The following is a 46,182-nucleotide window of genomic DNA, read 5'->3' on the forward strand; positions in this document are numbered from 1 at the left end:
GTTTAGCCGTCGGCATATCCATAATCTGATCAAGGATTTGATATCGGAAGGGTATTCGCTGTACTGGAGCGAGGATGAGTCGTACCTGGTTTTGTCGGTGAGAACCGGGCGCAAGCTGGTGAAGCTCCGGTTTCAACAGCTGCGCACAGGACACTACAAGTTGGCTGGAGATTATGTAATCCGCGATGCCAAGCTGGCTGAGTGGTTGGAGAAGCTGATTGGAAGCACCCGAGGTCATGCCATTGTCAAAAGAGTCAAGGATCATCATATTTTGGTAGAAAATATTTTGTTTGGTGAGGTCATTCGTCTGGTCGAGGTTACAGGCTTTAAGCAGCGTGTCATTTATCAGAAGGGGCCGGTGCTGTCCGCACAGGAAATGGAGGATATGTACGCTTCCAATGAAGGAGAAACCCGACTGCTGCTGCTTAAAATGGAAGTGGACGATGAATTGGAGAAGCTGTTCATAGCGATGACAGACGGAGATAAGGCTAAAATCGGGAATTGCCATGAACGCCTGCAAACGCTATCCCACCAACTACTGATGATGGAAGCGTAGTACATCTGAACACCTCATGTAAATGAGGTGTTTTGATCTGTGAATAGACAGGGGTTCACTTCTTACATCAAAAACGTTAAAATAGAAGTGCACGTGTTCCGATTCACATAAAGTGTAATGCGGTAAAGCGGCGATATAGAAGACAAAATATGTTGCAAAGGATGAGGAACCAGATGGCAAAACAGCAAATTGGTGTGATCGGCCTGGCGGTAATGGGTAAGAATTTAGCCCTTAACATTGAGAGCAGAGGCTTCACCGTCTCGGTTTTTAACCGCTCTCCAGAAAAAACGCACGATCTTATCAAAGAAGCAGAAGGTAAAAAACTGACGGGTACTTTCTCTATTGAAGAATTTGTGAACTCATTGGAATCCCCCCGTAAAATCCTGATCATGGTTCAAGCTGGTAAAGCAACAGATGCCACGATTGAACAGCTTGTGCCTCATCTGGACAAGGGCGACATTATTATAGACGGAGGCAATGCCTACTTCCCTGATACACAGCGCCGCAGCAAGGAGCTGGAGGAAAAAGGACTTCGCTTTATTGGTACAGGCGTATCCGGTGGTGAAGAAGGTGCCTTGAATGGTCCTGCTATCATGCCGGGTGGACAAGAAAGTGCCTATAAACTGGTAGAGCCGATTCTAACGGCAATCTCTGCTAAAGTGGAAGGCGACCCTTGCTGTACATATATCGGTCCTGACGGTGCTGGTCACTATGTAAAAATGGTGCATAACGGTATCGAGTACGGCGACATGCAATTGATCGGTGAAGCGTATCACTTGTTGAAATCAGTCCTGAATGTGAATGCGGAAGAGCTTCATGAAATCTTCACGGAATGGAATAAAGGGGAACTGGACAGCTACCTAATCGAAATTACAGCTGACATTTTCTCCCAGTACGATACTGAAACAGGCAAGCCAATGGTAGACGTTATCTTGGATGCTGCTGGTCAAAAAGGTACAGGTAAATGGACAAGCCAAAGCGCGCTGGATCTGGGTGTGCCATTGTCCATGATTACCGAATCCGTATTCTCCCGCTTCTTGTCTGCTATGAAAGACGAGCGCATTGCGGCAAGTAAAGTGCTGAGCGGTCCTAATGCTGAGTCCTTCAGCGGCGACAAAAAAGAATTTATTGAAAGTGTACGTAAAGCACTGTTTGCAAGTAAAATCGTGTCCTATGCTCAAGGTTTCGCTCAAATGCGTGCAGCTTCCGATGAATATGATTGGGATTTGAAATACGGAAAAATCGCTATGATCTTCCGCGGCGGTTGCATTATCCGCTCGCAATTCCTGCAAAACATCAAGGATGCATATGACCGCGATCCTGCCTTGAAAAACCTGTTGCTGGATTCTTACTTCAAAAATGTAGTTGAAACGTATCAAGATGCATGGCGTCAAGTGATTTCCGTGGCTGTATCCCAAGGTATTCCAGTGCCTGGCTTCTCCAGCGCGCTTGCATACTATGACAGCTACCGCACTGAGCGTTTGCCAGCAAATCTGCTGCAAGCACAGCGTGACTACTTCGGTGCCCATACGTTCAAACGTGTGGACAAAGAAGGCGTATTCCATCATCAATGGTTCTAATGAACGGACGGATATGCATGAATAGCATCATGTAATACAACGGAAGCTTTTTTGCCCTATGGGTAGAAGAAGCTTCCGTTTTTTAATTTATAATTATGGATACGATTATGATGGCAGTAGAGGATTGTGTAATCTTTTGGCGCTATGGTATGATAGGGACAAAATATTTTAATGCATTACCGCGTCTAAGCTTTGAGTCAAAACAAAAAAGACGAGAAGGTTCCCGTCTCTTTTGTTAAGTAGGTTTCTATTGCTCCTGTGACCATTGCAGCATGCCGCCAGTCATGTTAGTACAGCCTTCATAACCTAGCTGCTGTAGATATTCGCAGGCTCGTTCACTGCGGTAACCGCTCCGGCAAATAAAGATAATTTCACCGGTGCGTTCAATTTCTTCAAGACGACCCGGAAGCTGTCCGAGCGGAATGTGCTTGGCACCTTCAATCATGCCTTCCGCTACTTCTTCCGCTTCGCGGACGTCGATTAATTGCAATTGCTCTCCTGCTTGCAGACGTGCGTGCAACTCAGAAGGTTCAATCAGGGCGATTTGCGTCATGCCGGACCTCTTTTCTGATATATATTGGGTGCTACGTATGTTTTTGACGTGTGCAAAATGTCACACACACTCTATGTATGATAGCTAAGCTATCTCTAGGCTGTCAATCGGCTTAATCCTAAAGGCAGATAAAGATTAATTAACCGACGGAATTCAACTTGGGGGACCTAGATTAATATTTCTTATTTTTTGGGTGGAGAAATGAATGCTACAACTTGTATAATTAACGTAAAATAGGATGGTTTGAATCGAAAAGGAGCATGTACATTATGGATGTTATCGTTAGACCTACCCCTTCCTTGCAAGGAGAGATTGGGGCCCTGTCCTCCAAAAACTACACTACTCGTTATCTGCTCACTGCGGCACTTGCTGAGGGACAAAGTACCATTTATTATCCAGCCCATAGTGAAGACAGTGATGCTATGCGACGTTGTATCGCCGATCTGGGTGCAGTACTGGAAGAGGATGATGAAAAAATAGTGATTACAGGTTTTGGTAGCCATCCTCAAGCTGTGAAGGAATTGAATGTGGGAAACGCAGGAGCGGTGCTCCGTTTTTTGATGGGTATTGCATCTCTATGTCCGGATGTTACATTTGTTAATACATACCCCGACTCATTGGGCAAGAGACCACATGATGATTTAATCGATGCACTGGGGCAACTGGGCGTGAAAGTAGATCATCGTGAAGGTAAGTTGCCCATTCGTATTCAGGGTGGTCAGGCGAAGGGCGGTAAAATTCAGGTATCCGGCTCGGTTAGCTCACAATATTTGAGCGCCCTGCTATTCCTTACGCCTTTACTGGAGGAAGACAGTGAAATCGAAGTGCTGCATGATTTGAAATCCAAGGTGGTCATTGGGCAGACCCTGGAGGTATTGCAAGAGGCTGGTATTATCATTCATGCAAGCGATGATTACATGTCTTTCCGTGTCCCGGGGCGGCAATCCTACCAGCCACGTACGTATACGGTACAGGGAGACTATCCAGGGAGTGCAGCGGTGCTGGCGGCGGCTGCAGTAACGAATTCCGATGTTACCATCCATCGTCTTAAAGAGCAGAGCAAACAGGGAGAACGCGCTATTGTAGATGTGCTGCGTATGATGGAAGTGCCACTGACACATGAGAACGATACCGTCGTTGTGAAGGGCAATGGCCGATTGAAAGCTGTTGAGTTTGACGGTGATGCTGCAACAGACGCTGTGCTTGCAATGGTGGCTGCGGCTGTATTTGCTGAAGGCACGTCCCGTTTTTATAACGTGGAGAATTTACGGTATAAGGAATGTGACCGCATTACCGATTATTTGAATGAGCTGACCAAGGCTGGTGCTCGGGTAGAAGAACGTCAAGCAGAAATTATCGTACATGGCAGACCGGAGGGTGTCGAAGGTGGCGTGGAAATTAACGCGCACTTTGATCACCGTGTTATTATGGCCTTGACGATTGTAGGTTTGCGCGCACAGAAGCCGCTAGTAATCAAGGATGCACATCATGTCGCCAAATCGTATCCGCAGTATTTTGACCATCTAACGACGCTTGGTGCTTCTGTAGAATGGGTAAAATAAAAACAAACGAAGATGCGAATAGGAGGGAACAGAATGGCTTTTGAAAATCCGTCAAGAGAAGAGATTAAAAGCATTTTGGAACAAGTAGGCAATATTGCGGTTGTTGGTTTGTCTGATAAATCGGACCGTACCTCATACATGGTTTCTTATGCCATGCAGAAGCGGGGATACCGGATTATTCCAGTTAACCCTGCGGCGGCAGGGCAAACGATTCTTGGGGAGACTTGTTATGCCAGTCTTGCTGAAGTACCTGAGCCTGTGGAGCTGGTCAATGTATTCCGCCGCAGTGAATACTGTGCAGAGGTTGCGCGTGAAGCAGCTACTATTGGAGCTAAGATTTTGTGGCTTCAACAGGGAATTATAAGCCAGGAAGCCGCTGACATTGCGCAGGAGCATGGAATGACGGTTATTATGGATCGTTGCATTAAGGTGGAGGACTCAGTGACCCAAGCTGTACGTAAAGGATAAACATGGATCAGTGATCTGTGCTATACGCAGATGAATAAAAACCTTCTTCCCTTGCTTCACAGGGTTGAAGGTTTTTGGTGCGAAACGAGGAATATGGTACAGTATATTATACTTTCATGAATCCATATAATGTATGTATGTCTTGATGATGAAATAGCTCTAAACGAATTCATAGTGTTATCTGTTGTGATGATAAAGTTTTTGACCTGTAGTAGCGTAAATAAATATTTTGGCAGATGGAATCATTGCTTTGACAAAAGTATTTATTCGGCTTACCATCAGGGATAGAAAGGAGAGGAATGCCATGAATTGGCTCGGATCCTTACAACAGCTCGGTCGTGCTGTCATGCTCCCGACGATGGTGCTACCAGCCGCTGCAATATTGCTAAGTCTCGGCAGCCTTCCTTGGTCCACATGGGGATTCCCTATGGTGTCTGATATGGCAAATGCGGCTGGACACGGGATTTTTTATTTTTTGCCATATTTATTTGCGGTTGGTGTTGCCCTGGGTATGTCGAATCAGGCAGGTCAGGCGGGACTGGCAGCATTGGCTGGTATGGCTATATACGATCAGGTCACATTGAGATTTGGAAACGGACTCATTCAACCGGCGACGCTCATTGGTATCATTTTGGGGGTCATTTCAGGGGTGGCCTATAATCGCTTCAAAAGCATCAAATTGCCCGAGGTGCTTCAATTTTTTGGAGGTACCCGATTTGTTCTGCTGCTTATTGGTCTCTTCTCGGCTGTGTTTGCAGGACTCATGCTAATTATTGCCCCACTCATACAGAGAGGGCTGCAATTTATAGTAGGTCTGGAATCAAGCTTGGGCGGCTTTGGACTGTTTATCTACGGTATTCTATACCGGTTGCTGGCGGCCTTTGGTCTTCACCATCTGCTTAATAATATTTTTTGGTTTCAACTGGGTACATATAAAACGCCGTCTGGCAACGTTGTACAGGGCGATTTACCCCGGTTTTTTGCTGGCGATCCGACAGCGGGCTATTTCATGTCCGGGTTGTTCCCCATTATGATGTTTGCCATCCCTGCCATTGCGCTGGCGATCATTCAGGAAGCGCGTGAAGATTTGAAGCCAAAGGTGCAAAAAACATTTTTGACAGCTGCGCTTGTTTGCTTTTTTACTGGAGTGTCGGAACAGATTGAGTTTGCCTTTTTGTTTGCTGCTCCTTATTTGTTCCTCGTTCATGCAGTTATGTCTGGGCTGGCCATGTGGCTTACCTTTGAGCTGGATATTCATCACGGATTTTCCTATTCGGCGGGTTTTATAGATTATGTCCTTAATTTTCATCTCTCACATAACGCCTGGTTGTTAATTCCAGTGGGGGTGGCGTACGGGCTTGTGTATTATGTACTGTTTCGATGGGCTATCCGGCGGTTCCGTATTCCAACTCCTGGGCGCGAGGAAGGTTCAGTTCTGGAGGATTGGGCCGGCAATATTCCTTATAGTGCTCCGCTTATTTTGGAAGCACTTGGCGGGAAGGAAAATATTGTGCAGGTAGAGGCCTGCATCACACGTTTGCGGCTGACCGTCCACAATGACAGGCTGATTGATACCGGAGCGATGAAGGCTTTGGGATCGGCCGGACTTATCAATCTGGGTGGGGGTAATTTGCAGGTTGTATTCGGAACGTATTCAGAACTGATTCGTGAGGAAATCGCGAAGCTGATGGAGCGTGATCTCCCTCAAATTTTGTTCAACGCTCCTGTACATGGAAAAATGCTACCGATTCATGAAGTGCCTGACAAAATTTTTGCGACGAAGCTGGTCGGGGACGGTGTTGCTTTTGTTCCTGAACGCGGTGAACTTGTTTCTCCGGTGTATGGTACTGTGATGCATTTGTATCCGACTATGCACGCTTTAGGCATCTCCACACGAGAAGGACTTGAAGTTCTACTTCACATCGGGATTGATACTTCACAGCTAAAAGGGAATTTTACTGCTATGGTAGAAGCAGGCGATACGGTGGAACCGGGGCAATTGCTGATCAAATTTGATTTGCAGGCGCTGCGAGAGCAAGCTCCATCGCTGGTGACTCCTATGGTCATCACGAATCCGGATCGCGTCAAGTCGTGGAGCTTTGCTCCGTTTAAAACAGTGAAAAAAGGTCAGGCCTCGGTAATGTCCGTTGTGCTGCATGACAGGAATGTTGGAGGGGTAGAAACATGATAGAAGGCATCGGCGCCGCAGCAGGTGTGGCAATCGGGAAGGCATTTGTCCTGCCGAGCTGGGAGTGGGATTTACCTGATCAAAAAATGGATGCGGTAGATCTTGCAAAGGAATTTGAACGTTTGTATGAAGGGATACGCACATCCAAAAGTGAAATCCAGTTTATTAAGGATGAGTTTCGAGAGATGGTGGGGCCAGAAGAATCCAGCATCTTTGATGCTCATCTTGCGATATTGGAAGATCCGGAATTCATGAATGAAATTCGTGGAATTATTGAGCGTCAGTACAAGGCGGCCGAGGTGGCCGTGAAGGAAGCCATTGATCATTTTGTGACAATGTTTGATTTACTGGACGATGAATATATGAAGGAGCGGGCAATTGATATCAAAGATGTGGGGAACCGGTTGCTCAAGCATTTGCTAGGTGCACCGGAGGTGACTCTTCCCAAGGACACACAGCCCTATATTCTGGTAGCCAAGGAGCTTTCACCCTCCCAATCGGCACACTTGAATCCTAGCTATGTTTTAGGGATTGTAACTATGAATGGTGGTAAAACTTCGCATTCTGCGATCATGGCCCGTGCACTTGGTATTCCACTTGTTTCAGGACTGGAGAGCAATCTGAATTTGCCCGTTCAAACGGGAGACATGATGGTTGTGGACGGAGACCTGGGCAAAGTTTATGTGAATCCGGAAAAAACGGTAACTGATCATTATAAAATTTTGCGCGACGAGCAGCGACGCAGAAAAGAGCAGCTTCAGGTACTTGCTTCTGTAGATGCCGTGACCAAGGATGGAACCACTCTGAGGCTGGCGGCCAATATTAGTTCGATTAAAGAGCTGGAGGCGGCTTTGAAGCATGGCGCTCAAGGTGTAGGACTGTTCCGCACGGAATTTTTATACATGGATCGCAAATCTGCTCCAGATGAAGAGGAACAGTATGAAGTATATCGGCTGATAGCGGAAAAGGCAGGAAACCACTCCGTAGTCATCCGTACATTGGATATCGGTGGAGATAAGCCGTTGGACTATCTTCAACTACCAGAGGAAGAAAATCCTTTTCTAGGTTACCGTGCTATACGGATCAGTCTGGATTGGAAGGAATTGTTTAAAACCCAGTTGACTGCAATTTTGCGAGCCAGTGCAATGGGAAATATCAAGGTAATGTATCCGATGATTTCATCCGTGGAGGAGGTCCGCCAGGCAGATGCTCTTTTGAAGGAGGCTATGGCGGATTTGGATGCAAGAGGACTTGCCTATAATCCGAACATTCAGCGAGGAATTATGATTGAGGTACCGGCTGCGGCGATGATCGCTGATCTATTGGCAGCTGAAACAGATTTTTTTAGTATCGGAACGAATGATCTGGTTCAGTATGTGCTGGCTGTAGACCGTATGAATGAGCAGATTGCACATATGTACCATCCATACCATCCAGCTGTACTTCGAATGCTGCGCATGACTGCACAAGCGGCACATCAAGCGGGAATTGATGTGAGTGTATGTGGTGAGATGGCTGGAGATGAACGGTCCGTTCCTCTTTGGCTGGAACTGGGGATACATCAACTCAGCATGTCTCCCCAATCATTATTGCGGGTCAAGCATCGTGTGCTGAATACGACTGCATCTGAGGCAAAGACAGTCGCTCAGGTTTGCTTTGGCATGTCCACTGGTGCAGCGATCGAAGACAAGCTCACTGCAGCTAATGTCAGCTGCACTCCGGCCGGGCCTGGACGGCAGTAATATGTAATGTCCGTATACATCTTCAGGAGGAGCCGAACTCCGTACTGTTAGGTTTGTCGTAGCAAACCATAATGGCGTAGCATGGTTTAGATGAAAAAGAACCTTCAAAACCATGAATAAAGTGGTTTTGAAGGTTCTTTTTTTCATCTTGTTGACAACCTCTTGTGATTATGGAAAATTCATAATTAGCAATTATCCTGATTCCATTAGATTGGGTTATTCAAGCCCTGAGTGTCAGGACTTATTCTCTTATTTCCGGGTGTTATCTGCTAACAAATCGCAGAACGCTTTTCCGTAAGGTGGAAGATCAGGTGGCCGACGAGCAGATACAATATGTCCATCCGTTACAACTGCCTCATCCTTCCAAATAGCTCCTGCATTCTCCATATCATCACGAATACCTGGTGTGGAGGTTACCGTAACACCATCCAAAATTTTAGCAGAGATCAGTACCCAGCCTGCATGGCAGATTTGTCCAATCGGCTTATGAGCAGCATGAAACTCCTGTACGAGTTGGATTACTTTGGGATAGCGGCGCAGTTTATCAGGTGCCCAACCGCCAGGGACGAGAATCCCGTCATAATCACTGCTATTCAGTTCCTCAAAGGCATATTCCGCTTCAGCAGGTACGCCATATTTTCCAATATATTTTTTACCCTTTTCCGCACCGGCTAAATGCACTTCTGCGCCTTCTTCACGAACACGGTAAATCGGATACCACAGCTCCAGATCCTCGAATTCCTCATCCACTAGGGCGATAACCTTTTTTCCGGCAAGTCTTGACATCCAACCATCCTTTCGTGCGTCACATGATGACACCTCTGTTTTGTAATCTGTACTTTTACATCTTAAGAAAAAGAACGCCCGAAGTCCATTCCTTCGCAGATTCTTATGTTAGTAGTCTGCTCTTTAACAGCAATTGTCGTCAATTTCCGACCCGCCAAAGCTTTGGTAATTTGTTCATAGCTGCAATCTGTGGAAGGATTTGAGGTCCCAAAGTCGAAATAAAACAAGGTATGATAGATTTAATGGAGTTAACAAATATTTATTAGACTAGTAGATAGATATATTTGGATTCTGACGAGATCCTCGTATAGTTTGATCCTACGTAATGAGGTGGTTAAATGCATAAGCAATGTCAATGTGGCAAACCGATGGGACTGGAACTGCGAAAGGTAATCTATGCGGGCAAGGTTGAAATTTTGCACGTCCCTGTATTCTCATGCTCGTCATGCTTTTCCAGTGAGGTTTTGCAGCATGTGACGAAAGACATTAAGGCACTATTACAAAGTCTAGGGAGCAAACCTACGGCACGGAGAATATCTTTTGCTCGCAACAATGAACTGGCAGAAATCATTCGCAAGCTTGTACTGGAGGAAGCGGACAATCCCAATGTGGATTGGCAATCTGCTTTGGAGGAGCGGATGGAGCTTCGAATTAATCTCTTATTGGATCTTTATCGCTATGCGAGAAGTCTGGGAGACGAAGATTGGATGAATGATGTAGAGAGAAAATTGGTTCAATTATCCGGTTTTACCAGTGAATCGGTATTTACGAATACAAAAAACTAAAAAATATGAAAATTTTCATGGTCACCATTGGATTTTACATGTTCTTTTTGTTACGATGAGAATAGGCCATACGACAAGACACAGAAAGGAATGTATATCCAATGGCGACGATGACAAAAATGACTACTGTTCAACAATTAAATACGGCTCTGGAAGCGTCATCAGACAAGCCGTTGCTTCTCTTTAAACATAGCACACGTTGTCCGATAAGTGCAGGCGCATATCAGGAAGTGGAGTCCTATTTGCATGGCGCTCCCAACGAAAATATTGAATACGGTATCATTTATGTAGTAGAAGATCGGCCGGTGTCCAATGAAACCGCGGACAGGCTTCAGGTGAAGCATGAATCCCCGCAGGCCATTTTAATCAAGGACGGAGAGGCTGTTTGGCATACATCCCATTCGAATATTACAGCCCGTGCACTCCACGATCATCTCACATAGATAAATGTGTGCTGTCGTTGCATAAAGTAGTATTTTGTCGTATCATGGTTCTAATTAGTTGATCTAGGATTCGGTTGAAAATTTATTGGCAATGGAGAGAAGGAATGTGACGGTAACGATCTATGATGTAGCTCGCGAAGCTGGTGTCTCAATGGCCACAGTGTCCCGCGTAGTTAACAATAATCCTAATGTGAAACCTCAGACCCGCAAGAAAGTGTACGAAGCGATTGAACAATTGGGATATCGTCCAAATGCGGTCGCTAGAGGTCTGGCCAGCAAGAAGACAACGACCGTCGGCGTGGTTATACCGGATATATCGAACTCAATTTTTGCAGAAATTGCGCGCGGTATTGAAGATATAGCGAATATGTATCACTATAATATTATTTTGTGTAATGCCGACAAGCGAAAAGAAAAAGAGATTCGTGTCATCAACACATTGCTTGAAAAGCAAGTGGATGGTCTTCTGTTCATGGGTGGTACAGTAACGGACGAGCATATTCAGGCGTTCCATACAGCTGCGGTCCCTATTGTTCTATGTGCAACGAGTGATGAAAAAGGAAGCTATCCTTCGGTCGATATCGACCATGAAGCCGCTGCTTATGATGCAGTAAACACGTTGATCCGCCATGGACACCGTCAAATCGCAATGATCAGTGGTACTCTTCAAGACCCTGCAAACGGCTATGCACGTTTCCAAGGTTACAAGAGAGCACTGGAAACAGCCGGAATTGATTATCAGGAGGATCTCGTGCGAATCGGGAACTACCGTTATGAATCCGGTGTCGAAGCAATGAAATATTTTCTCGGCCTAAAGAAGAAGCCAAGTGCAATTTTTGCTGCTACGGATGAAATGGCAATTGGTGCAATCCACAGTATTCAGGATGAGGGATTGAAAGTTCCTGATGATTTTTCGGTAATCAGTGTCGACAATATTCGTATGGCCTCTATGGTTCGTCCTCAGCTGACAACCGTCGCGCAACCGATGTACGATTTGGGTGCGGTAGCGATGCGTTTGCTGACCAAGCTGATGAAAAAGGAAAACGTGGAGAACCCTCGCGTTATTTTGCCGCATGAAACTATTTTGCGGTTGTCAGTTAATTATTTAGACTAGACGCAGTGCTGAATAGGATATACCTTCGATGAAAGCTCCTTTGATGGAGCTTTTTTCGCGGATATAAAGCTTCTTATGGACATCATCATCAAACCAAGAATAGAGGGATGCGTAATGAGCCGACTTTACGGATTAATGGGTGCTATGGATGAAGAAATTGAATTGCTGCTGGCAGCGATGACGGAAGCAAGCAAGACGGTCAAGGCTGGAATCACGTACACTACAGGAATCATTCACGGGCAAAGAGTCGTTGTCTGCAAATCCGGTGTAGGCAAGGTTAATGCTGCGGTAACAACACAAATCCTGATTGATCATTTTGGTGTGGAACAGATTATATTTACGGGAGTGGCAGGGGCCGTTCATCCCGATTTAAACATTGGGGATATTGTCATCTCATCAACATGTATGCAGCATGATATGGATGTAACGCCTTTAGGTTATGCCAGAGGAGTCATTCCTTATCAGGACACCTCAGAGTTTGTGGCTAATCCTGAGCTTGTAAGTCTAGCTGAGCAAGCCTGCAAATCGTTTGGCGATCGTTATATTGTCGGCAAGGTGCTTTCTGGCGATCAATTTGTTGCAAGTCGTGAGTTAGTGACTGCATTGCATCAGGAAATGGACGGTGCTTGTACCGAAATGGAAGGTGCAGCTGTGGCTCAGACAGCTCATATGAACGCTGTGCCTTATGTTGTCCTACGGTCTATGTCAGATAAGGCTGATGGATCGGCTCACGTTAATTATGCTGAATTTACGGTAGAAGCTTCACATCGTTCGCATCGTATTGTGGAGTTCATGCTCAAGCATTTGGGCTAATGGTATAATTTTTTAATACATGAATCTTCGGACAAACCGGATATGGTCAAACTGCTCCTGTGATGCAAGGGGCACATCCTTTCCCATTCGTACCATCAGACAGTTAGCAGGATGTGAACATATTTCAGGATCATCAGTGGCGTACCAGACCATATCTACAGTTTTCATCAGACGTTCCATCATGCGGCGGTATTCCCACACGGAGAGACCGCTGCCTTTTAAATCCCAATGCCAATAGTATTCGGTCGTAAAAATAATATAGGATTCAAGCTGGCCGTCCTCAAAGGCAATCCGAATCATTCGGCTACCCAGGCCCAGACCACGATAGTCATCGGCTACCTCAACAGCTCCAAGTTCCAGTAAATCCTTCATGCCAGCTTCCGACCAGCGCTCCATCTCATCTGGGTAATGAAAAGTAACATATCCCAGGAGAGTTTCCCCGTTGTGGGCAATGATAATTCTGCCTTCTGGCAGTTCCGAAATATCCACTAATGCATCGAACTGTTCCTTTGGTTTGCGAAAGGCATCTAATTGCTTGTGCATTTGAAATGAACGCAGTTGATCCGCGGATACGGGGCCTTCTACATAGATTGTTTGTCCGTTATGATCCAGCGTATCCAAGTGGTACAGTTTTAAATGCTGCATGCGTACGCCCTCCTTGTTCGCCATAAGCTCGTTCCTCATATCCCCTACTTATAGCAAAAAAACAATTAAATGAAAAGGATGGTCGTCACATCCTGACCTATGATATACTGTTTTAGACATAAAATGTTCACAATTTAAATCAATCAGTAAACCAAAGGGCTTCATCTGCTTTATTGATTTTGTAAGCGTTATCTTGTTCTGTGTGATTCTCATTAATCTATTGTGAGGAGGCTGAACGTATGAAGTTTGAAGAACTCCAGACTGTAGTTCCCACATCCAACATGGGCCCGTATGAACAAGCTTACAACAACTTTCAGTGGGAAGATGCAGAGCGTCATTTTACGTGGTATGAAACAGGCAAGGTAAATATGGCACATGAAGCCATTGATCGACATGTACAGGAAGGACGAGGGGAGAAAGCGGCACTATTGTATTGTGACGCAAACCGTCATGAAACCTACACCTTCTCTCAGCTTCGTGCTAGCTCTAACAGGTTCGGAAATGTGCTTCGCAAATACGGTATTGGTAAAGGGGAGCGGGTGTTTATTTTCATGCCGCGTTCACCCGAGCTGGTTATTAGTTTACTTGGTGTTCTAAAGGTAGGGGCTGTTGTCGGTCCATTGTTTGAGGCGTTTATGGAAACTGCGGTTAAGGATCGATTGGAGGATAGTGGGGCAGTAGCATTAGTGACCACACCTGCGCTTCTGTCACGGGTAAAACGTGAGGAGCTTCCTGAGCTGCGACATATTTTTGTGGTTGGTGATATGGATGAACGCGAGCAGGGAATTATCGATTTTGAGACAGAAATGCTCACATCCTCAGAGGAACTTGAGCCAGAATGGTTGAATCGTGAAGATGGATTAATTATTCACTATACATCAGGCTCAACAGGCAAGCCCAAAGGCGTGTATCATGTGCAAAATGCAATGATTCAGCATTACTATACTGGGAAAATGGTGCTGGATTTGCGAGAAGATGATGTGTATTGGTGTACTGCTGATCCTGGCTGGGTCACGGGAACATCATACGGTATTTTTGCTCCATGGCTAAATGGAGCGACGAATGTCATTCGTGGGGGGCGTTTCAGCCCGGAAGACTGGTACCGCACGATTGAGCGTCACGAAGTGACCATATGGTATAGTGCTCCTACAGCGTTTCGGATGCTGATGAGCGCAGGGGAGCAGGTTGTTTCCAAATATGATCTTAGCAGTCTGCGGCATGTTTTATCCGTTGGGGAACCGCTGAATCCAGAAGTGGTGCGATGGGGATGGCAAGTGTATACACAACGCATTCATGATACTTGGTGGATGACAGAAACAGGAGCACAGTTGATCTGTAATTACCCTGAGCTGCCGATTAAGCCAGGTTCGATGGGAAAGCCACTCCCAGGTATCCAGGCTGCTATTTTGGACGACAGAGGGCAGGTGTTGCCTCCTAACCGGATGGGCCACTTGGCGATCCGTACACCATGGCCATCCATGATGAATCGTATATGGAACAATCCGAACAAGTTTCAGGAATATTTCCGCTTTCCCGGTTGGTATGTATCGGGTGATTCAGCTTACATGGATGAGGACGGATATTTCTGGTTTCAGGGTAGGATTGATGATGTCATTAACTCCTCCGGGGAGCGCATCGGCCCTTTTGAGGTGGAGAGCAAGCTTCTGGAGCATCCTGCTGTAGCGGAAGCCGGAGTTATTGGAAAACCAGATACCGTGCGGGGAGAGATTATCAAAGCTTTTGTTGCACTGCGTGAAGGCTATGCACCGTCTGAAGCTTTAAAGCAGGACATCTATCGCTTCGTTAAGGAAGGGCTGTCTGCTCATGCTGCTCCACGCGAAATTGAGTTTAAGGAAAAGTTACCCAAAACCCGTTCCGGTAAAATTATGAGACGCGTGTTGAAAGCCTGGGAGCTTAACCTTCCTACAGGTGACTTATCCACCATAGAGGATTGAAGTGCTCTGCATATTAGAATTAAAAAAGGGAGTCTCCAAAGCCTTAATGGCTAAGGGGACTCCCTTTTTGTTAGGGCGAATCTCATCTTCACCCAACCTATCACTTTCTGCTTTTGTCTTCAGTTATGGACGGACGGCTCCGGAAGGAGCCGATTCCCCCATGGCATTCATGGAAGTGACACGAAACCAACCTTTTAGCTTTTTCCCTGACTTATATTCAAAGCTGGTAGATGCGGTAGAGCCTATGTTTGTAAAAGGCTCCGCACCGTTTTCGCTGTAATACACGTTATAGCCTGTAATAGCGTCCGCAGATTTACCTGCGCTCCATTGGAGCGCTACGGATGAGCCAGCGGCTTTAGCTTGAGGCTGTCCAGGGGCAGTAGGAACCTCTGTAGGCTGCGCACCTGTTCCATCTCCCTCGCCCGGAACGTTTGGAGACTCAGAATCTGCAGGTGGCACCACAGGTGCTGCGCTTGCTTTCGTGCTTGGCCCGGACTCATGACCGCCCACATCAACGGCAGTCACGTAGTAGCTGGAGCTGCTGCCTCCAGGGCTGTCAGAAAACACCTTGGAGCCGTCAGCCATAACGACCTTGCCAAGCCGTTGGAAGCTACCCCCATCTGTAGAACGATACAGACGGTATCCTACGACGTCGCTGTTTCCGCTTGGGCTAAAGCTGATTATGGCTTTACCGTCACTATAGCTTACGTTGACGCTAGATGGAGCGTTAGGGGCTGCTCCATCGTCCTTGCGTGGATCAATCTGAGTAGGAGCTTCCTTATCTGCATCCTGAGGCAGATAATAGGACAACGAGTTATGTCGTCTCATCACCTTAAAGGCTTGCTGAAGCTCTTTAATCAATTCTGAGATTGACTTTTCCCGTTTCCTAACGGTCCGTTCATATAACATATCATCCGGTGTACCATCGCGTGGAATATAATTCACACCTTGGTAGGTAATATATTTCGCACGGCTCACACCATTTTCACTGTTTTTAGGTGGATACTTACTGTTATAAATGTCCGAACCATACGCGGATGCTGTACGGCTTACAATGCCGTCAGGTCTCTTGAAGCTGTCCGTTTGGAACAGCTGAGCATCCTTAGCTGTTACTTCATTCATGATTAGAGCCCATAAGCGGCGAGCCCGCTCTTTTTGGACTTTCGTTTCAAGCTTATTGACAGGTTGCTTGTAACCAACCCATACACCCAGTGTGACGTCAGGCGTAAAGCCCTCGAACCAAACATCAGTGTAGGATTGCGTAGTGCCTGTCTTGCCGGCAATCGGAATCTTACCGGATTGATCAAAGTTCCGCTTCACCAGTCTGCCTGTGCCTTCCGACACGGCTGTACGCAACATATCTGTCATCAGGTAGGCGGTTTGCGGTGAGAAGGCCTGCACAGGATTAGGCTGATGCTTATATACAATATTGCCTTGCGAATCCACAATCTTTTCGATCATATAGGCATCATTAAACACACCGCCATTTGGAATGGCTCCATATGCATTCGTGAGTTCCTCGACGGTCACCCCGTGGGCTAAGCCGCCAAGTACACCCGTTTGGGCGTTGTTATCACTAGATTCCAAGGTGGTGATACCCAGTTTTTTAGCAAAAGCCCAAGCATTGCTAATCCCTACTTTTTCGTTAAACAGCTTGAGTGCTATCGTATTTAGCGATTGATTCAGTGCATAACGCGCCGTGACCAATCCTTGATAGCGGTTGTTAGAATTTTTCGGAATGTGATATCCATTACTGCCATCTTTCAAAATAATAGGGGCATCATCCACGATACTACCAGGCTGCACAAGACCGCTGTCCAATGCAGGGAGATAGGCAGCAATCGGTTTCATTGCCGAACCCGGCTGACGTACCATCTGGGTGGCATAATTCATCTGCTCCTTTTGGAAGTCCCGACCTTCCATCATTCCAAGAATGGCGCCTGTTTTATGCTGAATCAGAATAGCCGCTGCTTGTTCGTCACCCTTGGTTTTACTAGTGGCAGAGAAGTTGTTTTTATTTTCTGCAATTTGACGCATAGATTTGTATACGCTCTTATCAATGGTGGTGTACACCATATAACCGCCTGTGCGAAGCTGCTGTTCGGCTTCTTTGAGTAAATCGTTATCATCCTTTGTCTTGGTATCTGCACTGGCATTAGCTGCTTGACCCGGATTGGTGACAGACATGAGTGCCTGCGCAGCTTGTCGTTCTGTTTCCATCATAAGGTATGGATAGGTGTTATAAGCTTTAACAGTGCGTGGTGCGAGAGATTTTTTGATATCAAAAGCCATCGCTTCATCATACTGTGCTTTATTGATTTTGTTCTCCTCCAGCATTCGACTGAGTACCAGGTGCTGGCGGTTGATGGCTCTTTTAAAGCCAGCTTCATTAAACTCACCCTTACCGTTGAAAGCAGAATAAGAAGAAGGAAGCTGTGGCAAACCTGCTAGATAGGCAGCCTGGGCTATATTAAGCTCGTTCAGATCATTCTCATTAAAGATACCTTTGGCCGCTGCTTTAATGCCAAAGACGTTGTAACCGCTTGAACCATTACCAAAAGGTACTTTATTGAGATAGGCCGTAATAATTTGTTGCTTGCTTAGGAAGCGCTCAAGGCGCAGAGAAAGCAAAATTTCTTTGACCTTGCGGTCATCCGTGCGATCGAGATTTAGAAAGACACGACGTGCAAGCTGCTGGGTGAGGGTACTACCCCCGGTTTGTACGGATTCATGCAGCGCCTTTTGCTTCACAGCACGCAGCGTTCCCGACAGATCGACACCTTTATGCTCGTAAAAATGATTATCTTCAATGGCAATGACTGCGTCAATGACGAGTTGTGGAATCTCCTTAAACGTGACAGGTCTTCGATCTTCTTCTGTCCGAAGTTGTCCGATGGGAGAGCCATCATTGAAATAAGCGAAGCCTGTGATTGCATTCTTATCTACTTCCTGTAGGATCATGGATCTGGAACGCACGGGTTCGCTTTTTACAATAGAAGCAACATAGCCGGCGGCGGCTCCTCCTGCAAATAGTGCCCCCATAAAACCGATGATGACGACCCACTTTATGACACGGCCGAGCCTTCGCATGGTTGTCCGCAAGCGGGAAGGCTTTGGCTCTGATACATTGTTTTTTTCTTCAACCATTAAGTCTTCCTCCTTTATAACAGCCATTATTATAGCATAAAATTACAAAATGAACCCATATGCTAAAAAGCCTGTCTTTTGGTGTCGTTGACTACATAAAAGCAGTGTGGTATAAATAGGTCAAAGTAAATATCGTGAAAAGCAGAGAAAGACTTCAGTAGAAGGCGGATTCACGTTGTACAGAGAGCCGATGGGTGGTGTGAATCGGTAGCGTCCCTCCTTTGAATTACCGTCTGGAGCTGTCTGGATGAATGGAAAGCATTTGCAGATTTGCGAAGCTGCCATAGTAATCCAGTACCGGGTGTAGGCCCGTTATAGGAATGAAGTGAAAGAAATGTCTGTCTTTGACATGCGTTTCTTTAATTAGGGTGGTAACGCGAGCAGCTCCTTCTCGTCCCTTGGGATGAAAGGGGCTTTTTGGTTTGTCTAATATGTAATATTTTGGATGAAAAATAGGGGGTATACAGCATGAAGTGGGAAGAATTGAAGCCGGAGCAACAGGTAGAGGTCGAGCGACAGCTAGAGGTGATACGTCGTGGAGTAGCGGAAATTGTACCTGAGGATGAGCTGAAGCGTAAGGTTATTAAATCGGTCGTTAGCGGCGAGCCACTCAAAATTAAGCTGGGTCTTGATCCATCTGCGCCTGACATTCACATCGGACATACGGTTGTTATGCACAAACTGCGCCAGTTCCAGGAATTAGGCCATCAAGTGCAACTGATTATCGGAGATTTTACGGGAAGAATTGGTGATCCGACAGGTAAATCGGAGACTCGCAAGCAACTGACTGAGGAAGATGTACAGCGTAATGCACAAACGTACAAGGAACAAATTTTTAAAATTCTCGATCCTGAAAAAACAAAGGTATTCTACAATTCCGAATGGTTAGGGCCAATGTCTTTTGCTGATGTAGTAACCCTGTCGGCCAAAGTAACGGTTGCCCGTATGTTGGAACGGGATGATTTTACAAAAAGGTACCAAAACGGATTGCCGATCAGCATCCATGAGTTCTTTTACCCGCTGATGCAGGGCATGGATTCCGTGGCTCTCCAAAGCGATATTGAATTGGGGGGGACGGATCAGAAGTTTAATCTGCTAATGGGCAGAACCCTGCAAAAAGAATACGGAGTTGAGCCGCAGGCTACGATTACATTACCATTGCTTGAAGGGCTGGATGGCGTCCAGAAGATGAGCAAAAGTTTGGGGAACTACATTGGTGTTGATGAGGAGCCGAACGAAATATACGGTAAGTCCATGTCCGTTCCTGACGAGCTGATGCTGAAATATTTTGAGCTTGCAACGGATATCAACAACGAGGAGCTGGCAGAGCTGGCGAAAGGTGTTAAGGACGGCTCAGTGCATCCACGTGATGCCAAAATGAAGCTGGCTGGAACGTTAGTGCGCATGTACCATGGTGAAGAAGCAGAGGAAGCAGCGAAGCAGCATTTTGTGACCGTATTCCAGCAACGTGCGCTGCCTGATGATATTGAAGAGTTCACCTTGACGGCTGATCAGTTAGAAGAAGGTGGCATTCGTGTGATCCAGTTGCTGACTCATCTGGGCTTTGCAGCATCTAACGGTGAAGCCAAGCGCAGTATTCAGCAGGGTTCGGTCAAAATTAACGAAGAGAAATGGACCGATGTGAACGAAGCATACACGCCGAAGGAAGGCGACATTGTGCAGGTAGGTAAACGAAAATTTGCTAAAATCAAGCTTGGATAATGAAAATATATTCAAAAGCAGCGTTGAGATTGTATCGATCTCAGCGTTGCTTTTTTATTTCTGCAAAGTGAAAAGTCATGGTAAACTTAGCACAAATAATCAAACATGTAGGTAAAGAGTTATACATAATGAAAACGTGGGTTGCACAATTTCGGTGTAGGATCGATAACCAAAACAATTACAAGTGCGGGGAAGGATTATATGGACTACTTTAAACGAATTCAGTGTGCGATTGAGTTTATTGAATTGAATCTCCGGGAGGATCTAAAAATTGCCGATATTGCTTCACAGGCATGCTTTTCAGCTTTTCATTTCCAGCGGGTTTTTCAGGCCATTTCGGGTTTTACGGTTCAACAATATATAAGAAGGAGAAGATTGTCCGAGGCGGCTGAACAGCTAAAACAATCCAATCAAAAAGTGTTGGACGTTGCTATTGAGTATCAGTACAACTCACAAGAGGCTTTTACCCGCGCTTTTGAAAAGAATTTTGGGATCACCCCTGGGAAGTATCGTAACGGTGATATTGAGCTTCCTGGGCAAAGTAAAATCAATTTTCTGGATTACCAAAAAAATACGATGGGGGATTTGGATGTGAATAAGCCGGTGATATTGCAGCTCGAAACGGTCAAAATTGTAGGATATGAATATAAAACAAATCTGAATAATGAGCAGCACTATAAAGAAATCCCAGGATTTTATGGACACTTTGGAGCAAATGAATATTTTATGTGTATCCCGAACAAAATTGCACCGGGAATGTCATATGGGGTTGCCTGTCGATTTGAAGATAACGGTGCATTTTCATTTGTGGTGGGCGAGGCAGTTGAAAAAGAGTCAAAAGAACTGGCAGAGGGTTTCATATATATTGAGATTCCAGCAGGGAAGTATGCTGAGTTTGACGCTTCGGGTTCAGATGGACGGGTTCAGAATATACGAGACTTTATCTATGGCACATGGCTTCCTAATTCTAATTTTGAACGGAGGGAGGGGCCTGATTTTGAAATTACGGACGTGATGAATTCCTGCTATCCAGATCATTTGAGTATGAAGGTATACATCCCCATTGAATAAAACCCTCAGGCTCGATGCATAGAGAATATAAAAAAGCACCCGAATAAATTCGGGTGCTTTTTGGTGCTAATGCAAGGATTAGCGGTTGTAGAATTCGACGATTTGTTTTTCATCGATATCTTGGGACAATTCGCCACGCTCAGGCAAACGAATGAATTTACCTTCCAGAGCTGCGTCATTGTACTCCAGGTAAGCTGCCAAGTGGTTGCGGTTTTCCAAAGCTTCTTTGATGGAAGACAGGGAACGACTTCTTTCACGAAGACCGATCACGTCGCCAGGGCTTACTTGGTAAGAAGCGATGTCAACTTTTTTACCGTTCACAGTAACGTGACCGTGAGCTACCAATTGACGTGCGCCTGCACGGGAATTAGCAAAGCCAAGACGGAATACAAGGTTGTCCAGACGGCTTTCCAGCAAGAACATAAAGTTTTCACCAGCGATACCGTGCATGTGTTGAGCTTTGTTGAACAGGGTACGGAATTGTTTTTCACCCAAGCCGTACATGTGACGCAGCTTTTGTTTCTCTTGAAGCTGCATACCGTAGTTGCTGATTTTTCTCCGTTGGTTTGCACCATGTTGTCCCGGAGGGAAAGGGCGTTTCAATTCTTTACCTGTGCCGCTCAGGGAAATACCGAGACGACGGCTCAATTTAAATTTAGGACCAGTGTAACGTGCCATTATAGAGTTAACTCCTTCATAATTAAAATTTGAGTTGGGGCTCTCTTTGCGCTCCAATTTGTTCGGCGCTACCTATTAAGGTAAGACGCACTACTGACAGAAAAGTTCAGCCGCTGTCCTGTCAGCAACAAAAAAGATGAGGGTGACACAAACTGTTACGCCCAAAATTTAAGATCCGCACAGTAGATAGTTCTGCCGTACAGTCTTTTTCAATAATATATACTATATGTAAGACTAGGTCAATGTCAAGAAGAGAAAAAGAATGAAAACGTCAAAATTTGTCGATAGGGCTTTAGAACTAAAAAAGTGGGACGAATTTCTGAAAAATGGATGCAAATTTCTAAAGTTGAGAGTAAAATAGATCATATTATGAGCTATAGTGGTGTATAGCCGCTGTCTTGGTACAGCTAACTTTGCTGTGAAGGAGCGCCTTAATATGTCGGAATTTTCAACAACGGATCAGCAAATGCTTGACAGTAAAACAGTCCAGGCTAGCGGTGCTCCGCTGTTTGATGATAAAGGATATACGTCTTTTGCCTGGCTCCAGAACATGGATATGACACCCTATGATTTCCCCTATATTAATCAGCTTCTTGTCCAAGGATATCGGAGTTGGTTACAGCAGAGCAATGGTATATCTTGGATTAACGAAGAGTATACTGCTGTTTTTAATTTTATAGGTGTTCGTGTTGCTGGTAGGGAAGAAGATGATGACGAGGATTTGGATTTGGTCGAACGTTGTTGCATATCTAGAGAGATGGAAGTGAGCCAGCGCAAACTTCGTGATGGAAGCCTTGCGTTTGTGTATATGGTTCCCATACTATGCCGTAATTATAAGAGGGAGCCCTTTGCCGCTCTTCGTTTTACACAGCCTGTTCAACATTCTGTCTCAAATCAGGACACATTGTTAGTAGCTGCTTTACATTTTAAATCCTGCTTTTACTCGAAGTTTGAGTACATATTTATGGAAGATATCCTTGGGATGCAGAATCGAAGCGATCGTGAAGGTAGACGCCGTTCTATTTTATTTCAGATTGTAAAACGGATGCATGACAAAATTGACGTGGAAGGCGTGCTGGATGAGGTATTCGGGAGCATCGCCTATTTGTTTCCCCATGTAGATATCACCTTGTACATGAGTCAGGATCGACACAGTCGCAATCCGCAGGTCAAACCTTTGCTGCTGCATGAACGGGATGAAGATGTATGCGTTCGTGCATTTATGAAAGGGCAAATGGCTGTGAACGAGCCTGTCGGTACACAAGATGAAATAACTGAAATCGCCATCCCATTACGTGGCAAGCAGGGTGTATACGGTGTTTTCCATATGATTCTTCCATCGGGTGCGGATAGTATGAAAAAAGTGGATGTAGAGCTGATTGCCATGATGGCGGATACGGCTGGTACTGCATTTGAAAATGCGAAGCTGCTTGAGCAATCGAATGTACTTATCCATGAATTGCGTCTCATTAATGAACTGGTTCAGCGCTTGAATCAGAGCCTGAAGTTAAATGAAATATTTGAATTTGCCGTGCAGGAGTTATTAAAAATGTTCATGGCGGACTTTTGTTGTATTGTACAGCTTGATCAGGATGGAAATTGTTTTAAAGTCATGTCGAGTAATGTGGAAAGCTTAAGACTGGAAAGTTACCCTCTTGAAGATGGATTTGCAGGGCTGATACGCTTAACAGGAGAACCAGTGATTGTGTCGGACTATAGAAAGGATGGAAAGATATCCTCTCATTTTATGGATGCGACAGACTCCCAGTCTTTGATGGCTGTACCTATGAAGACCAGCGATACTCCTAAAGGGGTTATACTATTGTCCAGCAAGCTTCCACACTTTTTCTCTTACGATAATTACAAAATGCTGCAAATGCTAGCCCCTCATATCGGATTGGCGGTAACCAATGCTATGCTGCACGCTGAAGTGCGGCGATTGGCTAATATGGATATGTTAACAGGTCTGTATGTACGTCACTATGTGGACCAAATCATTCAGCAACATCAGGAAAAGGATTTCTGTGGATCTCTTATTTTGGTAGATATTGATCAATTTAAACAGGTGAATGATACGCATGGGCATCAGACGGGTGACGAAATTTTGATAAGTGTCAGCAATATCGTTCGTTCGGCGACTCGCGATGAGGATGTATGTGCAAGATGGGGCGGCGAGGAGCTTGCCATTTATTTACCGCAGCTGGGGGTTCAGCAGGCGCTCGAATATGCAGAAAAAATACGTTACCGTGTGCAGCATGAAACCGAGCCTCAGGTGACTGTTTCTTGTGGGATTGCTGAATGGAACTGGCTGGATGAGCAGATCAGTATTGAATCTTTATTTTATAGGGCTGATATGGCCTTGTACGAAGCGAAAAATGAAGGACGCAATCGAATAGTTGTTGATCATGTAGCCAATGTGTAGAGAATATTCCATAGGGAATGTTCTCTTTTTGTCTTGCATAACCCATTGCAGACAGGTAATCCTAAACGTAGCTATATCGTGTGTATGATTGAATTATAGGGAAAACACGATAAAGTGAACCAGGTAGCATAACTGCCTTGAAGCAGGCTTATTGCTCATGAGTACAGTTATGTTCAGGATAGGACGGATGATGGATGTATTGGAGAAAGCAATGGGTGATGCAGGTTTGTGTGTTCCTTGTAATAGGTGTGTTAAGTGGTTGTGCACTGGATCGACAATATACTCCTGAGCAGATTTTTAAGAGAGCTGTTGCAGGAATGGCCGGCAAAGAGATGGTAACGTTTACTGGACGAACTGCAATTAGAGCTGACAGTGGTCTGCCGACGAATAAGCAGTTTGAATATCGCGGTAGGCTAAGAAATCACGATGAATTGACCATGCACTGGGGCTCTGCAGTGGCTTTTCGTAAGCAAGGTGGCTACGCAGCTCTGCAACAAGGTAAGTCCGAGGATGATGTTACACAAGAACGTTTTCTTCGTCAGAGTGGAAAATGGGTTGCGCTGACATCCGGTTATCCCCCTCTGGTTAGAAATGGTATGTTAAATCGCTTTAATCCGATTCAGGAGCTTGAGGAATTAAATACACTGAATAAGAGCATTCGTATGGAAACGGGAGCTGCCCGGGGAACTTGGGTGTTGAGGATTGAACCGGAATCTGCTTCGGCAAAGCGCTGGTTGAAAGATCGTTTAATAAAAGAAATGAATACTTTAAACCCTCAAATCGGGATATTAAAAACGCAGCATACAGGAACGAATCGAGAACTGCAAAAGAAGTTGAGCCAAATATGGGCACAAAGTTGTGAGGATATGAGCAACCAGCTGGAGCAATCCATTGTGCGTACTGTGTATCATCTGACCATAGATCGCCAAACAGGTTTACCCTTAAAGCTTTCATCGGAATGCAGGATTTCCCGACAGGGAGCGAATGAAGAACTGCATCAAGAGGCTTTGATAACCAGAGTTACTTTTAAGGACTACAAGTAACGTGGCGGGCATGATACAATGAATTTTGAATTAACCATTGTTCAAAAAGAATGAAATAGAAAAGGAGAGACACTACATGAAAGATCCTAGAATACTAAAACTGGCGGAAAATCTGGTCGGTTACTCTGTTGAAGTGCAGCCTGGAGAAAATGTATTGATCGAAATGATTGGTACAGAGCGCGACTTGCTTAACGCCATCATTCATGAAGTTGGTAAAAAAGGTGGAAATGTTTTTGTACAACTTACAGACCGTAAGGTACAGAGCGCCATGCTTCGTCACGCGACAAAGGAGATGCTGGAGACCTGGGCTGAGATTGACCTTAACCGGATGAAGCAAATGCACTGCTACATCGGAATACGTGCAGGTGAAAATGTAAATGATCTGTCAGATGTGCCGGAAGATAAAATGAAAATGTATAATTCCATTTATCAGCATGCGGTACATAGCGAACAACGGGTGAAACACACTAAATGGGTAGTGCTGCGTTATCCGAATGACAGCATGGCTCAATTGGCGAATATCAGCACAGAAGCGTTCGAAGATTTTTATTTCGATGTGTGTAATCTGGATTATGCAAAAATGGACAAAGCTCAAGATGCATTGGCAGACCTGATGAATCGGACGGACAAGGTACGGATCAGCGGACCGGGTACGGATTTGAATTTCTCTATTAAGCAAATCGGAGCTATCAAGTGTTCAGGTCAATGCAATATCCCGGATGGCGAAGTATACAGCGCGCCTGTACGTGATTCCGTAAACGGAACTATCAGCTACAATGCACAAACCTTGTATAATGGTATTACTTTTGAAAATGTTAAATTCCGTTTTGAAAATGGTAAGATTGTGGAAGCGACGAGTAACGATACGAAGCGGCTGAATGATATTCTCGATTCTGACGAGGGAGCACGTTATATTGGCGAGTTTGCCATCGGATTTAATCCGCACATTTTACATCCAATGAAGGATATTTTGTTTGACGAGAAAATCGCCGGCAGCTTGCATTTTACACCGGGTCAAGCTTATGAAACAGCGGATAACGGTAATCGTTCATCGATCCACTGGGATTTGGTGTTGATTCAGCGTCCAGAATATGGCGGTGGTGAAATTTATTTTGACGATGTTTTGATTCGTAAAGACGGCATCTTTGTTCTGCCTGAGCTGGAGCCATTAAACCCTGAGAATTTAAAATAACGATATCCGTTCTTGCTGAGAAAGCGATTTCAATGTATTATTATGGGTGAGTAACGATACATGACAATTCAGTAAAGCGAGGGATCTCTATGTCCAATAATAACGCGGCGGTTGTTGAAATTGCACAGACGGCGAGCAAGTTCACCTCTTCCATCGTCCTTCATTCCGAAAATAAGTATATTGATGTGAAAAGTATACTGGGCTTGTTTACGACCCTAGTCAGCAGCCATAGCTATGAACTACACGTTCATGGACCAGATGCGGAGGAAGCTAAGAAAGCGATCATCGAGGTATTCGAGAAGCACGGACTTCATATTTCAGTAGCCAGCTAACTTTATTCTTGAAGCAAAAGCATCCCTACCTGTAACTGTAGGGATGCTTTTTTTGTCAGGTTCTTGTATTAGCCTGCAATTTGGTCTAATATTAAGGATAGGACGTCTTGTGCGACATTGAGACATAGGGGGGAAGAATCCATGACTTCATCTGATTTGCAGGAACAATTGAATATCAAGGCTATTAATCTGCTTCAGGAAGATGCAGATAAAATAAAGAAGCTTATTGAAGTACAGATGGAGAATCTGGCAACCCGTTATTGCCCTCTCTATGAGGAAGTGCTGGATACTCAGATGTACGGATTTTCCAAGGAAGTGGATTTTGCGGTTCGCGCTGGACTTCTTCCAGAAATGGTAGGTAAACAGCTGGTCAGTGAGCTGGAACGCAATCTGGCTATTCTATATGAGGCCATGAATAATAAGGCCAATTAGGAAGACGGTTGAATTGATGAGAGCATGCGGAGTTTGAGAGCATGCTTTTTTTGATGCCTTTTTTTAAAAAAATGTTCCTTTAGGATGGCAAAAGCGCCTCGCCCTTCCACCATCCTAATGCACATTTTAAAACCTTAAAAGCTACACAAGGAAGAAGGATACACCTAACAATACATACACTACCAGTAGCATGAGTCCCTCATACCAGTTGGTTGAGCCGTCCTGGGTGATGGATTTGGCGATAAATACAGCGACAGCAATGGCGACCAGCTCAATAGTGGTGAAAACAATATTCATCGTGTTTCCCATAAAGTAACTGACAAAAATCAGCACAGGGGCAACAAATAGCGCAATTTGCAAACTGCTGCCGACAGCTATTTCGACCGATGCACCGATTTTGTTTTTCATCGCCAGTAAAATAGCAGCGCTATGTTCTGCTGCATTACCAATAATAGCGACGAGGAAGGCACCTACGAACAATTCGCTGAGCCCAAATTGGGTTGTAAACACCTCCAGTGTACCTACCAGCCATTCGCTGACAAAAGCGACCATGACGGTAGCGAGTACCAAATAGGCAATGGATTTGTTTCTGGACCACACAGGGGTATGCTCATGTGGCAATTCTTCATCTTTTTGTTCGGTCACGTCAGCTAAATAGTCCTTATGCGTAATCATAGAAAAAATAAGCCACGCAATATACGCGACAATGAGCGTGCCTGCGACAATCAGGCTGAGCGTATCTGATTCGCTATCTGTGATAACGTGTGTGTTCAGAAAGACAGCTGGAACGAACAAGGCAATAACAGCCACAATCATCAGAGAACCACTTAATCCAGCCAGCGATATATTGAAATTTTGCACTTTGTACTTCAAACCGCCTGCGAACAGACTTGCTCCGAGCACCAGCAGCAGATTACCGATGATGGAACCGGTAAGACTGGCCTTTACCATATCGTAAAGACCTTCTTTAACGAGAAAGATGGCGATGATCAGTTCGGCTGCGTTACCAAAGGTGGCATTTAAGAACCCACCTAGACGTTGGCCAGCATAATGCGCGACACTTTCGGTCGCCCTGCCGAGAAAACCGGCTACGAATACAACAGAAATTGCACAAATGACAAATTGGGCTATTGCATTCCAATGGGTGTAATGAGCGACTGCGCTAAGAGCAAATGTCGCTATGAGCAAAGCGGGAGATAACCATTTTTTCAATGAAGAGCACCTCGATATCAATAGATGTGTACAAGTTTGGCGAAAGCTGTCACTTGTATGGATTTTCTAAATTAATATACCCAAAATGATATAGGTTGTAAACGAAAGTTGTTTTTCATACGTAGGGTTTGCATTTGGAGTGGCTGAGGCTTTACAATACAAATAAAGGATGGATGAAGGGGGACATAGGTCATGGCAGAGCAAATTCAACAACTGGAAGCAGGAAACATCAAGATTTCCAACGATGTCGTAGGTAAAATTGCCGGGATGGCCGCATTAGAGACACCGGGCATTGCTGCAATGTCAGGCGGTTTATCGGAAGGCTGGGCCAAAAGGCTGAGCGGTAAAAATGTACAAAAAGGCGTATCAGTGGAGGTTGGACAGCTGGAAGCTGCCATTGATCTACGTATTGTCGTGCTCTACGAAACACCTATTCATGAGGTATCCCGAATTCTTCAGCAAAATGTGCGAGAAGCCGTCGAAAGTATGACGGGTTTGCGGGTTGTGGAAGTGAACGTAAAAGTGGAAGGTGTCGCGTTCAAGGACGACGCAGTGTAAAAGAATCAGGAACCGACAAATTGATGTTTTTAACCAATTGTATACATGTCGGGAAATTCCGTGGGATAACCCGAATAAAAACACGAAAACTGGTGGTTATAGAATCGCCAGTTTTCGTTTTGTGAATCAACAGTATAGCCATTTTTGCAGAGGGCTCTCGTATTTTATACATAACCAAAAGAACTTCCAAAGCCACCGTTGTAAGTGGACCTTGGAAGTTCTTTTTTAGCGAAAACGGTTGGTTCTACGAGTTTGAAAGCGATTGGGTACTTCATTACGGACAGCTACCCCTGTGGTGCGTTCCTGCACCGCTTGTTTGGTGTTCTCACGAGAAATACTGAGCATAATGCCCATGGAAAACATCATGACAAGTAGGGAGGAGCCACCAAAGCTGATAAATGGAAGCGTTACGCCAGTGATTGGAATCGTTTGGGTTACACCGCCGATATTAATGAAGGCCTGAATGGCGATCAAACCCATGATGCCGGTGCCTACCAACGTTCCGAACGGATCATGACAACGCAGAGCAATGATCATGCCTCGCCAAATGAAATACAAATATAGCATCAGGAATATGGCTGTTCCGATAAATCCGAATTCTTCACCGATTACGGAAAAGATAAAATCATTAAACGAATTGGGGAGATAGTGTAGCTTGATAATACCTTTACCAAAGCCTGACCCGTTTAAGCCGCCTTCACCTATAGCTTGTAAGGACTGTACCAGATTGTATCCCGTTCCTTGTCTATATTTCTCGGGATTAAGAAAGGCTTGAAAGCGCCCGATTTTATAATCTTGCTGGGCAGCAGCTTGTCCATCTGTGGTTCCAGAATCTCCTCCAAACAACGACCCAATACCAAACACGATGGAAGCACCTAGCACGAGCAGAACAATGGATGCTGTAATATGCTTGACACTGGCTCCCCCGGCATAAATAATCAGACCACTCGTAGCAACCAAAATGAAGCAGGAACCTAAATCAGGTTGAAGCATGATGAGTCCTGCAACACAACCTACAATGACTGTTACAGGTATGTAGCCAGTCCGCAGATCTCTAAAGCGATCTCCTTTTTTGACGATGAGTGCGGATAAGTAAAGAATGATGGAAATTTTCGCAAGCTCCGTTGGCTGGAAGCCAACACTACCAAACCTGAGCCAGCTTTTTGCGCCGTTAAGTGAGCCTGTAAAAAGAACGATGATTAGCAGTAATATAGTTATGAAAAATAAAGGTACAAAAAGCTTTTTATATTTTTCCATCTTAATATTCATAGCTACCAACATAATAAAAAGTCCAAGTACAGCAAAAGCAGATTGGCGCTTCACAAAATATAAAGAATCAAAATTGTATTCTTTATTCAGCAGAGCTACGCTGGAGCTGGAGCTAAATACCATAATTACACCGAATCCAACCAGTAACAAAGTGAGGATCAGCAATTGGAAATCCGGTGTGCCTCTTCTTCGAGTCTCCGGCTTCGTATTTCTCATATCAGCTTCCCCCGGTATTCGTCACAAGGTATATTCCTCGCAGACGGTTATCATTTTATCGTTTATCCATTTTATCATATTATGTTTGATGGGCTTCTGCAAGCTCCCTGGAGCAACAGATATCGCAACAATTCCATATCTGCTACAATAGGATAAAAATGAAGACTTGAGAGTAGCGGTGCATACGTGGTGACGCTGCATGATTAATCGGGAACTTGCCCGATGCTTTAAAAGGAGAGGTGGAGCAGAATGACACAACATGTGATAGACGAGACCTGGTTTGATCGTTTGCAAGAAAACATGGTGGAATGGCGTAGACATTTACATAAGAATCCCGAAATTTCCTTTCAAGAAAGCAAAACCGCAGCTTTTGTAGCGGATAAGTTGGAGAGTTGGGGAATCGAGATTCGCCGTCAGGTAGGGGGACACGGTGTTGTAGGTACCATTCGTGGTGCTAAGCCCGGGCCTGTCGTCATGCTGCGCGCCGATATGGATGCTCTTCCTATTCAGGATGAAAAGGAATGTGAATATCGCTCCAGCGTGGACGGAGCCATGCATGCTTGCGGCCATGACGGACATACATCCGCGTTGCTTGGAACGGCTTACTATTTTAGTCTGAACCGGGACGAGCTGCAAGGAGAAATTCGGTTGTTGTTCCAACCTGCGGAGGAATTGTTGCCTGGCGGAGCGGTCAGTGTAATAAAGGATGGTGTATTGGAAGGTGTGGATGTCATTTATGGCATCCATTTATGGACACCTTTTACGGTCGGGACGGCCGCGAGTTGCGCAGGGCCGCTGATGGCGGCGGCAGACGATTTTTATATTGAAATCACAGGTAAGGGTGGGCATGGTGGCATGCCTCAGTCCACTAATGATAGTGTGGTGGCGGGTTCAGCTCTTGTTATGCAACTGCAAAGTGTCGTAAGCCGTTCAGTCGACCCTTTGCGACCTGCTGTGCTGACGGTGGGAACCATCCAAGGGGGCTCTGCGCAAAATGTGATCGCAGAAACGTGTCGCTTGAGTGGGACGATTCGTACGTTTGATGAGGAGACACGAACGGTAATGAAGGAGCGACTGCATGAGGTGACAGAGCTTACAGCCGCAACATACGGTACAACAGCACAGGTTCGCTATATTATGGGATACCCACCAGTTGTCAATGACGCACATGAAGCATCTCGTTTCTTTAATGAAGCAAAATCTGTTTTTGGCGAGGAGAATGTACAGGAAGCGTCGAAACTGATGCCTGCTGAAGATTTTGCGTATTATTTGGAACGTGTGCCAGGTTGCTTCATGTTCGTAGGAGCGGGTAACCCAGTTAAAGGAGCAGTTTATCCACACCATCATCCGAAATTTGATTTTGATGAGGATGCTATGATTAACGCGGTTCGTTTGTTTATTGCGATGTCTACGGGATATGCTGCGGAACGAAAAGCAGGGGCAATTAAGGGCTAAAATGAGTTGAATTGGGAACGGTTCAATCTGGAGTATGAGCTGAATGAAATGGGGTACCCTACTCTTGAAAAGGAGGGAGTACCCATGAAAAAAGTTCAGGAAGTTATGACTAAAAAATGCGTAACGGTTACCCCGCAGGACAATATTTATGAAATTGCGGTCAAAATGAAGGACAATGATACTGGTTTTATTCCGGTTGTGGAAAGCGAAGGCAGTGATAAGTTGATCGGTGTAGTAACGGACCGTGATCTTGTCGTTCGCGGCTATGCGGCTAAAAATTCAGGTTCGGGTTCGGTTGATACGGTTATGACGACAGGTATTCGTACAGCTAGTGCGGACATGTCGGTGGATCAAGCAGCTGAGCTGATGGCAGAGCAGCAAATCCGTCGTTTGCCCGTGACGGAAGGTGACCGTCTGATCGGGATTGTCTCGATCGGGGATTTGGCTGTTCGTAATATTTTTGCAGACAACGCTGGAGAGGCGCTTAGTCATATTTCCGAGCAGGTCCACTAGAAGAATAATTAAGGTAGGCATTGGTTTGGGGAGGTCTTTACCCCGAGCTTCTAATCAGGAGTTCAACCCGAATATGGGTTGGGCTCCTTGCTGTTCTGGTTGATATGCGAATAAACGGATAAGCTATTTATTATATAACTTTAAAATGATGTATGGTTAGATTATCAGGAGGTAGTTATGAATCCAGAACATCCTTGTATTGTACAACGTGATTTTACCGTTCTGCTGGAAATGGGCTTGCCCGGTTCAGAACGGGCTCGTTCACAGTTGCAGATTTATGCGGAGTTGGTTAAAAGCCCGTCCGCTTTTCATACATATCACCTCACTCCACTGTCTTTGTGGAACGCAGCTGCCCTCGGATGGAGTGCTGAGGACATTCAAAATAGTTTGAACTCCATGTCTCGTTGGGATATTCCACGTGATTTGTTGAAGGATATTGAACAGCTCGTTTCTCGTTATGGGACGTTGACGCTTTCAAGGGAGGGTACGGAAGAAGAGCGAACTTATAGCACAGATACGATTGGCGCATACCGTGCTGAACATGAGCCAGACGGAGGTATAAAGACAGGGAAAGCCAACAGCTATACAATAGGTGATCGCTTGATCTTGGGAGCAGAGACCCCCGCTTTACTGGATGAGCTTCTGATCAAGCAAGAGCTAGAACAGCTTGGTTTACTTCGCGTTGACGAGGTAAGCGCATCGGTCCCGCCCGAAAATCGGGGCTTGCTCAAGCAGGAATTAACGCGCTTGGGATATCCCGTTGTGGATACGGCAGGCTATCTTGAAGGGAATCAGCTTAGTTTTACCTTGGGAAAGGGACAAACGAAGTTGCAGCTTCGTGATTATCAAGTAAAGGCCGCTGATGCGTTTGAAGGAGCGGACGGCTTAGGGGGTAGTGGTGTACTGGTGCTTCCATGCGGAGCCGGAAAAACAGTGATAGGTATGGCGGTAATGAATCGGTTTCAGTGCGAGGTGCTTATTCTAACATCTAATACTACATCTGTACGTCAATGGGTAGAAGAGTTAAAGCAAAAGACGGATATTCCTGCCGATTCCATCGGGGAGTATAGTGGTCAGAAAAAAGAGGTGCGTCCGATTACGGTGGCAACTTACCAGATTTTGACACACCGTCGTACCAAAGATGGGGATTTTGAGCATATGAAACTGCTGAGTGAGCGGAAGTGGGGACTCATTATATATGATGAGGTTCATTTGCTACCCGCGCCAGTATTCCGGGCGACGGCTGACATTCAGGCTACCCGTCGTTTGGGGTTAACGGCCACGCTGGTTCGAGAGGATGGTTGTGAACGGGATGTGTTCTCTTTAATTGGACCCAAACGATACGATATGCCGTGGAAGGAGCTGGAGCGGCAGGGCTGGATCGCTCAGGTCGATTGTGTGGAGCTACGGCTTCCAATGACAGCTGAACTCTTGGAGCGCAGTATGCGTGCGGAGGGCAGACAGCAGTACCGAATTGCAGCCGAAAATCCGGTCAAACTGGAGGCGGTGCGTAGCCTGATGCAGCAGCACAGCGGTTTGCCCACGCTTATTATTGGTCAATATTTGGACCAATTGCGTATATTGGCTCAGGAGCTGGGCGTCCCACTGATTACGGGTTCAATGAGCCAGACCGAGCGGATGCGTTGGTTCGATGCGTTCCGCAAGGGTACAATTCGGACCCTATTGGTGTCCAAGGTTGCAAACTTTGCGGTGGATTTGCCAGATGCGGCAGTAGCCATAGAGGTATCGGGTAGCTTTGGCTCTCGCCAGGAAGAAGCGCAGCGACTGGGCCGTATTTTGCGACCAAAGTCGGGCGAGAATAAAGCTTATTTTTATGCGCTAGTGACGGAGAATAGCAAGGAGACGGATTTTGCAGCTCGTCGTCAGCTGTTTCTGATCGAGCAAGGCTATGAATATGCGGTTCGCAGATTTAGTGTGACAGAGGCTATCGGAGGCCGGAATGCTAAGTCTGGAGATCGTGGGAAGAAAAAGGAGGCCTAATCAAGAATGGGCGTAACGAACACGCAAGACAGCTGGAATGAGCTTTCATCGGATGAGCTACTGGTGCTTAGACGATGCTTTATCTGGTACGCGGGACAGCCCATGAAGGAAGAAGTACCTATACAGCTTACCCGGGGAGTGTTAAGTGGAGTCGAAACGAAACTGGCACTACGTGGATTACGTGCCCGAGGCTGGCTGGAGGCTGTTACCAAATCGTGGGGCGAACGAATTTTATATATTCCGGTTCATCGGCTACCGGATCTGTACGATATGTTGTTAGAGCAAAATCCAATGAACATGATGCATTCGGATCATCCGATAAAGGTACATGAATCAATGACAGGCCTGGAGTCGGAATTACTGCATGCGTTGTCACGTATTGCGGTACAAGGTGTCCCTTTGACGGCCAAAGGAACCATACATAAGCGATCATTGCAAAAATTGAATGAACTGACCCCCTTTCGCCCAGATGACCTGATGGGTCTTGGGTTGCATTATGCGCATGCAGAGCTGTATCCAGTGCAAACGGTGGTAATGATGGATTTGCTACTCAGTTTGGGGCTGTTAGTGAAAGAAACTGTGTCTTTTCGCATTCAGGAAACGGAACTGGCGACTTGGATTCGTTTGTCTGCTTGGCAAATGCGCAAGCATATTTTTGCTACACTCATGGAAAGATACGGCAAGGCCGAAGCGTCTATGCAGCATTTTCGCTATATGCTGTGTGCCGTCTCCCAGTATGTAGGAACAGAAGGGTGGATATCTATTAAGTTTCTGCTGCAATGGATGCTTCAGGTAGGCCTAATCCAGCATGAGAGTACGAGCAGAGCTGATTCCAAGAATGGTGCCCTTTTAGACCTTGTTCCTATAATCTCAAATCCGGAAGGGTTTGCGGGAGAAACGGGTTCTGATTTTAATTTCAATGAACCTTTCATGGAGGAATTGAAGGGTTGGCTGAAGGCTCTGACTGCTTTTGGAATGGGTGATTGGGGCCAGACTGTATCGGGTAAACTGTGTTTTCGCTGGAATGTATCTGTGATAGAAATGCTTCGTCCCAATAATTACGAGGATACACATCAAGAGCAAGGTGCTTTTTATGTACAACCTGATTTTGAAATATTGGTTCCACCAGATGTGGCATATGATGTGCGCTGGCGACTGGAATGCTGCTGTGAACGTGTGACAGGAGATCGGATGGTAGTATACCGGCTCACCAGAGAAAGTGTTACAGAGGCAATCGAGTTAGGGATGGAAGCCAAAGCAATTCCTGCTCTTCTGGATAAATACAGCCGAACAGGTGTGCCTGATCATGTACGTATGGCGGTAGAACAGTGGGCAGGTGATGTCGGACGGACCGCTTTTGCAAAGGTAACACTTTTGCGATGTGGCACACAGGAGGATGCAGACATAGTTGCACGCCATCCCGCGCTGGAAGGATTACTGGAACGGCTGGGCGATAGGGACTTTATTATTCCGGCGAGCTCTGCTGTCAAAATACGAAAAACGCTTGCTGCAATTGGATTAGGTCCACGTCGTGAACCGGAAGGTGTGGACGAGCCAACTCATCATTATCCATTGATTTCGGAAACAGAGAAAATAAGTTCAGGCAGTCCCAACAGTGAAATGGAGTCCGACCCGATTCAGGCCCGTCCTATCTTTTCCCAAGAGGGAAGAGCAGGTTTGGTTTATACAGGGCGTACGCTGCATTTTTACGAACAAGAGCACATGTTGCCTGATCCGTCTGACTATTTTCCGGAAAGATCTACAGTCCCCTCCTCATGGACAAAAGAATGGAGGAGTTACCATACTTCCACTGCCCGGCAGTTGATCGAGCAAGCGATCCGTTGGCAGGCTGCTGTGGGACTGCGAATCGGTGGGAAAGAGGTTAAATGGATACCGGAGGCGGTGGTTCCCGGTGCACCATGGAGTGTCACAGGTTGGTATGCCTCAGGAATGGATGACGAAACACCTTCTCAAGCGAGCTTACAGCCAAGTGAATGGTCAGACATGCGGCTGCTGGTTCCTTTTACATAGTAGAGCCAGGAAGTGCATGAAACTCCTTCTTCTCAAAAGAAGGATGTGGTATGATAAATGAGTCTACTTTTACTGGGTAGAACTTTATATAAAGTGAGATGAACATTCATGAGCGTAGCCGAATTGAATACGGTCAATATGGCAGAAGTGCTTATTAACGCCTATGAATTGGGCGATATGGTCAACCGATCCTTTGAGGTATCGGATTATTTATATTGGAAACAGCGTGTGGAATTGAATCCGTCTATTCAGGCGTGTGTACGCAAGCTGGATGCCAAAAAGGAGCTATTCGCGGAAACGGAGCGTTTTGGGCATTTTCATCCGAACTATCATGAAGCGAAGGATGCAGTGCAGGTCGTCGAGCTGGAATTGGAACAATTCGTGGAGGTTAAGGAGTTCAAACGAGCCGAAAAGGCGCTGGATGATATGCTTCATGCCATGTCTGAAACGATTGCATATTCCGTGTCCGAGACCATTAAGGTGCCGAGCAATGATCCGAATGTGAAAAAGGGCGGATGTGGCAGCGGAGGGAAATGCTCCTGTGGATAGGTCATAGGAATGATACCGAGTGGAGGGGAGATGAAGCGAATGTTTGCCGAGCGGACAGGGTACATCATTTGGGTAAGCGATATCAAGGCTGCCCGCAATCTGGAGAAATACGGAAATGTCCACTTTATTTCAAAGCGTATGCATTATGTAGTTATATATATGAATGCGGATCGGGCAGAAGACACCGTTAAAAATATTCGCAGACTTTCCTATGTGCGTAAGGTCGAGCGTTCTTTTCGAAATGAGATTAGGACGGAGTACAACGACGATAAGGAAAAGATGAAAGAATATGAAATATAAGTTTCTAATATCTATATATTGTAAAATATTCTTAAAAGGTCAGCCTACGGGCTGGCTTTTTTTTGTAAAGTCAGGACTTTTGCATAATGGTCTTAATGCTGTTAGACCTAAAAAATCTTTAAAAACCGCCCATAAACTTCAATTTTGTAACTTGTAGTCCCGGGTCTGTTGAGGTAACATATGAATATATTGGTAGATATAAAGACCTATCTGGTGGGGAGAGTGATCCCGTGCGTGACAAAGCAATGCAGCGATGGAGTACATACGAACCGTTCTACGTGGAGATGGGCGATAAAAAAGTCGCCGATATCGTGATTACAAATCATGCGAAAACTCGCTACTTAGATCGGATAGAGCAGAAACAGTCCGAGACGAATCATATCGCCGCCTGGCTTTGGGAATGCCTGAAGCAAAACAGGATGGAGTCCTACTATCATAACGAAGAGGATGTATATTTAATTGATGGTGATCTGGTCGTCGTGGCCGAATTTGGAGAGTTGCCCGGCGAGATGGATATTGCGGGGAATCCGCTTCACAAGATGATTGTCATTACCTTTTTGGGTCGAATGTCGGAGACCATTGAATTAAGGGATTTGAAGTCATACTATTCATGGCTACGCCATTCGCGACGCATGACACTGATGAAAAGCACTCGTAAGCAAAAATAGACGGTGATTGGGCGGTCGGCTCTAGATGAAAAAATCTCCGAACTTATGATTACCGTCAATTTTGAGTAGAAAGTATGCAGTTATCAGCTGCATGCTTTTTTTATTTCCAGCAATAAAACTCCCCAATTCAGTAAGTTTACTTGGAAATGCTTCGACAGATGTTTTTCTTATGGTAAAATAGAGAGATCAGAGGGGAGAGGGCTGTCAGTATGAACTTTCATCAGTTGCACATTTTTTATACCGTAGCGGAGCGTGGGAGCTTTTCGGCGGCGGCACAAGCGCTGCATATGACACAACCTGCGGTGACGATGCAAATTCAGTCTTTGGAAGATTATTTCGGCACGAAGCTGCTGCAACGTTCGACTAAAAAAATCGAGCTTTCAGAGGCGGGAGCGACACTACTACCTTTTGCGAAAAAAAGCATGCAACTGATTAGGGAAGCTGACGAGGCGATGTCTGCTTTTACTCACATGCTGGAGGGAAGATTGCATATTGGCGCCAGCCTAACGATTGGTGAGTATATTGTACCAAGAATGTTGGGGCCGTTTGGCCAGGAATACCCTCATATACGCATGGCAATGAATGTGATGAATACGACTCAAATTATGGATGATATACTAAAACATCAGTTGAATTTAGGACTGATTGAGGCACCAGTCCAGCATCCGGATATCGTGGTAGAACCTGTAATGCAGGACGAACTGAAACTGATTGTGCCTTCAGGACATGCGCTGGCCAAGGCTAAAAAAGTGGTTCTGGAAGATGTGTTTAAGCATCCCTTTGTAGCCAGAGAAAAGGGATCTGGTACACGTCAAGTGATAGAAGATGAGCTGAAAAGTCGTGGTGTGGATGCCTCTCGACTTGGTATTGTAATGGAGATGGGGAGCACTGGAGCGGTTAAATCGGCGGTGGAGGCTGGACTGGGAATTACCATGCTATCACCTTCTTCGGTGAAGCATGAAGTTGCGCTCGGTTTGTTGAAAATTGTAAACATTTCAGATATCGCGTTCAAACGAGAATTTTATGCAATTCATTTGAAGTCGGCGTTGTTGCCGATTCCGGTAGTCACCTTCCTGTCTTACTTGCGTCGTCATGATCAGGGAACGGACGTGCTGAGGGACTCGCAGGACGAGCTGGCAAAGGTGAAAGAGAAGGAGGATGTATAATGAAGGAACAGATTAACGTAAAACGATATGATTTACATACACACACCCAAGCATCTGACGGCATGCAGCCACCCGCAGATAATGTGCGCTGGGCCAAGGAAAAAGGGCTGGCAGGTGTAGCCATTACAGATCATGATACGGTAGCTGGTCTGGAGGAAGCTCTGAAGGAGGGAAAACGCATAGGAATTACTGTGGTGCCAGGAGTGGAAATTAGTACTCGAGCTGGCGGTAAGGATATTCACATACTCGGTTATTTTATGGATTACCGCAATAAAGTTTTTTTGGAGCGGTTGGAAAAGCTTCGCCAGGCGCGGGATACCCGTAATGATTTGATTTTGAGTCAATTGCGTAGTCTGGGCGTGGAAATCACACTGGATGAAGTGGTGGCTACGATGGGCAGACCGCTGGCACCAGATGAAAGCATTGGACGTCCGCATATGGCAGATACGCTGGTTCAAAAAGGGTATGCGAAGGATATGCGGGATGCGTTTGACCGTTATTTGGCGGAAGGAGCACCCGGATATGTGTCTGTACCCCGTGTAGAGCCTGCGGAGGCCATAAACTGGATTCGTGAAGCAGGAGGGGTTCCTGTGGTGGCCCACCCTGGCTTATACGGAAATGATGAGCTGGTTCGCTCTATTATAGAGGAGGCGAAGCCTGTGGGCTTGGAGGTGCGACATTCTGACCATGATGCTGAGGCTGAGAGCCGATATACTGCGATGGCGGCACAATATGGGCTCATTGCAACTGGCGGCTCGGATTTTCACGGTGCACGCCAAGGTGTTATTTTTCACGGTGATCTGGGTAGCCGTAGTGTGGAAGATCAGGTTGTCGAGGAATTGAGGAAGGCTGCTGTTGGACAAAAGTAAATAAAAAGCCCCTTGCTTTATGCATGGAACACAAGAAGTGTATCCTGCAAAGAACAAAGGGCTTTTTTTGTGGATTCAATAGGCTGGTGAGACTTAGCCGTTTTTGATGCGATTCGGCAACTTCTTGACCAGTTCCTCATCGGGTGTAATGAAGAGCGTACGCTGATGGTCGTAGATGACAAAGCCGGGCTTGGCTCCGCTGGGCTTACGTACATGCCGAATCAGGGTGGCGTCCACAGGCACACTGCTGGACTGCTTGGCCTGGCTAAAGTAGGCGGCGAGTTGAGCTGCTTCCTCCAGCGTCGTATCCCCGAATTGCTCAGCACGAATAACGACGTGTGACCCCGGAATATCCTTTGTGTGCAGCCAGGTGTCATTTGGTCCGGCCAGTCGATTTGTCACATATTCATTTTGCAAGTTGTTCTTGCCGACCAGTAACTCGATACCTTCGGATGATGTATAGACGTGCAGGGTTGGACGGTCGTTTTTCTTCTTTTTCTTTCCTTTTTTGACCCGATCTCTGAGATAGCCCTGCTGAACCAGTTCTTCACGTATTTCCTCAATGTCATTCATAGAGGCGTGGGCTAGCTGCTGAAGAAGATTGTCCATATAACGGATTTCTTCGTGCGTTTTCTCCAGTTGTTCGTCAATGACAGCCAAGCTGTTTTTATATTTGTTGTATTTTTTAAAATACCGTTGTGCATTATCTGATGGGTTGAGTAGCGGGTCCAGTGGGATGGTCATTGGACGCTGTTCCTCATCATAAAAGTTGGTGAGCGTCACTTCTTTGTCCCCTTTTTTTACCTCATGCAGCGAAGCGAATAGCAGCTCTCCATAAATGCGAAATTGATCCGCATCTTCCGCCTCGGCCAAATCCTGATGGAGATAGTCGAGTTTTTTTACGTTTTTACTCCGCTCGTTTTGCAGAAACCGCAGTAGGTCACTGACTTTTTGTTTAACTGTATCCCGTTCTGCCTTTTCACCGAAGAAGTCCTCCATACACTCACTGATAGTAGCGTACTCCTTACGTTCTTCTTGGATCAACGTCAGTGGAATGGCTGAGAATATCACTTTATCTTGTGCGTTTAGTCCAGATACTGGCTGAAAACGATGATTCCGCACGTCATCCATGATGTGACTGAATGTACTCCATAGTGAACGATCACTATCACCAGATACTTCATTAGTTACTCGAGTTAGTATCTCTTCAGCAATGAGGGGACTGAGTCCAGTAAAAGTGTTCACGATCCAGCGTTTGGGAGCTTCTTCGGCCTCGATCGCTGTTTGATACGAGGATATGAAGGCTGCCTCTTCCGTTTCTAGTGGATTCAGCTTGTTTTGTTCAGGAGGCTCCGTGTATTGAAAGCCGGGCATAATGACCCGATAGCTGCTAATAGACGGTGTGACATGATGAATGCCATCCAGCATCACGCCTGTTTCCGGGTCAAGCAAAATAATGTTGCTGTGTCTACCCATCAGTTCAATGATAATTCGTTTGAGTGAAATATCCCCCAGTTCATCACGTTGACGTATATCCATGTGAATAATACGCTCCATGCCCACCTGCGTGATTTTCTCAATAACGCCTCCTTCGCAATGCTTGCGAAGGAGCATACAAAACATAGGGGCTTCTGTCGGATTAAGAAAGCTTTGTTCTGTAAAATGTACACGCGGGAAGGTCGGATTAGCCGACAGCAGCAGCTTTACGCTTCCACCTTGTGCCCGCAGATTCAGCACGATATCGCGATCATTTGGCTGATGTATTTTATTAATGCGCCCGCCCCGGATTCCTTGCAATTCGTGTACGATAGCGCGGGTTACGATTCCGTCCAATGCCATAATTATGTTCTCCTTTGAAGCAAATGTATTTTCGCCTTCCTTCTATGATACATAACTTTGGGACAAAACTTAAGCTGCTTTGTGATATTTCAGGTCCTGTCCGAATAGATTGAATCTAGAAAGTCTGTCCAGCTTATCAGCAATCGCGGCACAAAAATATAATAACGGGCAGCCATCCTACGCACAACCGACGGAAACGGACTATCTGACCGGGAGGGAATTGGGGAGAATGGAACAAGCACACTGGCACCAATTAAGCAATGAACAGCTTTCAACAAGTCTGGAAGTCGACCCGAAGCAGGGTCTTTCGGAGGAACAGCTTGCGGAACGAAGAGAAAGGTCAGGATGGAATGAGCTGAGCGAGGGGAAGCGAGTTTCGGCAATCTTGCTGCTGCTCAATCAGTTCAAGGATTTTATGATGCTTGTATTGATGGGAGCGACCCTGATATCCGGACTGCTTGGCGAATATTTGGACGCGATTACCATTATTGCTATTGTTGTACTGAATGGAATTCTCGGCTTTGTACAAGAATTCAGAGCTGAGCGTTCATTGCGAGCTTTGAGACAACTGTCGGCCCCAACCGCCAAAGTGTTGCGGGGCGGCAAACGAATTCAAGTTCAGGCCAGAGAACTGGTGCCGGGTGATATTGTGCTGCTGGAAAGTGGTGATCGCATTCCCGCAGATGTAAGGTGGTTGAGTACGAACGGCTGTGATGTAGAGGAGTCCGCCCTGACAGGTGAATCAGTTCCGGTGAGTAAGCATTGCCGCCCTATTCATGCCGCCGAAGTACCACTCGGGGATCAAAAAAACATCGGTTTTATGGGCACGATGATGACCAGAGGAACCGCACAAGGAATGGTTATACGTACAGGTATGAGTACCGAAATGGGTAAGATCGCAGACTTGATTGAAAATACGGAGTCGCAGGAGACACCGTTGCAGCACAGATTGGAGCAATTGGGCAAAATTTTGATTATCGTAGCGTTGGCGCTAACGGTGCTCGTTGTCGTAGCAGGCATTTTACATGGACAGCCAGCCATGAACATGTTCTTGGCTGGAGTGAGCTTGGCTGTGGCGGCTATACCGGAAGGGTTGCCAGCTATTGTGACGATTGCGCTCGCATTGGGTGTGCAGCGTATGATTAAACGAAAGGCGATTGTACGTAAGCTGCCTTCTGTTGAAACGCTCGGCTGTGCATCTGTCATTTGTTCCGACAAAACGGGTACCCTGACCCAAAATAAAATGACAGTCACCAAGCTATGGCTGGACGGTCGTTTCTGGGGAGTTACGGGAGAGGGCTATGACCCACACGGGCATATTATGGACAGAGACCTTCCTGCCGATCTTAAAAACGGACAATCTCTGCGTAGACTGCTGCAAGCCAGTGTGCTTTGCAACAATGCGGAAATTGTTCAAGCCGATACAGAGGAGCTACGTTCGAAAAAGAAAACCAAAGAGCCGACGCCGTCCGCCGTTTGGGAACTGAAGGGTGATCCGACGGAAGGAGCGCTGATCACGTTAGCTGCCAAGGGCGGAGTCACGCGACAAGGGCTATATGAGCTGTACACAAGGGAGCGAGAATTTCCCTTTGACTCGGATCGGAAGCGAATGTCGGTACTCGTACGCCACCAGGGAGGACACATTGTCTTTGCCAAAGGTGCCCCGGATGTACTGCTGGGTCAGTGTTCCTATATTTTATGGGAAGGAAATGTCGTTCCGTTAACGGGTACGTTGCGCCAAAAGGTACTGGCGGCTAACGAAGGAATGGCCTCGGAGGCGCTACGTGTACTTGGTGTCGCTTACCGTGATATTCGCTCGCATGAGCGTGTCTCCACGGTTGAGGAGGCTGAAGCACAGCTGATCTTTATTGGGCTGACAGGCATGATTGATCCGCCACGTCGTGAGGTTCGCGAAGCCATTGGCAAGTGCCGTCGTGCTGGCATTCGCACTGTGATGATTACCGGAGATCACGGTACAACTGCAGAGGCCATTGCACAGCAGCTGGGCATTCTTCAACGCGGATCTCATGTGTTGACAGGACAGGAACTGTCTGCGATGGATGATGCGGCGCTGGACAAAGCCGTTGATACTGTCTCTGTGTATGCACGAGTTTCGCCGGAGCACAAGCTACGGATCGTTAAGTCGCTGCAAAGACGCGGACATGTCGTAGCCATGACCGGAGATGGTGTCAATGACGCTCCAGCGATAAAGGCGTCGGACATCGGTATTGCCATGGGCATTACGGGGACGGACGTGACCAAAGAAGCGGCTGCGCTTGTTCTGAGTGATGATAATTTCTCAACCATTGTAGCCGCAATTGAGGAAGGACGGAATATTTACGAGAATATCCGTAAATTTATCCGTTATCTACTCGCCTCCAATGTTGGTGAAATTTTGACGATGTTTTTTGCCATGATGGCCGGGCTGCCATTACCTTTGTTACCGATCCAGATTTTATGGGTGAATCTGGTGACAGATGGCCTACCAGCGATGGCTCTGGGGGTGGACCAGCCAGAAAAGGATCTTATGGAGCACAAACCTCGTGGCGCAAAGGAAAATATTTTTGCTCGTCGATTGGGCTGGAAAATCATTAGTCGTGGCTTGTTGATTGGTTTATGTACGCTAGCGGCCTTCTGGCTGACATTACGTATTGCACCGGATGACGCAGGACAATTGATCAAAGCACAGTCCGTTGCCTTTGCTACGCTAGTCTTGGCACAGTTAATTCATGTATTTGATTGCCGCAGTTCCCGTTCTATTTTCCATCGTAATCCGTTTCAAAATAGTTATCTCGTGCTTGCCGTGCTCTCCTCCGTAGTGCTAATGCTGGTGGTTATGTACGTGCCTGTGCTGCAACCTATTTTCAAAACGGTACCGCTTGGATTGCGTGAGTGGGCGCTATCCATTGTGGCAGCCGGGATTCCTACGTTTCTTATGGGAGCGGGAAGTGTATGGGGCGGTCGACGCAACCGTCGTCGCGGCGGAAATACACACTTTTCAGCAGGACGTACGAAGTTTTCAGCCTAGTAATCGGGTCATGCATACCGCATCGCTTTCCCACTATTGCCCTGTATGATATCATGGGATCAAAGCTTTATGAGGAACATGATATCAGCAGCAACGGCGGAGGTAAGCTATGGAATTCACAAAAATGAACGGTCTAGGTAATGATTTTATCGTTTGGTTTGGGCATCAGGATTTGCCGTCTGACGCCTCGGAATTAGCTGTTCGGCTATGTGATCGACATTTTGGTGTTGGCGCCGATGGGTTGGTATATATATTGCCGTCAGAAAAAGCGGATTTCTGCATGCGCATCATTAACTCGGACGGCTCGGAGGCCGAGCAATGTGGTAATGCTATCCGTTGTGCTGCCAAATACGTATATGACCGTAAACATATCAACCGTGAACAGATCACGATCGAGACCCTGGGCGCAGGTGTGCAGCAGGTGGAACTAACTGTAGAGAACGGACTTGTTCGTATGGTGAAGGTAGATATGGGAGAGCCGATTCTTGAGGGTTTGAAAATTCCAACTACACTAGAGCGGACTAGCGTAATTAACGAGCCTATTGAAGCTGGAGGAAGTGGTTTTCGCTTTACGGCTGTATCTATGGGGAATCCGCACTGTGTCATTTATGTGGAGGATGCGCCAAGCTTTGATCTGGAAGCCTGGGGGCCGAAGCTGGAATGCCATCCGTTGTTCCCTAAAAAAACAAATGTTGAGTTCGCCACGGTACGTAGCCGGAAGCATATAGATATGAGAGTATGGGAGAGGGGAGCCGGACCAACGCTAGCTTGTGGAACCGGAGCCTGTGCTACGCTTGTTGCTTCTGTACTAAACGGATACAGCGACCGTCACGCCATTGTAAGCCTGAAGGGCGGCGATCTGGATATCGAATGGAACGAGGAAGATAATCACATATATATGACGGGCCCGGCTGAGATCGTGTACGAAGGTCGTCTGTTCTGAATCATGTGAATTATAAAGATAGCGTGTAACTGGCCTATGAATCGTATAGAAGTGAGAGAAGACCTTAGAGGTCTTCGCAGGCTGTCGAGAAAGTCTCGACAGCTTTTTTTATGTTCATTTTATTTAAGACGACACCGCGTTAATGTTGTATAATATAGGTAACTATTGTAGAACGGACGGTGTTGATATGCTGCGACCTCATCAAGACCAACAACAATCTTTTGAATTGGTTTCTCTGGAAGAACTGGTACCGCAAGATCATCTGCTTCGTAAAGTGGATACATATATAGACTTCTCCTTTATTCATGAGAAGGTAAGCCCGCTGTATTGTGCGGA

Annotated in this window: 38 protein-coding genes, 1 pseudogene and 1 other annotated feature (1 of these 40 running past the window's edge); of the genes and pseudogenes, 31 read left to right on the plus strand and 8 right to left on the minus strand. The window is 46.1% G+C overall.

Features of this window, described 5'->3' with window-relative positions:
• Both WA407_RS21955 and gndA read left to right on the plus strand, forming a co-directional pair.
• On the plus strand, nt 1–556 hold the 3' portion of the coding sequence (locus WA407_RS21955) for a hypothetical protein (protein ID WP_165177417.1). Its footprint begins 44 nt before the window's first position; 556 of the gene's 600 nt are visible here — the last part of the coding sequence; the start codon falls outside the window, past its left edge; it ends in the stop codon at nt 554–556.
• Nucleotides 557–729: 173 nt separating this feature from the next.
• Entirely contained in the window at nt 730–2,136 is a 1,407-nt protein-coding gene (gene gndA / locus WA407_RS21960) for an NADP-dependent phosphogluconate dehydrogenase (protein ID WP_028540540.1), read from the plus strand.
• A gap of 247 nt (nt 2,137–2,383) precedes the next feature.
• On the opposite strand, the gene WA407_RS21965 is transcribed toward gndA, so the two are convergent.
• A complete protein-coding gene (locus WA407_RS21965; RefSeq protein WP_336078365.1) occupies nt 2,384–2,689 on the minus strand; it encodes a rhodanese-like domain-containing protein in 306 nt (101 codons plus the stop codon).
• A 269-nt stretch (nt 2,690–2,958) separates the two neighbouring features.
• Between WA407_RS21965 and aroA the strand changes: the two genes are divergently transcribed.
• From aroA to ptsP, 4 genes are all read left to right on the plus strand, one after another.
• Complete coding sequence (gene aroA, locus WA407_RS21970; RefSeq protein ID WP_061828990.1) at nt 2,959–4,251, plus strand: 3-phosphoshikimate 1-carboxyvinyltransferase; 1,293 nt, start codon at nt 2,959–2,961, stop codon at nt 4,249–4,251.
• 33 nt (nt 4,252–4,284) lie between these two features.
• On the plus strand, nt 4,285–4,719 hold the full coding sequence (locus WA407_RS21975) for a CoA-binding protein (protein WP_336078366.1): 435 nt from the start codon (nt 4,285–4,287) through the stop codon (nt 4,717–4,719).
• 304 nt (nt 4,720–5,023) lie between these two features.
• Entirely contained in the window at nt 5,024–6,907 is a 1,884-nt protein-coding gene (locus tag WA407_RS21980; protein WP_023989337.1) for a glucose PTS transporter subunit IIA, read from the plus strand.
• Nucleotides 6,904–8,649, plus strand: a complete 1,746-nt coding sequence (ptsP, locus tag WA407_RS21985) for a phosphoenolpyruvate--protein phosphotransferase (protein WP_254329784.1) — start codon at nt 6,904–6,906, stop codon at nt 8,647–8,649. The genes WA407_RS21980 and ptsP overlap by 4 nt, the downstream gene beginning before the upstream one ends.
• Nucleotides 8,650–8,898: 249 nt before the next feature.
• On the opposite strand, the gene WA407_RS21990 is transcribed toward ptsP, so the two are convergent.
• The gene (locus WA407_RS21990; protein ID WP_023989335.1) at nt 8,899–9,435 is read right to left on the minus strand and encodes a type 1 glutamine amidotransferase domain-containing protein; all 537 of its coding nucleotides are present in this window, start codon (nt 9,433–9,435) and stop codon (nt 8,899–8,901) included.
• A gap of 338 nt (nt 9,436–9,773) precedes the next feature.
• Between WA407_RS21990 and WA407_RS21995 the strand changes: the two genes are divergently transcribed.
• From WA407_RS21995 to WA407_RS22010, 4 genes are all read left to right on the plus strand, one after another.
• On the plus strand, nt 9,774–10,220 hold the full coding sequence (locus tag WA407_RS21995) for a hypothetical protein (protein ID WP_165177404.1): 447 nt from the start codon (nt 9,774–9,776) through the stop codon (nt 10,218–10,220).
• Nucleotides 10,221–10,321: 101 nt separating this feature from the next.
• Nucleotides 10,322–10,663 carry a bacillithiol system redox-active protein YtxJ gene (gene ytxJ / locus WA407_RS22000; RefSeq protein WP_061828995.1) on the plus strand — a complete coding sequence of 114 codons (342 nt, stop codon included), beginning with the start codon at nt 10,322–10,324 and terminating at the stop codon, nt 10,661–10,663.
• 106 nt (nt 10,664–10,769) lie between these two features.
• Nucleotides 10,770–11,777, plus strand: coding sequence for a catabolite control protein A (ccpA, locus tag WA407_RS22005; RefSeq protein WP_061828996.1), 1,008 nt, complete (start codon nt 10,770–10,772; stop codon nt 11,775–11,777).
• A gap of 114 nt (nt 11,778–11,891) precedes the next feature.
• Nucleotides 11,892–12,590, plus strand: coding sequence for a 5'-methylthioadenosine/adenosylhomocysteine nucleosidase (locus tag WA407_RS22010; protein ID WP_235309490.1), 699 nt, complete (start codon nt 11,892–11,894; stop codon nt 12,588–12,590).
• Between the two features lie 12 nt (nt 12,591–12,602).
• Here WA407_RS22010 and WA407_RS22015 read toward each other — a convergent pair whose 3' ends face one another.
• Nucleotides 12,603–13,235, minus strand: coding sequence for a GNAT family N-acetyltransferase (locus WA407_RS22015; protein ID WP_061828998.1), 633 nt, complete (start codon nt 13,233–13,235; stop codon nt 12,603–12,605).
• Between the two features lie 239 nt (nt 13,236–13,474).
• Here WA407_RS22015 and acsA point away from each other — a divergent pair, with 239 nt between their 5' ends.
• Entirely contained in the window at nt 13,475–15,190 is a 1,716-nt protein-coding gene (gene acsA, locus WA407_RS22020; protein WP_165177400.1) for an acetate--CoA ligase, read from the plus strand.
• Between the two features lie 123 nt (nt 15,191–15,313).
• On the opposite strand, the gene WA407_RS22025 is transcribed toward acsA, so the two are convergent.
• Nucleotides 15,314–18,337: a transglycosylase domain-containing protein gene (locus WA407_RS22025; protein ID WP_235309492.1), complete on the minus strand. Its 3,024-nt coding sequence runs from the start codon at nt 18,335–18,337 to the stop codon at nt 15,314–15,316.
• A gap of 135 nt (nt 18,338–18,472) precedes the next feature.
• Nucleotides 18,473–18,739 (plus strand) — a binding site (T-box leader).
• A gap of 66 nt (nt 18,740–18,805) precedes the next feature.
• Here WA407_RS22025 and tyrS point away from each other — a divergent pair.
• The gene (gene tyrS, locus WA407_RS22030) at nt 18,806–20,059 is read left to right on the plus strand and encodes a tyrosine--tRNA ligase (RefSeq protein ID WP_165177396.1); all 1,254 of its coding nucleotides are present in this window, start codon (nt 18,806–18,808) and stop codon (nt 20,057–20,059) included.
• A 201-nt stretch (nt 20,060–20,260) separates the two neighbouring features.
• Nucleotides 20,261–21,130 carry an AraC family transcriptional regulator gene (locus tag WA407_RS22035; RefSeq protein WP_254349993.1) on the plus strand — a complete coding sequence of 290 codons (870 nt, stop codon included), beginning with the start codon at nt 20,261–20,263 and terminating at the stop codon, nt 21,128–21,130.
• Nucleotides 21,131–21,208: 78 nt separating this feature from the next.
• On the opposite strand, the gene rpsD is transcribed toward WA407_RS22035, so the two are convergent.
• Nucleotides 21,209–21,808, minus strand: a complete 600-nt coding sequence (gene rpsD / locus WA407_RS22040; RefSeq protein ID WP_061829003.1) for a 30S ribosomal protein S4 — start codon at nt 21,806–21,808, stop codon at nt 21,209–21,211.
• Nucleotides 21,809–22,244: 436 nt separating this feature from the next.
• Between rpsD and WA407_RS22045 the strand changes: the two genes are divergently transcribed.
• The 5 genes from WA407_RS22045 (at nt 22,245) to WA407_RS22065 (ending at nt 27,229) form a co-directional block, all read left to right on the plus strand.
• Nucleotides 22,245–24,230: a sensor domain-containing diguanylate cyclase gene (locus tag WA407_RS22045; RefSeq protein ID WP_336078367.1), complete on the plus strand. Its 1,986-nt coding sequence runs from the start codon at nt 22,245–22,247 to the stop codon at nt 24,228–24,230.
• A gap of 218 nt (nt 24,231–24,448) precedes the next feature.
• Nucleotides 24,449–25,273 carry a hypothetical protein gene (locus tag WA407_RS22050; protein WP_254328595.1) on the plus strand — a complete coding sequence of 275 codons (825 nt, stop codon included), beginning with the start codon at nt 24,449–24,451 and terminating at the stop codon, nt 25,271–25,273.
• Nucleotides 25,274–25,349: 76 nt separating this feature from the next.
• Complete coding sequence (locus WA407_RS22055) at nt 25,350–26,465, plus strand: aminopeptidase (RefSeq protein ID WP_013310916.1); 1,116 nt, start codon at nt 25,350–25,352, stop codon at nt 26,463–26,465.
• A gap of 89 nt (nt 26,466–26,554) precedes the next feature.
• A complete protein-coding gene (locus WA407_RS22060) occupies nt 26,555–26,797 on the plus strand; it encodes an HPr family phosphocarrier protein (protein WP_013310915.1) in 243 nt (80 codons plus the stop codon).
• 141 nt (nt 26,798–26,938) lie between these two features.
• Entirely contained in the window at nt 26,939–27,229 is a 291-nt protein-coding gene (locus WA407_RS22065) for a YlaN family protein (RefSeq protein WP_007431028.1), read from the plus strand.
• A gap of 141 nt (nt 27,230–27,370) precedes the next feature.
• Here the strand turns inward: WA407_RS22065 and cax are convergent, their stop codons facing one another.
• Complete coding sequence (gene cax / locus WA407_RS22070) at nt 27,371–28,441, minus strand: calcium/proton exchanger (RefSeq protein WP_336078368.1); 1,071 nt, start codon at nt 28,439–28,441, stop codon at nt 27,371–27,373.
• Between the two features lie 192 nt (nt 28,442–28,633).
• Here cax and WA407_RS22075 point away from each other — a divergent pair, with 192 nt between their 5' ends.
• Nucleotides 28,634–28,999, plus strand: a complete 366-nt coding sequence (locus WA407_RS22075) for an Asp23/Gls24 family envelope stress response protein (protein ID WP_235309494.1) — start codon at nt 28,634–28,636, stop codon at nt 28,997–28,999.
• 225 nt (nt 29,000–29,224) lie between these two features.
• On the opposite strand, the gene ftsW is transcribed toward WA407_RS22075, so the two are convergent.
• On the minus strand, nt 29,225–30,484 hold the full coding sequence (ftsW, locus tag WA407_RS22080) for a putative lipid II flippase FtsW (RefSeq protein WP_061829008.1): 1,260 nt from the start codon (nt 30,482–30,484) through the stop codon (nt 29,225–29,227).
• A gap of 249 nt (nt 30,485–30,733) precedes the next feature.
• On the opposite strand from ftsW, the gene WA407_RS22085 reads away from it, so the two are divergent.
• The 9 genes from WA407_RS22085 (at nt 30,734) to WA407_RS22125 (ending at nt 40,036) form a co-directional block, all read left to right on the plus strand.
• Entirely contained in the window at nt 30,734–31,939 is a 1,206-nt protein-coding gene (locus WA407_RS22085) for a M20 metallopeptidase family protein (RefSeq protein WP_336078369.1), read from the plus strand.
• 84 nt (nt 31,940–32,023) lie between these two features.
• Entirely contained in the window at nt 32,024–32,452 is a 429-nt protein-coding gene (locus WA407_RS22090) for a CBS domain-containing protein (protein WP_023989320.1), read from the plus strand.
• Between the two features lie 177 nt (nt 32,453–32,629).
• Nucleotides 32,630–34,453 (plus strand): DNA repair helicase XPB, encoded by a 1,824-nt coding sequence (locus WA407_RS22095; protein WP_336078370.1) that lies wholly within the window; start codon nt 32,630–32,632, stop codon nt 34,451–34,453.
• A gap of 6 nt (nt 34,454–34,459) precedes the next feature.
• Nucleotides 34,460–36,484 carry a helicase-associated domain-containing protein gene (locus tag WA407_RS22100; protein ID WP_336078371.1) on the plus strand — a complete coding sequence of 675 codons (2,025 nt, stop codon included), beginning with the start codon at nt 34,460–34,462 and terminating at the stop codon, nt 36,482–36,484.
• Between the two features lie 108 nt (nt 36,485–36,592).
• Nucleotides 36,593–37,033: a YlbF family regulator gene (locus WA407_RS22105; protein WP_061829012.1), complete on the plus strand. Its 441-nt coding sequence runs from the start codon at nt 36,593–36,595 to the stop codon at nt 37,031–37,033.
• A 39-nt stretch (nt 37,034–37,072) separates the two neighbouring features.
• Nucleotides 37,073–37,333, plus strand: coding sequence for a YlbG family protein (locus tag WA407_RS22110; protein ID WP_023989316.1), 261 nt, complete (start codon nt 37,073–37,075; stop codon nt 37,331–37,333).
• Between the two features lie 230 nt (nt 37,334–37,563).
• Nucleotides 37,564–38,001, plus strand: coding sequence for a hypothetical protein (locus WA407_RS22115; protein ID WP_023989315.1), 438 nt, complete (start codon nt 37,564–37,566; stop codon nt 37,999–38,001).
• A 209-nt stretch (nt 38,002–38,210) separates the two neighbouring features.
• The gene (locus WA407_RS22120; protein WP_061829013.1) at nt 38,211–39,167 is read left to right on the plus strand and encodes a selenium metabolism-associated LysR family transcriptional regulator; all 957 of its coding nucleotides are present in this window, start codon (nt 38,211–38,213) and stop codon (nt 39,165–39,167) included.
• Nucleotides 39,167–40,036: a PHP domain-containing protein gene (locus WA407_RS22125; RefSeq protein ID WP_235309499.1), complete on the plus strand. Its 870-nt coding sequence runs from the start codon at nt 39,167–39,169 to the stop codon at nt 40,034–40,036. The genes WA407_RS22120 and WA407_RS22125 overlap by 1 nt, the downstream gene beginning before the upstream one ends.
• Nucleotides 40,037–40,129: 93 nt before the next feature.
• Here WA407_RS22125 and WA407_RS22130 read toward each other — a convergent pair whose 3' ends face one another.
• Entirely contained in the window at nt 40,130–41,875 is a 1,746-nt protein-coding gene (locus tag WA407_RS22130) for an Rqc2 family fibronectin-binding protein (RefSeq protein ID WP_250261031.1), read from the minus strand.
• A gap of 229 nt (nt 41,876–42,104) precedes the next feature.
• On the opposite strand from WA407_RS22130, the gene WA407_RS22135 reads away from it, so the two are divergent.
• From WA407_RS22135 to WA407_RS22145, 3 genes and pseudogenes are all read left to right on the plus strand, one after another.
• Complete coding sequence (locus WA407_RS22135; protein WP_250261032.1) at nt 42,105–44,903, plus strand: calcium-translocating P-type ATPase, SERCA-type; 2,799 nt, start codon at nt 42,105–42,107, stop codon at nt 44,901–44,903.
• Nucleotides 44,904–45,012: 109 nt separating this feature from the next.
• Entirely contained in the window at nt 45,013–45,846 is an 834-nt protein-coding gene (gene dapF, locus WA407_RS22140) for a diaminopimelate epimerase (RefSeq protein ID WP_069289882.1), read from the plus strand.
• Between the two features lie 187 nt (nt 45,847–46,033).
• Nucleotides 46,034–46,182, plus strand: a pseudogene (locus WA407_RS22145) (IS5/IS1182 family transposase); the annotation flags it as partial.

The sequence above is a fragment of the Paenibacillus sp. 203 genome, from assembly GCF_037027525.1.
Lineage (GTDB): Bacteria > Bacillota > Bacilli > Paenibacillales > Paenibacillaceae > Paenibacillus > Paenibacillus polymyxa_B.

Excerpts from the sequence above, each read along its gene's own strand:
- gndA (WP_028540540.1), top strand. The coding sequence starts at position 730 with ATGGCAAAACAGCAAATTGGTGTGATCGGCCTGGCGGTAATGGGTAAG.
- WA407_RS21965 (WP_336078365.1), bottom strand. The coding sequence starts at position 2,689 with ATGACGCAAATCGCCCTGATTGAACCTTCTGAGTTGCACGCACGTCTG.
- aroA (WP_061828990.1), top strand. The coding sequence starts at position 2,959 with ATGGATGTTATCGTTAGACCTACCCCTTCCTTGCAAGGAGAGATTGGG.
- WA407_RS21975 (WP_336078366.1), top strand. The coding sequence starts at position 4,285 with ATGGCTTTTGAAAATCCGTCAAGAGAAGAGATTAAAAGCATTTTGGAA.
- WA407_RS21980 (WP_023989337.1), top strand. The coding sequence starts at position 5,024 with ATGAATTGGCTCGGATCCTTACAACAGCTCGGTCGTGCTGTCATGCTC.
- ptsP (WP_254329784.1), top strand. The coding sequence starts at position 6,904 with ATGATAGAAGGCATCGGCGCCGCAGCAGGTGTGGCAATCGGGAAGGCA.
- WA407_RS21990 (WP_023989335.1), bottom strand. The coding sequence starts at position 9,435 with ATGTCAAGACTTGCCGGAAAAAAGGTTATCGCCCTAGTGGATGAGGAA.
- WA407_RS21995 (WP_165177404.1), top strand. The coding sequence starts at position 9,774 with ATGCATAAGCAATGTCAATGTGGCAAACCGATGGGACTGGAACTGCGA.
- ytxJ (WP_061828995.1), top strand. The coding sequence starts at position 10,322 with ATGGCGACGATGACAAAAATGACTACTGTTCAACAATTAAATACGGCT.
- WA407_RS22010 (WP_235309490.1), top strand. The coding sequence starts at position 11,892 with ATGAGCCGACTTTACGGATTAATGGGTGCTATGGATGAAGAAATTGAA.
- WA407_RS22015 (WP_061828998.1), bottom strand. The coding sequence starts at position 13,235 with ATGCAGCATTTAAAACTGTACCACTTGGATACGCTGGATCATAACGGA.
- acsA (WP_165177400.1), top strand. The coding sequence starts at position 13,475 with ATGAAGTTTGAAGAACTCCAGACTGTAGTTCCCACATCCAACATGGGC.
- WA407_RS22025 (WP_235309492.1), bottom strand. The coding sequence starts at position 18,337 with ATGGTTGAAGAAAAAAACAATGTATCAGAGCCAAAGCCTTCCCGCTTG.
- tyrS (WP_165177396.1), top strand. The coding sequence starts at position 18,806 with ATGAAGTGGGAAGAATTGAAGCCGGAGCAACAGGTAGAGGTCGAGCGA.
- WA407_RS22035 (WP_254349993.1), top strand. The coding sequence starts at position 20,261 with ATGGACTACTTTAAACGAATTCAGTGTGCGATTGAGTTTATTGAATTG.
- rpsD (WP_061829003.1), bottom strand. The coding sequence starts at position 21,808 with ATGGCACGTTACACTGGTCCTAAATTTAAATTGAGCCGTCGTCTCGGT.
- WA407_RS22045 (WP_336078367.1), top strand. The coding sequence starts at position 22,245 with ATGTCGGAATTTTCAACAACGGATCAGCAAATGCTTGACAGTAAAACA.
- WA407_RS22050 (WP_254328595.1), top strand. The coding sequence starts at position 24,449 with ATGCAGGTTTGTGTGTTCCTTGTAATAGGTGTGTTAAGTGGTTGTGCA.
- WA407_RS22055 (WP_013310916.1), top strand. The coding sequence starts at position 25,350 with ATGAAAGATCCTAGAATACTAAAACTGGCGGAAAATCTGGTCGGTTAC.
- WA407_RS22060 (WP_013310915.1), top strand. The coding sequence starts at position 26,555 with ATGTCCAATAATAACGCGGCGGTTGTTGAAATTGCACAGACGGCGAGC.
- WA407_RS22065 (WP_007431028.1), top strand. The coding sequence starts at position 26,939 with ATGACTTCATCTGATTTGCAGGAACAATTGAATATCAAGGCTATTAAT.
- WA407_RS22075 (WP_235309494.1), top strand. The coding sequence starts at position 28,634 with ATGGCAGAGCAAATTCAACAACTGGAAGCAGGAAACATCAAGATTTCC.
- ftsW (WP_061829008.1), bottom strand. The coding sequence starts at position 30,484 with ATGAGAAATACGAAGCCGGAGACTCGAAGAAGAGGCACACCGGATTTC.
- WA407_RS22085 (WP_336078369.1), top strand. The coding sequence starts at position 30,734 with ATGACACAACATGTGATAGACGAGACCTGGTTTGATCGTTTGCAAGAA.
- WA407_RS22090 (WP_023989320.1), top strand. The coding sequence starts at position 32,024 with ATGAAAAAAGTTCAGGAAGTTATGACTAAAAAATGCGTAACGGTTACC.
- WA407_RS22095 (WP_336078370.1), top strand. The coding sequence starts at position 32,630 with ATGAATCCAGAACATCCTTGTATTGTACAACGTGATTTTACCGTTCTG.
- WA407_RS22100 (WP_336078371.1), top strand. The coding sequence starts at position 34,460 with ATGGGCGTAACGAACACGCAAGACAGCTGGAATGAGCTTTCATCGGAT.
- WA407_RS22105 (WP_061829012.1), top strand. The coding sequence starts at position 36,593 with ATGAGCGTAGCCGAATTGAATACGGTCAATATGGCAGAAGTGCTTATT.
- WA407_RS22110 (WP_023989316.1), top strand. The coding sequence starts at position 37,073 with ATGTTTGCCGAGCGGACAGGGTACATCATTTGGGTAAGCGATATCAAG.
- WA407_RS22120 (WP_061829013.1), top strand. The coding sequence starts at position 38,211 with ATGAACTTTCATCAGTTGCACATTTTTTATACCGTAGCGGAGCGTGGG.
- WA407_RS22125 (WP_235309499.1), top strand. The coding sequence starts at position 39,167 with ATGAAGGAACAGATTAACGTAAAACGATATGATTTACATACACACACC.
- WA407_RS22130 (WP_250261031.1), bottom strand. The coding sequence starts at position 41,875 with ATGGCATTGGACGGAATCGTAACCCGCGCTATCGTACACGAATTGCAA.
- WA407_RS22135 (WP_250261032.1), top strand. The coding sequence starts at position 42,105 with ATGGAACAAGCACACTGGCACCAATTAAGCAATGAACAGCTTTCAACA.
- dapF (WP_069289882.1), top strand. The coding sequence starts at position 45,013 with ATGGAATTCACAAAAATGAACGGTCTAGGTAATGATTTTATCGTTTGG.